Consider the following 57671-nt stretch of genomic DNA (forward strand, 5'->3'; position numbering starts at 1 on the left):
CCGTAGAGGATACGTTCGAGATAATGCACCTCACGGGTGTTTTGGATTTCGACGATGATAATTTCGCCTTTGCTGTTCCTGGCCTTGATGTCGACACGGTTGAATTTATCGTCGGCACTTTCCTGGTTGCTTTCACTTTCAAGGATTTCGAGAATATTAACCTCCTCACGCAACATCACGGTCAGGAAACCGTTGAGCACACCGAAGTTGGCCTTCTGGCGCAACAAGCGCTTGATTGCCCAGTCGAAACGGATATACCGATCCTGCAACTCTTGTCTTTCATTCTCTGCCATGTCTTTCTGATCTAATTCTTTCATAATTAAGTGTTTTATGTTAGTAACTGCACAAATATACATAATTAATAGATGAATAGGCATCGTTTGTTCAATATTTATCAGTTTTGAATGTAGTGTCGTTGGTAGGGGCGGTTCGCGAACCGCCCTTACAGGCGCCGTCACAATGGAACAGGCAGGTTCGACCGTAGGGGCGGGGTTCAATATTTCCTATCTTCGAACGCGAAGCCCATCTGTCATCTGTCAACTGAAAAAAGTATCTGCCATGCCCTTATCCGCTGAATGACTACGTGTTACATCAGCAAATGACAGATGACAGATACTTTTCTAAAAACTTTGTGTAGAGCTTGCGGTAGCAAGCATTATGCCGGAGCGATACGAGGCATGAACAAAGGCTCCTTTTCCAGTTCGGCATGGAGCATTTTTAATAACAGATTTGATTTCAGTTCTTTTGCTTCCGGGACGTCCCACAGGTTTTTTAACTCTTTAGGGTCGTTAATCAGATCGAACAACTCGCCATACGTTTGATTCATATAAATTGTGAGCTTATATTGCTCATCTATATAGCTTTTAGCATAAAATTTGGTCGGTTGGAAATGGTTTTCAACAAGAACGTGTGTCCTGGCCTTTTCTTTTTTACCGCACCATACTTCACTCTGATCTATACCTGTCATCGTTAGCGGTTGAGTGATGCCCGCGAGGCTCAGGAATGTCTGTGCCAGATCGACTGTCGATAACATCGCCGATGAACGCCCGCCTGCCTTTTCCCCTCCCGGGACGGCTACGATACAGGGGACGCGGAGCAGGTCTTCATAATGATGGATCGCTTTCGCTATCAATCCGTGTTGACCGTAGAAATGACCATGGTCGGAGGTGAAAACGATAACTGTATTCTTTGTCAAATCCAATTCATCCAGTTTATCCAGTATCTTGCCTATGTAATGGTCCATCATGGAGATCATGCCATAATAAGTGGCCATATTCCGGGCTCTCGACTCTTTTGTAGAGAGCTGCGAATGAGCTCCGTGAACCCATGACGGTCTGTCTTCGCCCTCTTCTTTCAGATAAGAGAAATCAGGATTGCGTGTTTGCGTCAATTTAAAATGAACTGGTTTATCATCGAATTCTCCGGGTGTAAATTCCGGCACATCCATATCTTCCGGTTTGTACATGGAAGCCCATGGCTCAGGTACCAGATAGCTGGGATGTGGGTCGAAGAAGCTCGCCCAAAGGAAGAACTTTTCATTTTTTTCTTTATACCCTTCCAGCATCTTATTGGTACGTTCTGCGATCCAGGTATCGTAATGGTACTTTTCGGGAATGTTCCAGACATGGTATTGAGGGTCGCTGGTTCCTGTCGGTTTACGGAACCAGTCACGCCAGTTCGTACAGCCGTTGTCTTCCAGCCAGATACCGTAATGTTGTCCTACATGCGGTTCGTCGGTATGATTACGGGTAAGTTCTACGTGCTCGAATCCATAGAAAGGACCGTTGAACTTACGCCAGAAGTCGAATTCCTGTAATATTGGGTATGCTTCGCAGGAAGGATATTCTTCACTTCCTTTCAACGGTTGGAAATGGGCTTTGCCGATCAGGGCTGTACGGTATCCGGCCTTTTGGAAACAATCGCCGACGGTAAGCTCATTTTCAGGAAGCTTGGTTCCCAGTGACCAGGCACCGTGCTGACTGGCATATTTACCTGTAATAATACTGGCACGGGTCGGTGTACTGGTCGGGTTGTTACAATAAGCCCTGTCGAAGATGATACCCATTTTAGCTAACCTGTCCAGATTGGGTGTCTTTATCTGAGGGTTATTATATCCCATACACATATAGTGATGCTGATCACTCGTAATCAATAGAATATTACGATCGGTCAGGCAGTTCTTTTCCAGTACTGTTTTTCCTCCGAACTCTTTTTCATAAATCTTTTCGAGACGAGGATCGATATAATGCAGATCCCTGTTGGAAATAGCATTATTCAAAGCCTCTGCATTCAGAAAGGAAGAAGGGACGGCACAGCCAAAACCTATTGATGCTAAAAAGGTACGTCTTTTCATGGCTTAAACTTTATTATTTATATCTCGTCCGGCCAGGGACAAGGTTTACCTGTTGCTTTGAATGAAGGACGTTGGGCATCCATTTTACGTAATTGCTTGCCCAGGTCTTTGGATAGCTTCTTTACCAGCTTGGGATGGGTAGCGGACAGATCGTTCTTTTCTCCTATATCGTCGGGGATGTTGAACAATTCCTTTTTTCCGGTTTCATAATAATAGATCAGTTTCCAGTCCCCCTGGCGGATCGTGCAGGTCGCTCCGATACCCGGACCGGTGTTTCCCCAAAGGTTCGGGAAGTTCCAGTAGAGGCTGCGGCCTTTCGAAGGATCGCCGGTGTTGGTCAGTAACGGCATGAAGCTGACACCGTCGACAGGCTGGATCGTTTTGTATTTCTTTATGCCTGCCATTTCAAGGATGGTAGGAAAGAAGTCTTCGATGATGAGATATTTGTCTGTCTTGGTTTGCGGCTGTACTTTTCCCGGCCAGCTGACGATCATCGGTTCGCGGACACCGCCTTCATAGGCAGAACCTTTACCGCTGTTCAGCGGAGAGTTCTGAGTATGGGGAACACCGTCACGCCATTCCGGTTCGGCAGCAAGTCCGCCGTTATCAGACATGAAAAGGATGATGGTATTATCTGCCAGGTTATTCTTCTCCAGGTAATCCATGATATCTCCCAGGCTCTTATCCATTCCTTCGATCAGGGCGGCATAAGCGGCCTCTTTCTCTCCCAATCCCTTGTCGATATACTTCTGGTAGAAACGCATATCCTTGTCGATCGGGACGTGGATGGCGTAATGCGACATATATAGGAAGAACGGCTGGTCGTATTGTTGTGCCTTATCCAAGGCTTTCATGGCTTTCCGGGTTAAGGCTTCCGTGATGAAAATATCTTTTCCCCAATACTCATCCAGTCCCGGAACGGCGAACCAGGGATTCGGTTTGCCGTCTGTCCGGTTACCGAAATTGGCTTCTCCCAAATAGCTTGCCAGTCCGCCGCCGGCATGTCCTGCAATATTCACTTCAAAGCCAAAATGATACGGGTTCTCTCCCGGTGTATCGAGAGCTCCCCAATGTGCCTTCCCGCAGTGGATGGTATGATAGCCGTTATCTTTCAGTATTTGAGCCATAGAAGTGACCTGATAGGTATGTTCGATGCCGGGAACTTCGCAGATACCGTTCACATTCCAATCCGGTAATTCCAGTACATCGCTTTTACGGTCGGTGGAGGCATTCTTCGGATAGGTCCAGTTCGTTACCCGGTGACGGCCGGCATTCATACCGGTATAGAGGCTGCAACGGCTCGGCGAACTGATACTGGAAGCATACGCCTGGGTGAACATCATTCCCTGGCGGGCGAGACGTTCCATATTGGGCGTTTCATATACTTCGTTGTAATGGGTTTTTTCCTTCCAGAAGGGGAGGGAAGTATCCTGCCAGCCCATATCATCTACCAAAAAGAGAATAATATTCGGCCGGTCCTGCGGCTTTGCTGCTTCGGCTTGTCCTGTCGTTCCCAGTAAGGGTATTGCAGCCAGGGAAAAGAATAGTCTCTTGTTCATATTCGTATTTTTTGAATGTTATTTGTTGATTGTTATTTTTCCCGGAGCAGATACCGGGATGCTCCGCAGTTCCTGTTTATTTCCTGATTCTACCCATACTTTGACGGTACCCGGACAGAGAACATCCAGGGTGAGTTGTTTGTCATTACGGGTAAGGATACGGACTGTCGACGGCGAAAGGAATTTTTCCTGTACACCGATGACCGCCCAACCGTTGGCAACAGGGCAGAGATGGTACAGTTGGTCGGTGAAACCTTCCAATGTGATTTGTTTATCCGTAGTCAGTTCGGTGGCAGCCTGTTTAGCCCAGTCATAAAGGATGATCCGTTGATCATTGGGGCTTGCTTTCTCCGTCATCGTCTCACGCAGCAGATAATCAGCTTTACTGATCATCGCTTGCACGTTATGATACCGGGGAGAGGTGTTCAGGTTATAGCATATCAGCGATACGGCTTCATCACCGGTAGGGGCAAATACCCGGTAAGCTTTGCCGTCTTGCAGCGGGTTCGTGATAACCGATTCGGGTGTCGGGATGGCAGGAGCCTCGGGACGGAACAGCTTTCCTTCCTCATCAATCAGCGGTAATATGTTTTCTTTGATAAAATCAGCAGGAGAGTCCGACAGATAAACCGGACCGCCGGACAGGGCTTTCGACCGGGCCATCAGACTTCCGCAGACGGTATCGCAGGAATGGAACATATCATGGTCGGGCCATACAGTTTGCCCTTGCAATAACGTATTGGTATAAGACTGGAACAGATGCGATTTCGCCATGTTCTCGTCATATTTCTTGTAATCGATGCTGACACGGGTTACACCACTATATAATGTATGGTCGATGTTCAAAATATTCTGTGCCATACAGTTCATCAGGCCGACCTGTTGGTTGTGTGTCTGCTCTTCCAATGCCAGGTTACACGCTTTGGCCTGTCGTATAACTTCCGTATTTCCCATGTAAAGGGGCAGCAGGAACGACTGGTTATCTATTTTAAGGAAGTCGAAGCCATAGTCTTTCAATGTCCCGACATAATATTGGTAGAATGTATCTATATTCTTTTTACTTGTCCCCGGAAGCATACTGCCGTTGTAAAGATAGAGTGATTGTTTTACCTTTTCCGGAAAGTTATTTTCCGGAGATATGCCTAACCAATAACCGCAGAAATTATACCATAGTCCTATCCATTTGACCTTGTTGTCTTTTTTCCGTGCCATGATATTCTTCCATCCGTTAGGAAATCTCTCCTTATCCGGAATAAAACTGGTAAGTTGACGGTCTTTATTAGCCAAATGACCGTCGTCTATCAATACGTAACGGATGGGAAGACCGGACGCTTCGATGCCATCGAGGTCGTTCAGCATTTTGGTTTCGTCTATATCATAATGGTAGTGTTCCCATGAGCACCATCCCAGATATTTAAAGGCCTCGAAATAGTCTTTGTCTGTTCTTTTCCGGAGTGCAGATACCTTTTTATTATCTATTAATGCGGCGTAAGCTTTCCGGATGGCTTCATAAGTCGTCGGACCTTTTTCGACCAGTAAAACAGGTGCTTTTGATGGTAGACAGTCTGTTCCCAAAGTAGAAAGATAGACGGTGAGTGAACCGTCTTTATTTACCTGAAACCAGCTGATACTGTTTTCGGCGGCTACCGCTTTGGCATACAGGAATTGTCCGTCGGATAATTTCAGTAGTAATGCATCGCCTGATACGGAAGGTGCCCCGTTGGAAGGAATACCAGGATAATCATCTTTTGTCAGGTCTTCCAATCGGTTGAACACCCACGGTAACAACCGGTTGGTGTTATTTGGCCATTGATAATCGCCCGGACGGGAGTCACGGCTGAAGAAGATACCTTGTTTATATGCCGGGATCGTTACTCGGTAGGCAATGGTTTGTTGTTTTGCCGGTATGTTCTTTTCGTAGAATACGGGGGATTGCAGTTCTTCTATATTTACTGCTTTATCCATCTGTACGGCAGTTATATCGTTGAACATCTTTCCTTTTTCGTAAGTAAAAGAAGTTTGTCCTTTCATACTGGTACTGATGATTGCACTTCCAAGTAATATGGAAAGTAGATATGCTTTGTTGTTTTTCATAGATTTCTATTTAACATTATAGACACTGAAGTTGCGTATATCCGGTTGTGCTACCGATTGAGAGACCGTCAGGCGTAGAGCTGATGCTTCGACTGCCGGGAATTGCTCGATACGTTTATGTCCGACCGACTCGCCCTCGCATACGGTTTGCCATTTACCGTTTACTTTGGCTTCTACTTTATACCGGCGGATACGTTCGCCATTAGCGATATTCTCCTGGATAATGCAATGGTTGATAGCCTGAGGTTTGCCCAGTTTCAGTGTCAGGCTTTTCTTTTGTCCCGATGCAGAGGCTATAGGAGAGGAGAAACGGCGGTTGATCTCGTCGCCCCATTCTTTCAACCGTTGCACATCGCCGGCAGGGATCAGTCCGGTCGTATCGGGAGTCAAGCCGACGATCAATGTGGCATTCCTTCCGACCGACTTGTAATACATATTCATCAGGCTGTCTACCGGATAGACGGTATTCTCGTCGTCCGGCTCCCAGAACCATTCATGCCGCCCGTTCATGCCACGCAGCGGAGTGTCTGCCATAGCCGGGACCCAGTATTTACCATCCTGGTCACCATGTTTCAATAGATCGTTATGATTACGGCTTCCTTCCGTGTTGTTACTGTGTGAGTAAGGGTAGGGGAAAGAGGACCAGCAGGGGTAACCGACCGTACCCGACTCGGAACCGCCCCAACGGAAGTCTGCCCGGTCTACATTATGATAGAAAAGGCATTCAGGCTGGTACTTGGTGACGATGGGCAATACATCCGGCCCGTCGCCTTTCGGATCGTCTGCGCCACCGTCAAACCAGATCATAAACAAATCACCGTAGCGGCTGCACAGTTCTTCCACCATGCGCTCGCAGAAATGTTTATACCATTGTTGACGGTGGGTGGCAAACTCTCCTTCTCCCTGTACCTTGAAATTATGAACGCCAAAAAGTGAATTCCATCGGATGCCGACATAGATGCCGGGCATTATATCGTATTTTCTACATGAATTGACGAAGTCGCGGATGATATCCCCTTTGCCATCGCGCCATTTCAACGCTTTCAGACAATACGGATTGACATCGCTCTGGTAAATGGCAAAGCCTGTCTCGTGTGTTGCCGTCAGTACGGCGAACTTGGCTCCCGCCGCTTTGGCGGCCTGTACCCATTGATCGGTATTCAGTTGGGTCGGATTGAAGATATTATAATCCTCTATCGGCTGGACGCGGTTATTACCCTGACCGTATTTAATGCCGTCGAAGACATGGAGGTCATAATGGAAGACGACGCCTATTTCCGATTCGTGCCACTTCAACTGGTGAGGTGCCGGGCGCGGTATCTCCGTTTGTTGTCCCATTGCCGGGAGAAAACTTGCTATCAATAAGATTACCAGATAAAAACGTGTATTCATGTGTATATTATTTACAGACAGTTCATAAAAGGATCGTTTGTCTTTTTCAACCAGTCTTTTAACCGGCTGGCAAACTGTTTAATCAATTCCGGCTGATCGGATGCAATATTGTTTAGTTGGTACGGGTCTTGCTCGCGGTCGAACAGTATCCACTCGTCAGTCTGGCCGTTTGTGGCGTGTACTGCAAATGTATATTTTTTTGTCCGGAAACCTCTGTAACCAGTCGTTAAATTTTCAGAGGAGACTTGATAATAAGGCTGTATTACCTCCTGGACGTTGTCGGGAGAAAGGATGGAAGCAGACAGGTCGAACGTCTCTACTTCGGCAGGTATCTCTTTCTTGAAGCCCATTAACGACAATAGCGAAGGATAGAGATCGGCAAAACCGATCATCAGTGTCGAGTCCCGGCGCGGTGCGATCTTCTCCGGCCAGGTTAGTATCATCGGGACGCGCATGGCTTCCTCGTAATAAATATTCTTTCCGATATGATCGTGCATCCCCATGCTGTCGCCATGATCGGAGGTGAATACCACGATGGTATTCTCGAAAAGTCCCCGCTCTTTCAGTGCGCGGATAATGCGGCCCACCTGGTCGTCAACGCCGGTCATGCAGGCATAATAATCCAATACGCTTTGCCGGTAGAAATCACCGTATTCCGTTCCTTTCGGTGCGATGATGGGAGAATTGCATAGTGATTCGACATCTACATTCTGGTATACCTTTTTGTATTTGTCGGGAACCAGGTCGTAACCAGTGTGAGGCGGGTTCATGGATACGACCAGGGCGAAGGGTTTATCCCCGTCGCGGAGTTTATTATCTTGATTGGCGATATAGTCGATGGCCCGGTCGGTTTCATATTCCGGTCCCCATTGGTCTACGAAATAGAATTCCTCACGGCCGGCATCCGTATCCCAGTACATAGGCTTCAGATGATAATCGTAGGTGCCGTAGGCGATCCAATGGCTGAAGCCGTGACGACGGTCCTTGGGACACCATTCGTTCCAGGCTATTTTTCCTTTGTTGTTATTTGTTTCGATGTAAGGTTGGTAAGGGGCATCCAGATGCCATTTGCCGATGTATCCCAATTCATATCCCTGATCTTTCAGGACGTCTGACCAGCAACGAGCCGAGGTGGGCAATTCGACATGATAAGGTGTATTATCCGAATTACAGTTACCCGTAACCTTGCTGCCGATCGGATACCTGCCTGTCATCAGCATTCCACGGGCGGGCGAAGATACAGGATAGCTGCTGATCGCATCCGTAAAATGTACGCCTTCGGCAGCTAACTTATCCAGATTGGGAGTCTGTACGGGTTCTACACCCAGATAACCGATTGCCTGGCCGCGCCATTGGTCGGCCATGATGAAGACGAGATTGGGTGTATCAGCCTTTTCCTTTGCCTGCAACTGGTTGCAAAACAGGCAGGAAGTAATTAATAATATCTGTTCAGGGAGATGTTTCATATTTTTCAATCTTGAATATATTAGATACGATAACCGTAACAGTGTTATTACGATGGTCGTCACAACGGTGTTACGGTGAGCATAACAGTAGTGTTACGATGATCGTAACAAATATATGGTATTTTGGAGGGTGTGCCGGCTGGTTGTTCGTTTGATTTGACACACCCTCTCAAAATTAATCGTTCGGCAAATGCTTCTCAGCTTCTGCTTACTTCAACGCGCTTGATCCTGCTTGCACATCCCAACCCGGGTTCTGATAAATGTACGCAGTACCGATATCGCCACCCTTATCCGGCGTACTCAGACGGATCACGTCGTAAGCAATAGGGGCCAGGTAATGAGCCTGCATGAAAGTATATCCGTTGAATGCCTTGTTGTTCTTGTGTATTTGGTACGGGCGGATATATTTATTTGCCCGGCTGGATACGTTCGGTTCGTCGGCTTCGCCTTCGGGTTTCAGCTCTCCTGCATCGTACAGTTTGTAGTTTTCATCCCAAAGATTGAAGCCTTCTACCTGGTAATTTTTCATCTTATCGAGTGACCTCCAGCGGTATAAGTCGTCCAGGCGCAGACCTTCTGCAATGAATTCGATGCGTCTTTCACGGCGGATATTATATAAAGTAGCGTCTACCGTATTATCACCGGAATAAACAGCAAGGTCATTCTCTTTTGACAGGTCGGTTGCCGAGATCGTTTTCTGGAAATCGTTATCTACCTGGGCGCGGTCGCGCAAAGCTTTCCAGTAAGCAGTACTTTTAGCATCCAGGTTATGATCGAGTACATAATTAGCTTCGATATAATTCAGGTAAGCTTCTGCGGCACGGAAGATTACGCATCCTGTGTTACCCGGTAACGTCGGCCCCATGCTGGCATCCTGATTCAATCCTTTACGGATGCAATAGCCGGTTGTATTTTTAGTTTCTGTATTGATCGTGAGCCCCGGACGGATAAAGTTGTTACGATTATTGATCGGGTCACCCGGGATACTGATAGATTCGCGGAAACGGTTGTCACGATTTGCTGTAACATCTTCCAGCGTTTTATCGCCTTTGTAGCCGGATCCGGAGGCATAAATAGGTAAACCGTTTTTCATTAATACACTTTCAACCAGTGAACGGGTGTATCCGCTATTGCCGCTACCATTACCGCCTACGTCTACTGTCTGCAGGTAGGATACTACATAATGGAATACTTTCAGGTCGATGTCATAGCGTCTCCAAAGTAATACTTCTTTCTTGTCTGACAGGTCGACACTATTAAACATACTTGAATAGTCTTCCAGAGGGAATGCGTCGGCTACGATTTGTGCGGAGCTTTTTGCTTCCGAGAGGAAGAAGTTTATTTCCGAATTCAGGTCGATGTTGAAGTCTTTCAGGTAGCTGGCATTCGCTCCCGGCCACCCCGGTCCGCCGGGGACACGGTCGGTTCCTGCATGATATTTTAACCAGGTTCCTTCGTAGAGAGCTACTCTCGATTTAAGCAGTAGCGCTACGTATTTTGTCAGACGGTTTGATTCGGGGGCTGTTGCTTTCATCATTTCGGCGGCTGTGTCCAGATCTTTCAGAATGAAACGGGCAACCTCATTTTGCGGCCGACGCTGGTTTGCTTCGGCCAGTTCTGTATAATCATCCGAAAGTACTTTGTCTACTATTGGAAAATCGCCGTATTTCTTCATGAAAGTGAAATATTGGAAAGCACGGAAAAAATACATTTCACCGATGTAATGGCGGATATTGGCATCCGTACCGCTGATCTTACCTTCTTCGTATTTAGGTAACACGGTTTCAAGGAAATAATTACAGTCACGGATCTTTTTGAAATCCCATTCGCCACTGGTCGGGACACGACGTTCACCGGGGACGAAGTTATCTTCTTCTTTAGCCGCACATTGATTGTCGCTGTTGTTGTCTGTTTTGAAAACACCGATGTTGTATTCTCCCGGCTTATGGGCGGGAAGGGCGTCATATTGAGCGGCACCGAAGCTGGCCAACTCGGTTTCCGTATTCAGATAGTGTTCCGATGTGACGGAGGATAGCGGTTCTCTGTCCAGGAAATCGTTACATGCAGTAAAACAGAAAGCTCCTGCAGCAAGAGATAATATAATGATTGATTGTCTTTTCATGATGTCTTTAATTTTAGAATGAAACATTTACTCCGCATGAAAGCGTTCTGGAAAGGGGATAAATCTTACCGTTACCCCAGGAACCGCCAACAGCTTCAGGATCGAATACTCCGAAGATAGAAGAGATGGTAAACAAATTGTCACCGGAGAAATATACACGTACTTTGCTAAGGCCAATCTTATTGACTAAATAAGTCGGTACGGTGTAACCGACCTGCAGGTTCTTCAGGCGCAGATAGGCTGCACTTTGTAAATAGCCTGTTTGCGTCTTCTGGTTCTTATCCGCGTTGCTGTCGAAATAAGGCTTCGGGAAATAAGAATTCAGATTTGCTCCCATTGCATCGCCTTCCGGACGGAAGTAGTCAAAATGCTCTTTATAGCCGATAGATTGCCATAATCCACCGGTTGCACCCCAGAAGAAGTTTCCATTCAGCCAGATATCACGTTTGCAAACACCCTGGAAGAATGCGCGGAAGTCAAATCCGTTCCAATCGGCACCTAATGTGATACCCACCTGGTAACGTGGTGTTTCATTTCCGATAATCTTGCGGTCGCCCGGATCGCCTACTGTATTTGAACCGGTCGAGATTTTACCGTCATTGTTCAGGTCTTTATACATGATGTCGCCTGCTCCCCATTTGCTACCGATCTCAGACTGGTCTGTTGTAGCCAGATGAGCCTGCATTTCTTCGTCAGTCTTAGCAATTCCGATGGTTTCGAATCCCCAGATATCACCCATATACCTTCCGTTATAAGGTACATATTCTATGTTACCGTCCGAATTTTTCCGGTCGATGATCTGTGCCTCGTTTGGATATTTAGTGATTTTGCTTCTTGCATCCGCCAAGGTAAACCCGATTGTATATCCAACTTTGCCGATACGGTCGTTCCAGTTCAGGGCTAACTCCCATCCGTTGGTCGTCATGGCTGCGTTGTTGATACGCGGTAGTTTGTCATTGTCTATACCGATAATGGATGATTTTTCTTCCGGAGGACCAACCATGTCATCCGTGTTACGTTTAAACCATTCGATAGAACCTGACAGACGGTTGCTGAAGGCACCGAAGTCGACACCTACGTTGGTCGTCGTGATCTTTTCCCAGGTCATCAGGTCGCTGACCATCAGGGGGGCTGTTGCCGTGGTCGGCATTTGTCCGGCGATCAACCATTTACCATTCTTCATTCCTAGTGGCTGAGCCGGGTAGAAGGGGTAAAAATCTTTTGTATTCTGGTTGCCTAATTTACCCCATGAGAAACGAGGTTTCAGTGTGCCTACATAATCGGCAATCGATTCCCAGAAGGCTTCACGTGCAATGTTGTATCCTAAAGAGAAAGAAGGGAATACATTCCAGCGTTTATCTTTCAGGAAGCGGGATGAACCGTCGTAACGAACATTGATTTCAGCCAGGTAGCGTCCGTCATAGTCATAGTTCAGACGTCCGAAGAAACCGGCGGTTGCCCATTCTTTTTTGTTGGCTGCTGTATAGTCTTTACCCATACTGGCATCGATACTGGGTACTTCATCGCTGATGACATCGTCGCGTCTGGCATAGACGTAATTTTGTTTATACAACTCGGAGTTGAATCCGACCATTACCTTGAAGTTGTTTTTTTGGACAGACTTGAAGTAATCGGTGTATAAACTGGTGGTCAGTAGATTGTTGTCCTGTGCCGAGGACCAGGCATAGGTAGCGCCTGGTCCGTATGAACCGGCAAATGCCAGGGCAACAGGCTCGTTGTCTGAGTTGTATTCATAAATTTTAGCCAGGTTTTCGTCTTTGTTTATATGTTCTGCTTTCAGGCTTACATCTCCGCGGATGTTCCAGTCTTTGACAGGAGTGATCGTAAAATTAGCCTGTGTATAGATAATGTCTTTTCTGCGTTTGTAGCGTCCGCCATCCTCTATCTGGATGATTTTGGAATTACGCATATAATGACCGTTCGGATCTTTGAAAGGCATAGTAGGCCATGTTCTTGAAATATCATGATAATACAAGCCGACACTAACCCCGTTGGCTGTGTTATCCGGATCGTCATTTGCATATGTCGGACGATCGAGTTCTTCACGGATGAAGCGAGTGTTGATTCCTATTTGCAGCCAGTCGTTTACCTGTGAATTGATTTTAGCAGAGGCATTCATGCGTTTGAAATCATCATCTCCATAACGCATGTTACCGCCTTGGTCCATGAAAGCACCGGACATGAAATAGGTAAGCTTTTCCGTACCTCCGCTCACATTTACATTGTGTTCTTGTGTAAAACCTGTTTTAAAATGGTTACGTGCCCAATTCTGGTTATCGTTTGCTTTTTGGTGGAATTCATACATTCCGTTTCCCGGATTGGGTACGGTCGTTGTCGTGATTTCTCCTCGCTGGTACGCCAGGATTCTTCCAATGGTTTCATCATTGAAAGGTACATTCTGACCACTGTTTAATGCAGCAGTATTAAAAAACATGGCAAACGTGTAAGAATCCATCATATCCGGCAGGTTTGTAGCCGTTGACCAACGGAAGCTGTTGCTATAATTTACTTGAGCTTTACCGCTTTTACCGCTTTTAGTGGTAATCAAAATAACGCCGAACGGTGCACGTGAACCATAAATACTGGACGCAGCGGCATCTTTCAATACAGAGATGCTTTCGATATCGTCCGGATTCAAAGCATTCATATCTCCTTCGATACCGTCTATCAGGATCAGCGGAGAGTCCGTCGAGCCTTCGCCGATGGTTCCTGTACCACGAATGTTTACTTTTAAAGCGTTACCCAGTGCACCTCCCTGATTGTTGAGTGACATGTTCAACCCGGGAACGACACCCTGCAAAGCTTGTCCTACCTGAGCAACAGGGCGGGATAACAACGCTTTGTTGTCGACAGTGGAAACGGCACCTGTCAGGTTTACTTTCTTTTGTGAACCGAAACCTACGACAACGACTTCATCCAGCGCTTGAGTATCTTCTCCCAGTTGGATGGTCAGGACGGTTTGATTTCCGTCCAACTTGATCGTTTGTGTCTGGTAACCGATGTAAGAAATGTTTAATACATTGCCTTTGGAGGCGTTGATTGAAAACTTACCGTCGATGTCTGTGACGGTTCCGTTTGTGGTTCCTTCTACCAATACGGAAGCTCCGATAACGGGGTCACCGAGGCTTTTGTCGATAACAGTACCAGTAATGGTAAGCTGCTGTGCGTATATATAAGATATACTGGTTAACAGCAGCGCAATTAATAACGTGACTCTCTTCTTCATTCTCTTTTAGTTTAAGGTGTAAATACTAAAATTTTTAAATGTTTGTAAGCAAAAGTATGTGGTATACCTGGAAAGGATAACAGGCGTTTTCTTCATTAACAACGGGTGTTTTCTTTATTTTGTAACCTGTGTATCAGTGTAGCGGGTGTTTTATTCAAAAATAGTGGGTGTTTTATTCATACTTTATTTTTGCAGACTTTTTATTTTGTTAGCGTTGGTGTATTCTTCCTCTTTTTTTGTTTCTTTGTAATAATGTTCTTTGTGTTTACATACTGGACTTTGTTAAGGAGGAATATGAGGAGATCTTTATTTATAATATTATTTATTCTTTGCTACCTGTCCGGATATAGTTTTTTTGAAAAAGACATTCGGGTACTTACTATGCAGAATGGGTTGGCCGATAATACCGTTTCCTGTATCCATAAAGATAGAGACGGGTTTATGTGGTTCGGAACAGATAATGGATTAAGCCGCTATGATGGGAAAAATATCAGGAATTTCGGTTTGGATGAACGGTATATGAAAGTGAATCATATTCGTGAATCAGCAGATAACCTGCTTTGGCTGATCGCTAACGGACAGATATATTGTTTTGACCGGCGGATGGAACGATATATCCCTGTCAACCTGACCGAAAAATGTACCGGAGTTCAGGACATACTATTGCAAAAAGACAACTCTTTATGGGCTATATCGAATGAAACTCTTTATCTTATTTCCATTGATTACAGGAAGAATCCGGATGAGAATATGACCGGGGTTAATCTCCGGGTAGAAAAGGAGTTTGCCAATCTGGCCGGAGGTAATATCAATTATACAGCTATATGTCAGTCACCGGAAGGTATGATTTATATCGCAACAGATTGGGGGAATATAGTAACGTTCGATCCGGTCTCTTACCAGGTTATAGACAAAGGGGATTTGCCGAAGGTTAATAAAGTACATGTCCACAGGCTCTTATATGCAGACGGATATGTCTGGCTTTCAACCTGGGCCAATGGGGCGATCCGTTATAATCCGGAGTCGGGGGCTTACGATCAATATACGTATAAACCTGAAGATAAAGATAAGATATTGTCTCATTGGGATGTCTATCAAATGGTTCCTATGGGAAACGGTCGTTTACTGGCTGCCACCTGGAACGGATATACCATCTTTATACCTGAAAAAGAAGACTCTACAAAGTATACAACCGAAATATATAACAATACGGCTTCACAATTACATCGCAATCTGGAAACCCGTATGATCTCTGCGTATTATGATCCGGAAGGGATCATGTGGATCGGGACACAAGGAGGAGGCGTGTATGCTTCCGACCTGCGAAAACAGTTCTATCAACGTTTCCATCAGGAAACACACAACGAAATATGCGGGATGGCAACAGATAAAAAAGATCATATCTGGCTGGCTTCTTTCCATAAAGGAATATTGAAAAGCACGGAAGCATTCGATCCCCAGGGCAGACTTTCTTTTGAATCTGTCTCTGTCGGAACAGGAAATACCGTGTTGTGTGTAGCAACCGATCGGAACGGTGATCTGTGGTTTGGAAATAATCACTCCGAACTGATCTGGTATAATTCGGATAATGACTCCTTTACGGTTTATCCTATCCGTATTCCCGGAAAACCGGACTGGATAGGCAGTGTCTGGTATATCTTATGTGATGGGCAGGATCGGTTATGGTTGGGAACAACAAATGGTTTGCTTCTTTTTAATCCTGTGACCAAACATTTTTTCCATTATCCTGTATCTCCGGGTACAATCCGGGTTATTGCTGAAGTTCCCGGTGAATGTTTATGGTTAGGTACGACTGATGGTTTGAAAAAGTTTATTTTTCAAAATGAAATGCTACGTTCCGGTTTTGAACAAGAGGCTAATATTCCGGCGAAAGATGCCCGTTCTCTTTTTGCCTCAGCGGATGGAAATTTGTATATAGGTTATGCGGATGGCTTCGGTGTCATGGAGATCGGAACTGACTCGATAGGGAGTTTTTATACGACACATAACGGATTAAGCAATAATTTTATCGGTTGTATCAGTGAAGATTCACAAGGTCATTTATGGATTGGTTCCAATTCAAGTATCTGTCGGTACAGTAAACATCAGAAATTGTTTTATAATTATTATATCTCAGGAAATAACCGTTCTGTATTACATTATAAGGATTTCCTGTTTTGGGGAAATAACAAGAATATAACCTATTTCCTGCCGGAAGAGGTTATGAACGATCAACCTGAACAGAATAAAGTTGTTATCACCCAGTTGGATGTCGATAATAAAACTGTTTTGATCGGTCAGAAAATCAATGATCAGGTTATCTTGCAAGAAGGGATCCCTTATACGAACGAATTGACACTGAATGCTTCCAATAATAATTTCTCCCTGATGTTTAGCAACCTGACCTATTCGGAAGAACTTCAGAAATACAGTTACCGACTTACTCCCGGGCAGTCTGAATGGCTGATAGCCGGTGATGGCGAACGAATTTCGTATGCCAACCTACCCGCAGGAGAATATCTTTTCGAAGTAAGAAGCATTTTCCCTGATGGTTCGAATGGTGATACTACTTCGTTAGCAATAACTATTCTGCCTTATTGGTATGAAACAGTCTGGTTTCGTTTACTTGTATTGGCTTTTGCAGTATGTATTGTATATTATCTGATGCGTCGTATCAAGAAGGAGCAGGTCCGGCTCACCCAGGAAGAACGCCTGAAACATGAGCTTTTTGTTTCCAATCTGGAACGTGAGAAAGAGAAACAAATCAGCCGTGAGCGGGAAAATTTCTTTACGAACGTATCGCACGAATTACGTACACCGTTAACGTTGATTCTTTCTCCTTTACAGGAGTTGTTGCAGACTGAACGTTTGTCTCAGACTTTACAGAATAAGCTCTCTCTGGTGTATAATAATGCCACTTCATTATCTACCCTGGTGAACCAATTGTTGTATGTCCAAAAAATAGAGGCCGGCATGGTTCAGCTTCATTTGTCGAAAGTAGAGATTGTAGCGCTTGTGAGGAAGGTGATGGCCTCTTTCCTGCAGATGGCGGAGATAAAAAGTACTAAGTATGTCCTGGACTCTGGTATCTCTTCTTTAGAGCTTTGGATAGATGCCGGGAAGATAGAGTCGGCATTAAAGAATTTACTGTCGAATGCATTTAAATATACTCCAAACAACGGAATAATAAGGGTTTCGCTCGAAGAGAAAGAGGTCGACGGGAAAATGTTCTGCTTGCTTTCCGTCTCGGATAATGGTCCCGGTATAGCGGAAGATTTGCAGGAACGTATCTTCGATTCGTTTATTACGGGTAAAAATGATCCCTCATTTTCTACCCGGATGGGTATCGGTTTACGTATTGTAAAAAATACGATGGATCTTCATCATGGGCAGGTATTGTTAGATAGCTCTCCGGGGAAAGGTTCGAGATTTACGCTTTACCTGCCACTGGGTAAGGAACATTTCAGAGAGGATGAATATGAGTGGATTGAAGATGTCCGGGAAACAAAGGAAGAAAAGACTTTCTATAGAACGCGGAAAGAAGAAGATACGAAGGTTACTTCAGGAAAGAAGTTGTTGATCATAGAAGATAACGATGAGATCAGAAGTTATATTTATTCTTTGTTCTGTAAAGATTACCAGGTGTTGGAAGCCCATGATGGAGAAGAAGGAGTAAAAATTGCCACCGAAGAAATCCCAGACCTGATCATTTCAGATATTATGATGCCTGTAAAAGACGGCTTTGCTTGCATACAGGAGATCAGGCAGCAGTTGGCGACAGCCCATATCCCGGTCATCATGCTTACGGCAAAGGCGGAAGAAGAAGATTTATTGAAGAGTACCCGGATTGGTGTGGACGATTATATCATGAAACCTTTCAACCCCGAAATCCTCAAAGCGAAGGTGGAGAACCTGATCCATCTGCGTGAACAACTGAAGCGTATTTATACAAAGACATTGATGTTGAAACATACGGAAGAGAGGCCGGACGATGAAGAGGCTGCCGATCCTTTCATGCAACAGGTGATCGGTATTGTCGAAGCCAACCTGACTAATCCGGATTTTAGTGCGAAGAGTCTGGCTAGCCTGTTGAACCTTAGCCAACCGACTTTATACCGGAAGATGAAGCAACAAAGTAACTTGTCTATCATCGAAGTGATCCGCAGCATACGTATCAGTAAAGCCGCCTCACTGATTATGCAGAAGAAATACTCCGTCCAGGAAGTTGCCGAAATGGTGGGTTATAATGATATAACGACCTTCCGTAAACACTTCACGAAGCAGTTCGGCGTGTCGCCGTCACGGTATAATGCTTTATAGCCTTTGTGATATGCAATAAGAATGCATACTTAACCTTTGAGAAAAAACATCTCTTTTTCATTTAGGGAATGGCGGTTTTGTCTTGTCTATGAGATATGGACATAACTTTTTTAATTCATAAATTTAAGATTATAAGGTATGGAAAGACTGATCTGTTGTTTGACACTTGTATTGTTACTGGTATCATCGGGATGTAAAAGACAGAAAGCAAGAGAAATTATTGTTTGCGGTGAAGAACAGGCATTGATCATCGATGTCGATAAGTCGGAAGGCAGTAACATCGCCGTCACGTGGAGCTGGAAAGCTTCGGAAGATATGGATGCTCAGGTTCCGGCTGAATATAAAGAGTATATGCAATCGCTGGATGAATGTAAGCCGGTGGATAACGGGTCAAAAATTCTGTTGACCTCTTCCAGCGGAGGCGTATTATTACTGGAGAGGGAAAGTAAAAAGATCCTATTCTATGCCCGTGTAATTATGGCGCATTCTGCTGATTTATTACCCGACGGACGGCTTGTCGTAGCTTTATCTACCAGTACGGAAGGGAATTGTCTGAATTTGTACGATATCCGAAAACCGGACCAGGTACTCTTCACTGATAGCCTGTATTCCGGTCACGGTGCCGTATGGGTAGAAGCCAATAAGACTCTGTATGCATTAGGCTTCGATGAACTGCGTGCTTATTCGTTGAAAGACTGGAACACATCTACACCTTCTCTCCAGTTGGAGAAAGTATGGAAAACGCCGGTAAAGAGAGGACACGACCTGATACAGGTTACGGATAATGAACTGATCTTCACCGGACATAATGGCGTTTACTGGTTCGATATGGTAAAAGAATCTTTTACTCCGTTTGAACCGTTATCGGGGCGGAAGAACATCAAGTCGGTCAATTACGACAAAGAAGCAGGCTACATGGTATATACACAGGGAGAAGTTAATTTTTGGACGCATAACATCTACATAGAGAATCCGGAGAAAACCCTGACGATCGAAGACCTCGATCTGTATAAAGCCAGAACATTCAAATAATTTAGAAAAATCTTCCGTATGCAGGCGACCGTCTATCGGCCATATTTCCATGGTTGGCAGACGGTTTCTTTGGAAAGTGATAACCTCGATGGATATATTTTGTAATTTAACTTTGTGTTTATCGAATAAAAATTACTTTTGTTGAATATTGTAAATCAACCCGGAAGAGAGAGAGATCGTATATAATGAGTGCAATCAGCTTTAGTGAAATATATACAAATTACTACAAGCGTTCATTTTTGTTTGTCAAGTCATATATCAGAGACGATATGATGGCTGAAGACATTGTATCCGAATCCCTGATCAAATTTTGGGAAACATCGAAGCAGGAAACCATACAGCATCCCCAGTCATTGCTTTTGACTATTTTGAGAAATAACACACTGAATTATCTTAAACACCGGGAAGTTCGGCAAAAGGCCATCGATACAATGTCGTCCAGGATGGTAAGAGATTTGGATTACCGCATCACCACCCTGGAAGCTTGTGATCCGCAAGAGATTTTTTCCTCTGAAATAACCCGTATTATCCAGGAAACATTGCAATCCTTACCCGAACAGACCCGCCGTGTTTTTGAGATGAGCCGTTATGAATCCCTTTCCGTGAAAGAGATAGCAGAGGAATTGGCTATCTCTCCCAAAAGTATTGAATATCATATAACGAAATCGTTAAAGGCTTTAAGAATTGCTTTAAAAGATTACTTGCCTGTATTTTATTTCCTGTTCGGGGTATAAAAATCGTAGAAAAAGGATTTCTCGTTTTAGGGATTCTTATCGCTGTGTTGTCTATATTAACAAGAAGCCGATAAAAACATGCAGATGGATAAAAGAGTATTACAACGGTATATTGAAGGTAATGTTACGACGGAAGAGATAGAATCTGTTGTCGACTGGCTGGATCAGGATGAGAAGCATGTGAAGGAATTTATGTCTTTGCATAAACTATACGATATTTCCGTCATGAACCAATCGAAACAGTCGCAAAGCCAAAAGAAGATGAGTGTCCCTGTATTCATGAAACGGGTAACGATTGAATTGCTGAAGGTTGCTGCCATTGCTCTTTTACTGATCGGAGGAAGATCGTTGCTGGAGCGGGAGGGAACGGAAGAGGCTCCTCCTCTCTACCAGACTTTGTACGTCCCTTCCGGACAACGTGCCGAATTGACGCTTCCGGACAGTACGAAAGTTTGGCTGAATGCGCAATCCAGATTAGTTTATCCTGTCACTTTTCAGAAAAACAGCCGCCGGGTAGAGCTCGATGGCGAAGCTTACTTTGAAGTCAGGCATGACGAACAGTCTCCTTTCATCGTGAAAACAGAGAAGATGAATATAAAAGTATTGGGTACGGAGTTCAACGTTTCCGCCTATTCCGGTACGCCGGAGTTCGAGGTATCCCTGCTGAAAGGGGTAGTGGAGCTGGGATCGGAGAACTCTTCCGGGACCTACCGGATGAAACCGGGAGAACAGATCCGGTTGGTCTCCGGAAAATATGTATCCGCCAGAATAAAGGACATGGATTATTTCAAATGGAAAGAAGGGCTGCTTTGTTTCACCAACTCGCCGATAGAAGATATCTTCAGTAAGCTATGCCTTTATTACGATGTAAAAATAGAAGTAGCAGAACTACCTTTTCTGAAAGAATCCTATTCGGGTAAGTTCCGTATAAGAGACGGGGTGGAGCATGTGCTGAAGGTATTGCAGTTGGAGCACAGGTTCTCCTATAAAGTAGACAGTGAATTAAATCTGATAACCATTAAATAGAAAGCCTATGGATAAAAGATGAAGAAGGGCATAAAAAACCGGATTATGTTGAGGCCATAATCCGGCCAAATGTTAGCCACAAATTAATTAGCGAATTAAAATCAAGTACCAACATTTTAGATCATTACAAATTTATGAAAAAAAAATGTACAAGGACATGTTATGTCCTGTTATTAAGTGAATTTAAACACATTTATAGAGTTATGAAGTTAACCTTTGTTTTTGTACTACTTTGTATATCAACGGTTCTTGCCACCAATGCCAACTCGCAGAATACGCGTGTCCACATTGATGCAAGGGACATACAGGTACGGGATGTTATTAAACAAATAGAGGAGCAGACCGATTATCTTTTTGTTTATAACTATCAGAAGGTGGATTTGAGCCGGCAAATCTCTTTAAAAGTATCTGACACGCCTGTGTCTGAAGTCTTACGCAGGATATTTGAAAATTCAGATATCGTTTATGCGATGGAAGGACATAATATCATGCTGATGAAGCGGGAATCACTTCCTCAACAATCGAAAAAACGGATTCGGGGAACTGTGGAGGATCAGAACGGAGAACCGGTGATCGGTGCCAACATAATAGAAAAAGGAACCGGCAATGGTACGGTGACCGACGTGAACGGTGCCTTTTCGCTGGAAGTGGCGATCGATGCAACCCTACAAATCTCTTATATCGGATATAACGAACAGGAGGTGAAAGTGGCCGGAAAAGATCAGATATCTGTTCTGCTCAGGGAAGACATGCAGGCATTGGACGAAGTAGTTGTGGTGGGTTACGGAACCCAGCGGAAAGGAAATATGACCGGAGCGATCTCGAACATTAAATCTGCAGAACTGACTGTCTCTCCGATAGCCAGCACCTCTAATGCACTGGCTGGGCGACTTCCCGGATTGGTTGCCGTACAGTCCAGCGGGCAACCCGGAGCCGATGCGGCTGCCCTGAAAATACGCGGGTTTGGAGATGCATTGGTCATTGTAGACGGTATAGAGTCCGACTTCAATAATATAGATGCCAACCAGATCGAATCGATTTCCATCCTGAAAGACGGTTCCGCTTCCATCTACGGAGCAAGAGCTGGTAACGGCGTTATTTTGGTAACAACCAAGCGGGGTATCGATTCGAAGCCGATGTTCACATTGAATGCTTCGGGAACCTTCCAGGGAGTCACCAAGATCCTGAAACCGTTGTCCAGTGGTCAATATGTGGAAATAAAACGTGAATCGCATTTCAATGGCGGCGGTACGGAAGAGAATGCTCCTTACACCAAAGAGGCGATGGAGGAGTATTATAAAGGGACGAACCCGCTTTATCCGAACACTGACTGGTACGATGTGCTGATGCGAAACTGGTCGCCGCAGCAACAATACAATCTTTCCGTCAGAGGAGGTTCCGATAAAATCAAATATTATGGATTTCTCGGTTTCATGGACCAGCAAACGATGATAAAGAAAAACGGCGGTAATTATCGTCGTTATAATCTCCAGTCGAATATCGATGCGAAGATCAATAACAGTCTGTCATTCCAGTTGGATGTAGTCGGTATTTTTGAAGACCAAAATACACCAGCCCGTGATATGGGAGTCGGTGGATATATGTGGGAAGATTACTGGTCTACCCTGCCTATCTATCACTCCAGTTTCCCTGACCCGACAAAAATACCGTTTGCCCATGGAGGCGGAATGGGAGGGTTGCACATTACTTCCAACAGCGAACTGTCCGGTTATTATCAAGGCCGTAACCAAAAGTTCCAGGCAACAGGTTCATTGAATTATAAAGTATTGCAGGTTGAGGGCTTGTCGGCTAAATTCATGATGAACTATGTGATGGACTACAAGTTCGGCAAGAACTTTACCAAGCCGGTCGACCTCTATACCTGGGATCCGCAGAGCGATACCTATACATTGGCTGGAGCTTTCGGCGATGTTTCCCGGTTGACCCATACCGTTTCGAAAAGCCATACGCTGACACTTCAGGGAATGGTCAATTACGATCGCATATTTAATGAGAAACATCACCTGACGGCAGCGGGTATTTTCGAATGTATCGATTACCGGACCGACAATCTGTCGGCAGGAAGGACCAATTTCCTTTCGACGGAGATCGATTACCTGTTCGGGGGAAGCACAATCGGTATGTATAATGACGGCGATGCTTATGAAATGGGACGTATGAGTTTTGTAGGAAGGTTCAACTATGCCTATGACCGGAGATATCTGATCGAAACGATCATCCGTGCGGATGCTTCGGCTAAGTTCGCTTCGGCACATAGATGGGGCTATTTTCCGAGTGTCTCTTTAGGTTGGGTCATGTCCCAGGAACGTTTCATGAAAAATATAAAAGCGTTGGACAACCTGAAGCTGAGAGCCAGCTACGGCCGTTCAGGTAATGACGCTGTCGGCAGCTTCCAATATCTGACCGGTTATAATTTCAATAAATTATATATGTATGGGAATAATATAATCAAGGGACTTACCTCTACCGGACTTGCCAATCCTTTCCTGACCTGGGAAACGATGGATATATATAATGTAGGGATCGACTTCTCTTTTTTCAACCGGGCGTTGTACGGTGTTGCCGAAGTTTTCTACCGGAACAGGAAAGATATCCCGGCTAAACGGCAATCGTCGTTACCTTCCTCTTTCGGGGCTGTCCTTCCGGAAGAAAACCTCAACAGTATCAATAACAGAGGGTTTGAATGGATGCTGGGTACATCGGGGAATGTAAAGGACCTTATCTATGACATCAGTGCCAACATCTCCTGGTCGAGGGCTAAATACGGGCATTATGAAGAACCCGAGTACACAGATCCGGACCAGATCCGTATTGAAAAAAGATCCGGCCAGTGGGTAGACCGGGTGTTCGGTTATCGGTCGAACGGATTGTTCACCAGCCAGGCGGAGATCGATGCACTCGATTTCGATCAGGACGGCAGCGGTAACAAGAATCTCCGACCCGGTGATGTCCGCCTGGTAGATACCAACGGCGATAAGGTACTCGACTGGCGCGACCAGGTGGAGATCGGAAAAGGAAGTATACCTAACTGGATGTTCGGTGCGAACTTCAACTTGAAGTATAAAGGTTTCGACTTGTCCCTTTTGTTCCAGGGCGCATTCGATTATTATTCGAATTTGTCTCTCGATGTCACCCGCGAAACATTCGACAAAAGATGGACGGAAGAGAACAACGATCCCTATGCCATTATCCCGCGTGTCGGCAGTATCGCTCCGACAGCCAATTACGGCTCCGATTATTTCTATAAAAGAGCCCGTTATATCCGTCTGAAAACGGCTTCACTGGGATACAATTTGCCTAAAAGCTTGATAACGGCCATGAATATCGAAATGGTTAGGGTGTACTTGTCCGGAACGAATGTCTTTACGTTAAGTAATCTGGGCAAATACGGTATAGACCCTGAAGCTCCGAATATCGGTCACTATTATCCGCAACAAAGAACGATCAGTCTGGGATTAAATGTAACATTTTAGTACTAATCACGTAAACGAATACGAAAATGAAAAAGACAATTCTATTTGCAATTATATCAGCCTTTATTCTCACATCCTGTGATATTCTAGATAAAAAGCCGTTGGGATATATTTCAGATTCGGATGTGTGGGCTGACCCGAACCTAATGGACAGCTATCTGGCCGAATTATATGCTCAGACACCGGTATTCACCAATGATGCGACGAGCACCGAGTGGGATAAATACAGTGCCATCCAGGTCGGAATGTTTTATGTAAACGAGCTTTCCGATGAATGTACCTATAACTGGGGACTTCAAAACCGGGGCGATATCATCCGGTATAAAGGAGGTAACTGGACGATAAGGGGCGGATTGCTGGAGTATTGGGAGTTACCTTACAAGACGATCAGGAATATTAATATTTTCCTTGATAAGATGCAAACGGCAAATGCTACTGAAGAGTATATCAGAATCCGTTCTGCCGAGGCCCGTTTCCTGAGAGCTTTCAATTACTTTGCCATGGTGAAACGATACGGAGGTGTCCCGTTGATCTCTAAAGTACAGGAGTTGAACGATCCGAAAGAAGAGTTGTATCCTAAACGAAATTCGGAACAGGAGATTTATGATTTTATCCTGTCAGAAATGGATGAGATTGTCAAGGATTTGCCGGAAACGGTCGATGCTGCCAATTTGGGACGTGTCAGCAGATATGCCGCCTATGCGCTCAAATCGAGGGCTGCTTTATATGCCGGCAGTATTGCCCGTTACGGCAATGTTCAACTGGACGGCTTGCTGGGGATACCGGGCAATATGGCTGATTCGTATTTCCAAAAGTCGTATGATGCCTCTAAAGCAATCATAAATTCCGGTCGTTATGCTTTATATGATAAAGATACGGATAAGACGGAGAACTTTAAGAATATCTTTTTAGTAAAAGATAATCCGGAAGTAATCCTAGCCCGGAAATACAACGGTGTTTCTGACGGCGGTATTGCCTGGAAATATGATTTTGCCCAATCTCCCAAGCCTCAGGCCTGGAATGCGGGGAATAAAAATGCCCCTTACCTGGAAATGATCGAATCATTTGAAAAGATAGATGGAACTCCGGGTATCATTGACAGACAGGAGTTAACCTTTGGTCTTTATTCGATAGATGAACTTTGGGGAAAACGTGATCCCCGGTTTCATGCTACTTTCTATACCGAAGGGACACCCTGGAAGGGGGGCACGATCACTTTTTATAACGGGTTGATAAAAGAAAACGGGGAAATTCAGTCCGAAGGTTCTTACAATGGTATACTGGTACAGGGTGAGCAAAGTGTAGACGGACGTTTCGGAACAGGTTTCGGAGTGATGAAATACCTGGATCCAGATGCTAATAATATGGAAGGTATAGAAAACTCGAAAACTGATTATTTGGTGTTTCGTTATGGAGAGATCTTCCTGAATCTGGCTGAATCTGCTTTTGAATTAGGGAAACCGGGTGAAGCACTTGAAGCGGTCAATACCATCCGTAACAGGTCCGGAATGCCGTCTAAAGCAAGTATAGATATGGAGGCAATCCGGGCTGAAAGAAAAGTTGAGCTGGCTTTCGAAGGGCATCGGTATTGGGATTTGCGCAGATGGAGAATAGCGGAAGAGGTGCTGACAGGAGGAAGAACCGGTATCCGTTATTATTTGGATTATGCAACGAGAAAGTATAAAATAGGGTTAATAGAAAATGTGGAGATATCTTTCGGGGATGGAGGTACATTGCCGCTGTTCAGATCGCATTATTACTATTTCCCGATCACGACAACCCGGACCGGAGCGAATCCGAACCTGGTTGAAAATCCGGGATATAATTGATAGAAAACAGTCTGATAGAGTCTGTATAGAAGACTGCAGATGAAACAGAATACACAGAGAAATGCAGATAAAATTAAATGGTCTGCAAACTCTGTGTATTTTGTGATTATAGCATGTATAAGTGAAAATTCTGTTGGTTTTATTTCTTTACCGGCGGATAATCCAGCGTATAATGTAATCCCCGGCTTTCCTTTCGTTCGATAGCCTGTCGCATGATCAGGTAACCCACATTGATCATATTACGCAGTTCACAAATATCTTTGGAGGCTACCGACCGTTTGAAGAGGCTTTCTGTTTCTTCGTAAATGATATCCAGGCGGTCCCAGGCACGTTTCAGGCGCAGGTCGGAACGGACGATACCGACATACGTACTCATAATCTGCCCTACTTCTTTGACACTCTGGGTGATCAATACCATTTCTTCCAGGGAAGTGGTACCTTCGTCATTCCATTCCGGGATATTCTCCTGGTATTTCAACGAATCGATAATGCTCAGGCTATGCTTGGCGGCAGCATCGGCATAAACAACCGCTTCGATCAGCGAGTTGGATGCCAGGCGGTTTCCACCATGCAGGCCGGTACATGAACACTCGCCGACGGCATATAGGCGGTCGATAGACGAACGTGCATCCAGGTCGACCTGGATACCTCCGCAAAGATAATGGGCGGCAGGTGCTACCGGGATATAATCTTTAGTAATATCGATTCCCAGGCTCAGACATTTCTCGTAAATGTTCGGGAAATGTTTCTTTGTTTCTTCCGGATCTTTGTGAGTGACATCCAGGTAAACATGATCATCGCCCCGGGTATCCATTTCGTTCTTAATGGCACGTGCCACGATATCACGCGGAGCCAGTGAGAGACGTTTGTCGTATTTCTGCATGAATTCTTTGCCGTCTTTTGTACGGAGCACGCCGCCATAACCGCGCATGGCCTCTGTGATCAGGAAAGAGGGACGGTCGCCCGGATGGAACAAGGCGGTCGGGTGGAATTGTACAAATTCCATATCTTTTACAGTCCCTTTGGCACGGTAAACCATAGCAATACCGTCGCCGGTAGCCACCAACGGGTTGGTAGTTGTCTGATAGACGGCGCCGACACCTCCTGTTGCGATAAGGGTTACTTTCGACAGGAAAGTATCGATCCTTCCGTCCGGATCCATGATATAGGCACCATAACATTCTATATCCGGTGTCTGACGGGTGACGGTAACACCCAGGTGGTGTTGTGTCAGTATTTCAATGGCGAAATGATTTTCAAATACAGTGATATTGGGATGTTTCTGGATGGCTTGAATCAAGCTGTCCTGTATTTCTGCACCTGTGTTGTCTTTATGGTGTAGGATACGGAACTCGGAGTGGCCGCCTTCACGATGCAGATCGAAGTTCCCTTTTTCATCTTTATCAAAATCAACCCCCCAACTGATCAGTTCTTTGATTTGCTGAGGAGCGTTACGCACGACCTTTTCAACTGCGCCGCGGTCGCTGAGCCAGTCGCCGGCAATCATTGTATCTTCAATATGCTTGTCGAAATTGTCAACAATCAGGTTGGTAACCGAGGCGATACCGCCCTGTGCGAAATAGGTGTTGGCTTCTTCCAGATTAGTTTTGCATACAAGGGCTACTTTCCCTTTATTGGCTACTTTAAGAGCGAAACTCATTCCTGCAATACCGGAACCTATCACTAAGAAATCGAATCTTTGTACCATAAGACATTACTGTTTAGAGTGCCAAAGTTAGGAATTAACTTTTATGGTTGTACCATTCCCGGCAGCCTTTCGGTTAAAAACTCCCGAAATACTTATTCTTTTATTATTTTTAAAAGAAAAGCCATAAACATTCGAAGGCTTCCCCTGTTTTAACTACGCATTGGATATCCGGCTTATTATTAATACTTAAACGTTATAAAAATGAAATCTAAAGTTTTACTGTTAGCTTTAGCCTCCATGTTGGCAGGCGGGGCGATGGCACAAGATTGTACCTTCTTTTTTCCTACGACAAAAGGTACTAAACTGGTAAAAAAGAGTTATGATGGCAAAGGCAACCTGTCAGGAGTGATGACTTATGTTGTGGATGAGGTAGAAAACAAACAAGGCGGGCTGGAAGTCGAAGCCGATTACGTATTCACAAACAATAGCGGTACGGTTGTCGACAAAGGTGAGTTGGAGGCTTTTTGCCAGGATGGTGAATTTTTTATGGATATGAAGGAGGTCCTTACAAATCCGTCTTTTGTCTCTACAACGAATACCGCAGTGGCAGCTACCGATGCCGTGATCAATTATCCGAGTGTATCGAAAGGAGCTTCTTCGGATGATGTATATTTCGATGATGCAGTGATCAACATTTATTCAAAGAAGAATCGGAAAGACAGAAAGAACGTTTCTATTTACGATCGTGAATATGTGAAGACAGAAGAGATTACTACTCCGGCAGGTACATTCGATTGTACGAAAGTAAAATTTAAAATCAAATCACGTTCTCTGAAAGAAACGATCGAAGGTTACGGCTATGAATGGTATGCGCCTAATATCGGGGTCGTTCGTACAGAACAATACAATAATAACAATGTATTGCAGTCATATTCTGTCCTTGAAGAAGTGAAATAAGATATATTCCTTTTTGGAATTGTTTGACCGGTTTAAGTGGATGCGCTGTCGCTGAAAGGAGTGACAGCGCATTTTCTATGTGGGTATTTGTTGTTTTTACCATAGATCTTGTTGGACTATGTTATTTTTTCTATTCTCTTCTTTAAACTGGCTGGGAGTTACCCCTTTTATCTGTTTGAAAATAGTACTGAAATACCGTTGATAGGTAAAACCTACTTCAAACGATATCTCGGAAATACTCAGATCGGAGTGAATTAGCAAAGACGATGCCTTTTCTATTCGTAGCTGGTTGATGTAATCATTTACTCCCATATCCGTAAGAACTTTTACTTTGTTATATAATGAAGCGCGACTCATAGCCATATTCGCTATCAAGAATTTTACATCCAGATCGGGATTTGAAAGATTGTTATTGATTAAGTTATTTAATTTGACCATGAAAGTTTCATCTGCATTGCTGATGGTCGAATCTTGGGGTAGGATGGTAGTTGTTTTTTCTTTGTATTTCTGTTTGATAGCTTCTCTGCCTTTGAGTAAATTAACAATGAGGGTAAGCAGGAAGTCCAGTTCGAATGGCTTTGACAGATAAAAATCAGCTCCTAGTTTATAACCGGTAGAGGTACTGTCCTGATCACATTTGGCTGTAAGCAGGATAATAGGGATATGGCTGATTTCGACATTACTTTTGATGTTTTTACAGAGTTGATAACCATCCATACGCGGCATCATTACGTCACTTACGATGATATCCGGCTGTTTGAATTTTGTGATCTCCAATGCTATTACACCATCTTCGGCTGTATAAATATGCTTGAACAGGTTTTTGAAAGAATCTTTGAGGAAAGAACGAAGCTCTTGCTTATCTTCGACGATCAGTATGGAATAATTTGAACAAGATATATCGACGGACGATATATCTACCGGTATAGATATATTCTCACTGTTATTTTTATTCATTATATCCTCAGGTAAAGATGTATCTGTTAAAACCGGCAGCTCATAATAGAATGTAGCCCCTTTGTCAGTATTATTGTAAGCACTGATATTTCCTCCGTGCATTTCTATTAGTATCTTCGCGTAGGAAAGGCCGATACCACTACCGCTTTTATTATGTTCTCCCTGGTAGAAGCGGCTGAATAGTTTATTGGAATCGACATTCTGCAAACCGATGCCCTGATCTTTGACGGATATTCTGACAACGTTGTTTATCAATCGGGTAGATATTATTATCTCTGTTTGGGTATCACTGAATTTTAAGGCATTCATAAGCAGGTTGGAAAGGATGATCTGGCATTTCCATTCGTCGAACCAAATATATTCGATCGCATTGTCCAGTTGATATTGCAGGTCGATCTTCTTTTCTTCACATTCGTTCCTGAAATCTTCGCAGACCGAACGTACCCATTCATTCAGAAGATGAGGCAGCTTTTGCAGGGGTTCTTCTCCTGTTTTGATCCGGTTCAAGTCGAGTACCATATTGATGATATTCTTCATTTGGCGGGTCTGTTTGTATATGTTGTTTAACTGTTCCCTGATCAACTCCGGTTTTAATTTGTCATTACTCTTGTCGATAAGCCGCTTCAAAGGAGCATAGATCAAGGTTAACGGAGTCCTTAGTTCATGGCTGATATTAACCAGGAAACGTATTTTTTCCTCATTGACTGTTTGCTCATGCTCCTTCATTTCCCATTTCAGTTTGTTTTCTTTTTTCCTGATGATCAAATGGACAGTGGCGGACAGCAAAGAGAAAAACAAAAGGATCATACTGAAAATAAACCAGTTGCTTTTATACCAGGGAGGAGTTATATGTAGTGTTGCCACTTTTACCGGCTGGCTCCAGATACCGCTTTTCGTATTGCATGATACCAGAACGGAGTAACTGCCTGGGTTCAGTGCTGGTAATTCCAGTTTATGGTTGTACGATTCGATATACTGGTTATTAAGCCCGGCTATGCTGTACCGGAACAGTGCTTTACGGAATACGTCTTTCTCGTTCAGATTGATGGTGATGGATAAGGAAGTATAGTCCCAGGGAATATATATCTTCTTTTCTTTTTCATCGAACTGGTTCATATATGAACGGCCGTTAAAGATGATATCTGTCAGTTCTATCTGAGGCTGGAACTTATCACTGTAGGAAATATTCTTGTCTATTTTCACTAGTCCGTTCGTCCCGGCCAAATAGATATTATTTGTTTTTGAAGGTTTTTGGTACATGAACAATATTTCGTTGGGAGAGAAACCGTCCGATTCACTCCAGACAACGAATCTGTTCTCATTTATCACATAAGAGAAAAGCATATTTTGAGCACATATCCAAAGTCTCCCCTGATTGTCGAGGAACAGCTGCGTTATATTGTTGAACAGTTTGGTTTCCACTCTATGCAAAACCTTTTCTTTTTTATTGTAATAACTGAGTCCTTGGTCGCTCCCTATCCAGAAAGTCCCTTTTTGGTCATACGAAAGTGAATGGATTGTTTCGGAAGGGTCTACGCTGAATATGATCCGTATGCTGTCATTTTCCTGCAGGGCTTCCAGTACATAATGTTCTTTGATCAAATAAGCCAGAGAGTCGTCCGCGTAAACCAGGTTAAGAGCTCCTTGGTTTATCCTTTTCTCATCCATCTTTAACTGAGAGAACTGTTTTGTTTCCGGGTTGTATATACGTGCATTTTGTGATAGTATATAGATCTTATTTGGCGAGATCTGATGGGTGAGTGCCATATATCCGGAATAACATTCTTCCAGATTGGTCTCTCTGTCGATGATCGTAAAAGGCTTGTATTCTCCAGTTTTCTTGTCGAATCGGAAGACTTCTTTGCTGTACAAGGAAACCAACAATTCAGAGGAAGACAAAGAGGTTATCGAGGCCACTTTGTCTCCATAGGTGGAAGGATAATGTTTAAACTGTCCGGTGAAAGGATTGTACTGGTTTATGCCTCCGCCGTCGGTGCCGATCCATAAAATGCTGTCCTCATCTTCATGCAGACTGATAATAGCTTTTTCACTCAATCCGTTTGTATTGTTTAGCGCTACATCTTTATATGTTTTTATATATGTCTCTTTTATTCCGAAGATACCACCTCTGACACTGCCTGCCCACAGGTTGTTTTCGCTGTCTTTGTAAAGGACCGTGATCGAATTGACCGGTAATGAACCGGCATCTCCCGGTATGTGTTTGATACAACTGATCTCCTGGGTCTCCGGATTAAGGATATTGATACCTCCGCCGTCGGTGCCCAACCAGATATTCCCTTCTTTTTCCAGAATACAAAGGATAATGTTATTACTTAACCGGGAGTTCTGAGTGGTATAATGGGCGATCTGTTTTCCGTTGAGGCTGAAGCAGAACAACCCCTGATTGTAAGTAGACAAATAAATGTATCCGTCTGATCCCATATAAACGTCCAGCATGGCTGTATAGTCGGCATAAGGGAGTTTCTCAATCTTGTCGGTCTGCAGGTCATAAGTAAACAGGCCGTAGTTTTTAGTCGCAACAAGAACCGTATGGTCACTCAGGGATAGTAATTTGATGATTTCGTAATAGGATTGATGGTCCGGCTGGAAATCGACCTTTCCGATCTGTTTGCTATTCTGGTCATATTTGTAGATCGCGTTTGTTGTCCCTATGAGAAGCTGGTCCGGGACATTCAGATAACAAAACGCTTTTTCTTTTATAAGCAGATCGAAAGAATTGTTCTCTGGATTATAAAGTGCGACGCCGTTATTCGTCGATACCCATATATGACCATCCTGGTCTTCTGCGATGAAATTGATAAAATTACCCGGTAAAGAGCGTGGATTCTCTTTGTCGTTAAAATAATTTTTTAGTTCATATTGGTCGAAACAATTCAGCCCGGCTTTGGTTCCGATCCACAACATGCCTTTCCGATCGCATAGGATACTGTTGATACTGGACTGTGATAGCCCGTTCTCTATAGCGATCTGTTTAAAATAGTAATTCGTGTTGTTGCACCAACCCCTATTGATATATCCGCATATAGAGAATAAACAAAATATAAGTGTAATAAAATGTTTACTCATCGTCTCCTATTTAATGCAAAGATATATTTTAATATTAATTTTCAAATAAGTTTCTCCTATATAAATATCCGGAAATATTTTGTGTAAACCCTTATTATTAGGCTTCGTCTGTGGAAATAGACAATAGAGGATTAGATTTAGACAGGATTTGATGTCTTTTTGTACAAGACCCGATACTTTTGCCGGTGTGTAGATTATATACATAAAATAATTAAATTTTACAATCTTAGATCTGTGTAGGAAATGTTCCTTGGTATAAATCTTAAATTGAAATTCTTATGAGGAAAATTGTTATTCTGTATTTACTATGTTTAGTTTGGTGTGCCGGTTTTGCACAGCAAAAGATAAACGGAGTCGTCTTCGAGGCTGAAACAATGGAGCCATTGATCGGGGCGGCAGTAATGGTAAAAGGTACAACGACCGGACAAACGACCGATTTGGACGGTAAGTTTTCTATTATGGCTTCTGTGGGTGAAACTCTCTCCATTTCTTATTTGGGAATGGTGACGCAGGACATACCGGTAAAAAGCGGTATGTCGGATCTGACCGTTAAATTGGTGAAAGATGCCATGAATATCGATGAAGTGGTAGTCGTAGGATATGGTGTCACCCGTAAACGTGACTTGGCAGGTGCTATTACTTCATTAAAGACAGATGAGATAAAAGCGGGTGTTGTGACCAGTACAGCCCAATTATTAAAAGGACGTGCGGCCGGTGTCCAGGTAAAACAAAACTCGACCGAGCCGGGCGGAGGTATTTCTATCCGTGTCAGGGGAGCCTCGTCCATTAGTTCGAATAACGAACCGCTGTATGTTATCGACGGTTTCCAGACAGAGATCGGAAACCAGATTAACCCCGAAGATATCCAGTCTATCGAGATCCTGAAAGATGCCGCTGCTACAGCCATCTATGGTGCACGCGGTGCCAACGGTGTTGTACTTATTACGACCAAGAAAGGAACGAAGGGAGCATTCAATGTGACTTACTCGTATAATGCCTCTGTAAAGAACCTGCAGAATCCCTGGAAGCTGATGGATGCGCAGGATGTGATGGGATATAACATGAAAGTGTGGGAAGACAACGGCAGTACCGGCAACCCTCCTTATACACAGGAAGAACTGCAATATAAGGGAGCAGGAACTGACTGGATCGACGCAACTACAAGAACGGCTATGACACAGACCCATCAGTTCTCTATTACCGGAGGTAGCGACAAGATGACCATGTCTATTTCGGGTAATTATCTGGATGACCTGGGAGTATTGCAAAATACGAATTTCAATCGTTTCAGCGGCCGTATGAATATGGATTATAAATTGAATGACAGAGTCCGTTTCGGTTCGAATCTTTATATGGCCCGCTCCAATAAGAATTTCCTGAATATGGGAACCAATACAACGACCGATAACGTTATTTATAACATCTTTATGATGTCTCCCCTGACAACTGTTACCGGTGACGACGTATTTGGGAAAAAAGGGAAAAAACCAGGTATTTTCAGTGAGTTGAACGATGTGGACTTTGAAGATATCACCAACAATATGTACATAACTCTTTATGGTGAGGCTGATATTCTGAAATCATTGACGGCACGTGTTCAATATACATATAGCAATGACAATGAAAAATATCAGAAGTATTATCCGAAAAGTACTAACGTTGGTAAAGCCAATGACGGTTTGGCTACTATCTGGAATTATAAGAATGACAAGCAGCAGATGGACGCTGTTTTGACCTGGCACCAGTTATTCACGGAAAAACATGATGTGAAAGTAGTTGCCGGTACGACATATACCAAACATATTTACGAACAGAATGGAATGCAGGGATTCGGTTTCTCTACGGACGAATTCTCTTTCAATAATATGGGAGCAGCCCAGACAGTACAATGGATCAACTCTTCCAGATCGGATAATACAACAACATCTTTCTTCGCAAGGGCAGAATATGTATTGAATCAGAAATATATTGTCAATGCTTCTGTTCGTGCAGACGGTGCTTCAAACTTCGGACCGGGTAATAAATGGGGATATTTCCCTTCTGCTTCTGTTGCATGGCAGTTGGGTGACGAACCTTTTATGAACTTCATCAAACCGTTGTTCTATGATTTTAAACTGAGAGCCAGCTATGGTGTTACCGGTAATGACGGGATCGGTAATTACCTTTCACAGCGTAAATTTGCCATGACAGACGTGTATTTGGGAGGCGGATCAATTGTGAAAGGTATGTATCCTTCCAACCCGGAGAATAAAGATCTGAAATGGGAATCGACATCGCAACTTGACTTGGGTATTGACTTCTCTTTATTGGATAAACGTATTGAGGTGAATTTCGACTATTACGATAAGCGTACAAAAGACCTGTTGAATCCGATTTCCGTATCCAGTTCTACGGGTGGTTTCCAGACTATGACTGGTAATAATGGTAAGATACAGAACAGAGGATTTGAATTGTTTATCAAGTCTAACAATATCGTAAATAATAACTTTAGCTGGAATACGACATTCAATATTTCACGGAATAAGAATAAAGTATTGGAACTGAATCAGGGAGAAGCTCGTTTCGAGTCGGTAAGTCCGCAGGGATGGTATAACTGGGAAGAATATGCCATGTTGAAGGAAGGTTATCCGTTAAGTTCACTTTACGGTTATGTATTTGACGGTATTATCCAGACAGGCGAGACATATGCCGCACAACCCGGATCTGTTCCCGGCGACCCGAAGTTTAAAGACCTGGACGGTGACGGACAGATTACGATCGACGACCGTGAAGTGATTGGTGACGGTAATCCCGATGTTATTTTAGGTTTGGGTAATAACTTTAAAATCCGTGATTTTGACTTCTCGTTCTTCTTTGATGCTTCTGTCGGGAACGACCTGTTGAACTTGTCACGAGTTGTCCTGGAAGATAATGATCGGTTGATCGATTCGAAAGACAGATGGACACAGAATAATCCTTCAAATGAGATACCACGTAACGGATACAAGAAAAACTCTGGTGTTAAATACGGTTCTTATATTAATTCTCGTTTTGTAGAAAACGCCAGTTACCTGCGTTTGCAGAATGTCGAGGTCGGTTATTCTCTGCCTTTGAAGAAATGGGGCGATATGTATAAATACGTGAAGAATCTGCGTGTATTTGTCGGAGCACAAAACCTGTTCACAATAACCGGTTATACAGGCTTTAACCCGGAAGTAAGTACGAATGGCGGTAAGGCTGTTTCACAGGGGCTCGATTTTAGTTCTTATCCTGCTTACAGGACGTTTAACTTTGGTGCAAAAATAATTTTTTAAATGAATACGGTTATGAATAACATATTGAAAAAAGGATTGGTATATACTGCAGCATTTCTTTCGGCAGGCATCATGACTTCCTGTGAAAGCACGTTGGAAGAGGTCGTTTATTCGGAACTGACGTCGGAGAATGCTTTTAAAACGAAAGACGATGCAACGGCTGCTGTTAACTCGATGTATGAACCTCTCCACGGAGTATCCAACAGGGCGATTTTCTATCTGAATGACATGACGACAGATGCCTGTTTTATGAAAGAAATGGACTGTGAATTGTTGAATGAACTGAAAATGAGTACGAATCAGGATGTTGCATCTTCCTGGAACGGTTATTATAAGATTGTTAGCCGTGCTAATATCGCACTCGATAAGATCCCTGAGATTCCTGATGCTGAATTTGGGGATGATGAGGCCGCCGCTGCACAATTGAAGAACAGATTATTGGCAGAAGCTTATTTCATGCGCGGCTTTGCCTATTATCAACTGACAGATTTGTATTATACTGTTCCGCTGATTATTAGCAGTGACGTGGCCGTAGATGCTATTCTGCCTCCGGCTTCGATAGAAGAGATAGAAACACAGATCGATAAAGACCTGAATGCTGCAAAGGCTGCATTACCCCAGAGTTACAGTGATAAGCTGGATGCCGGAAGAGCCACTTACGGAGCTGCGGCAGGTTTCTTATGCCGTCTGCATATGCGGGCAGCCGGTCGTGCCCGTTTATCCGGCGGTGACGATGCTTCCGAATGGAGAAAAGCACTTGAATATGCGAATGAAGTACTGGCTTTGAACGGAAGTGTTTATTCACTTCAGGCCAAAGTATGGGATGTGTTCAACCCGGAAACAGATGCTACTTTGTATAATAATGAACTGATTTTTACCGTACGTTCCAGTCAGGATATACCTTCCGGTAGTTCCGACATCGGTATGAACTTTACTCCGTGGGATTACGATATGGGATGGAACCTGTTCAGCGTTCCTTTGGAACTGACCTGGAAGTTCGATAAGGCAGATGAACGTTATTCTGAATTACTGGTGACTCAGTTCAGGAATGTATATGATAACGATGCAACTCCGAAGCCCAGATATTATCAGATCCCAGAATCGATAGAAAAGGTAGGTACAGTATATGCAGACTCAGAAACGCAGACAATTAACGAGCTGGGTGCTTCCTATACTAAAAAGTATAAATATCTTCGCCCGGGTACCTATAATTATAATACCAAGAATAATATGCCGATGCTTCGTCTTGCCGATATTATTCTGTGTAAAGCGGAGATCCTGAACGAACTGAACGGTCCGACACAAGAAGCTGTCGACCTGATTAACCAGATCAGAAGCCGTGCATTCCAGGATGACGCCCATAATTTGTCGCTGGCTTCTTATTCTTCGAAAGAGGCATTACGCGATGCGATTTGTGATGAACGTCTGTTGGAACTGAACAATGAAGGCGTACGCCGTCCCGACCTGATCCGTATGGGATTATGGAAAGACCGCCTGAATAAATATATAGCAGCCATAAAGTTGAAATCCGAATGGCGGCAGAAGAATTCGAAAGATCCGAACGCTGATTATACCTCTGAATGGAAAGTATACCCGCAGGATTTGACGGATAACGATATCAGGCGCTATTTCCCGGTTCCTAAAAGGGAGTTGGACCTGAATCCGGACCTAGCTAATTGCAGAAGTTTTTCTAAATGATAATTGATATACGGATAGGCGCCTGTTTTTGCGGGTAGCCTATCTGTCAGTTTAATACCATAACGATAAAACAGACCGAATATGAAGAAGGATATATGCCTACTTATTTGTTTGATGTTCATTGTATGTACAATGAACGTATATGCACAATCTCCTAAGAAAAAAGTCTGGAACTTTAAAGATTTGGAGGGATGGGTTTATGCACACCAGGACGATAACCCAGACGAGCAGTGCCTATTGGAGAAGGGGAAACTGCGTATCTTCACGAGAGCCGGTTCGTGGGATAGGAAAAAGGTACGTACGGCAGATAAAATATATACAACCGGACGTTATACCTGGAAAACGTATATTCCGCAAATGGGTAAAGGAGACCAGGCTAGTGTCGGCTCCTGGATCTATTGTGATGATCACCATGAAATAGATTTTGAAGTAGGATACGGAAAACAGGAAGTCCGGGATGAATTGGGGGCTGGTCCGGATGAAATGATCGCTTACATGACCACGCAGGACCATCCGTTCAAATCTGTTCCCGTGAAGATAAAAACAGGGTGGCATATTTTTGAAATCGATCTTACCTTGGTAGACGGCAACTATAAGGTGGACTGGCTGATAGATAAAAAGATTGTCAGTACGGTACAACAAACCTTCGGTAAAGAGTATGCTTTTTATATTTTTTGTAGTGTAGAGAATTTGAAATTCATAGGAGACCATCAGCCGACACAGGACAACTACGGTCTTTTTGATTATGTGAAATACCGCTATCATGAATGATTGCGTATCCATCCGTCTAATATAAATATAATCCCGTGAGAAATATAGTAACTATCTTGATTGTCATTCTTTATACTATGGGGCTGGGTGCCTGTAGTCATGATCTGGAGTTGATAAGTGCCGGAAAGAGTGATTATGTGATTGTGATTCCCCAGTCTCCGACAATGACAGAGCAGAGGGCGGCAAAGGAACTGAACGAATACCTGGATAAAATGGCAGGTGTCATGCTGCCGGTCGTGGAAGACAATGCGGCTCCTGCAGAGTGTGAGATTTCGATCGGAAATACCAACAGGATCATTCCGTTAGCTATTTCGTCGGATAAATTGGAGCAGGATGGTTTTTATATTAAAACGAATGGGCGTAAACTCTATATAATGGGTGGGAACAGCTACGGTACCCTTTACGGTGTTTATGAATTGTTGGAGAAATATCTGGGATGCAGAAAATATACGCCGACAGTGGAAGTCGTTCCACAACGTACTACTGTTACGCTACCAGTAGATATAGACGATTGGCAGGTTCCGGCCATTACCTCCAGGAATATGTTGTATGTCTGTGCCAACGACAATGCTTTTTTTGATTGGCTGCGTTTGACACAAACCCCTACCAGTTGGGTCGATAGGGGCAAATGGGGGCTTTGGGTACATACATTCGGTACGTTGGTTCCACCGGAAAAGTATTTTAACCGTCATCCTGAATATTTTGCGATGAATGAAAAGGGAGAGCGGGTCCCTTCACAGCTTTGCCTGAGCAATCCGGAGTTACTCGATGTTCTTTGTAAAGAACTGGATTTCTGCATGTCTGAAAAACCGGAAGCCTTGTATTGGTCAGTGAGCCAGAATGACAATTACAATTACTGTAAATGCGATGCTTGCCAAAAGGCCTATGAAGAGGAGGAAAGTCCTTCCGGTTTACTGATTCGGTTCATCAATAAAGTGGCGGGACGTTATCCGGATAAGATAATCTCGACTTTGGCATATCAGTTTACCCGCAAGGCGCCTAAACTGGCAAAACCGGCAGCTAATGTGAATATTATGTTTTGTAATATCGAATGTAACCGCAGCAAGCCTATACCGCAGGACACATTGAGTGCCGGTTTCAGGAAAGACATGGACGACTGGGCGAAGATTTCCCGGAATATCCTGCTATGGGATTATATTGTTCAATTCAGTAATTTATACACTCCTTTTCCTAATTTCAGAACGTTGCAGCCTAATATGCAATATTTCGCGGGCAACCATGTGACCTCCGTTTTCTCGCAGGGAAATCCGGAACCGGCGGGAGAGATGTGTTACCTGCGGGCGTATGTCGCTGCTAAACTGTTGTGGAACCCGGACTGTGATCTGGATGCCGTGATAGACGACTTCCTCACCGGGTATTACGGCAAAGCCGGTCAATATATCAAAGAGTATATGACCCTGTTGCACGATAATCTGGAGAAAAGCGGAGAAGAATTGAGTATTTTCGGAAATGCCCTGACACCCATCAACGGTTATTTGTCTCCGGAAAATCTGGATGCTTATAACAAGTGTTTTGACAGGGCGGAAGCTGCAGTTTCAGGGGATAAAGAATTGACTGCCCGTGTGCAGTTTGCCCGTCTGCCTGTTATTTTTACCGAGTTGGAACAAGCAAACCTGATGCCTGTCGGCAAACATGGATTCCTTGTAGAGGGAGAAGACGGAAGCTTGTCTGTAAACGGAGAGTTCCTTCATAAATTGGATCATTTTATCGTTTGCTGTAAAGAGAACCACACGCGCCGTCTGTGTGAATGGATGACGCCTGTCGATGAATATAAAGAGGAAATGACGGATATTCCCCAACAATATCTGAAATTTTTGGCGAAAGGAAACAAGGCGCTGGGTAAACCGGTAACAGTAAACCTGCCGCTTACCCAATACCGTGCGAAGGGAGCCCTTTCACTGACGGACGGCATGCTGGGGGGGCGGAATTACGATGAGAACTGGCTGGGTTTTAAACATGATGATTTTGAAATAACGGTCGATCTGGAAAAGAACGAAACCGTTTCGGAAGTAGACGCCCGTTTCATTCAATCTATTCTTGACCGCCTGTTTCTTCCGGAAGGCATGGAGGTATCTGTTTCTTCCGACAACCGGACGTATAAGCCGGTCGGACGGACGGAGAATGATATGGACCGGAAGAAGAATTATAAAACAAAAGTGTTCGGGGTAAGGTTTGCACCTTGTGAGGCCCGTTATATAAAAGTTAAGGTTAAAGTAGTGCCGGTCTGTCCTATGTGGCATCGGGATGCCAAAAGCGATGTATGGACCATGCTGGATGAAATAGCCATTCGTTAATCAATAAATTTAATAGTATGAATTTTACGAAGTATTTGTGTATGATGTTATTGCTCGCTTTCGTAGCGTGTAGTGATGAACCGGAAGGAGAAGTGGCTCCGACAGAATTGATCCGGTCGATACAGGTTTCTCCTCAATCGGATAATGTATTGAGGATGGATGTCAATATAGAATTTAAACAGGGAGTAAACTATCAGATCGAATATTGGAAGAACGACGACGAAACATCGAAAAAGACGACCGTTTTGGCAGAGTCTGACGGTTCTGCAACTTCGACATTGGTCTTGCTGGAGCCGGAAACTCAATATACATTTAAGGTACAGGCCTCTACAGGCAGTGCGTCGACTGTTTCCGACGAGTATAAATTTACGACAGCCTCGTTGCCTGCAGGTGTCCCCGTCTATTCGATGCCGATTAATAAATTGGAAGAAAGCCTTCCCGGATATATTCTGTTGATGAAGACAGACCGGCCCGGGTATATTACGATGGTCGATACTGAAGGGAATGTGGTATGGTATCAGAATATGGAGAAAGCTGTACGTGTGGCGAATTTCGATGAAAAGACAAATACGATCTGTTGCATCATCGGGGCTTATGCCGAAAAGGATTATACTGGGAATGAGATGGTCGTCATGGATCTGACGGGCAAGAAATTACTGGATAAGGTATTCGATAAGTTCTATGCCCACCATGATATTCGCCGCATGCCGGACGGAAACCTGATATTGGTCAATTATACACCTAAGACATTCGACCTTACCGAGCGTGGAGGAAGTAAGGAGGAAACTGTATGGGGAGACGGTTATACCATCTTTGATATGGAAGGTAACAAGCTGGAGGAATGGGATTGTTTCGGCGAGTTGCACCCGGCAGACGATCCTAATATTATGGAGATGGTGCCGGTCACCAGCGTATTGGAAAATCCGATCTGGTATAAAGACGACTGGTTGCATGCCAATTCCGTTAACTTTGACTCGGAAGGGAATATTTATATGTCTTTCAACTGGAGAAGCGAGTTGTGGAAGATAGAAAGATCGACAGGAAAGGTCTTGTACCGGGTGGGTAAAGACGGGAATGTGGATATGCCTGAAATGGGATATGCCAATGGCATGCACTGTGTGGAACCTTTGAAACCGGACGAGGTGCTGGTTTTTGATAATGGCATCAGCGCACATCTTTCCCGTGCATTGATCTATGCTGTCGATGAAAAATCCCGGAAAGCAGATGTTACTATGGAAGTGACCTTGCCGGAATACAGTTCCCCGTATATGAGCAATGTCCAGATATTGAACGAAAACTTACTGATGTTCGGCTCGACACAAACGAGCACTGTGGTCTTTACGGATAAAAAAGGAACGGTGTTACGTACGATTTTAGGCTTACATCAGTCTTACAGATCTGTTTATATTCCAAAGATAGAATATTAAAGTTATTATCATTGATTAATATGAACTATAATACTATTATAGAGCAATTTGTCTTTACAGCTGTACTTTAAAAAGCGGTAGTCTTTTCTTGACAGCGCATTTTCTCGTTTTAAACGGACCTAAAATTCGTTTAAAACGAGTCTCCAGTTCGTTTAAAACGAGAAAAATCTTGTTTAAAACGAAATTTGCCTCGTTTAAAACGAGTTTTACGGGTTCTTCGGGATTGTAGAGAATATATATCCCAATAAGCTTTTAAATGTGGGTAGAATTTTGTAATATTGCTTATTACTAACTTTAATAGGTAAGGTTATGGAAAAGCAGACGTTTAGAAAGAGAATAGTGACTCCAAAACATGTCGCGATAGCGGTTAGTATGCTTATCCTTTTTGGATTACTGTATTTGAATGAGATATGGCAGCCGGCTGCTTATATTCTGATCCTTGTTCTTATTGTGCCTGCATTATATCCTTATAAGATAGATAAAGGCTATCTGACACAAGGTAATTTTGTGGCGATCCCGATAAAAGATATGGAAAAGCTTTTTGTCAAGCAGTCGGGTAGTGTAGTGATCTATTATGCGAAGCCTTATAAAGACAAGGAGTATACCAACACGGTCCACCCGGTCGATACCGAAGGTTTTGTGGCCGCTTTACAACAAGTAAATGAAGAAATGACTATCTTGCGCGAAAATTCGTGAAATGGATAGAGTCTTTAAATCTAAGATCGGGTGGTGGTACCACCTGATGATCATTGTGTTGGCAGTTTTGTGCGTCGTATCCCTGCTGCATCAGAATGTGGCGGCAATTGTTACTACATTGGTTGCCAGTGCATTGACCTTGCATGTGTTTTTCAATACGTACTATGTGGTTACGGCAGACGGTATGTTGTTGCTCCGTTGTGGTTTCTTTCCTAAAAAGGAAATCGCCATTGCCGATATAGAGGCGCTACAACCGTCTATTCTCCCTGTTTTTAGCTATTCTTTATCCCTGGATCGGATTGTGATCTGGAAAGAAGGCAAAATGTGGATGCTGATATCCCCGCAGAATGAAAAAGAATTTGTAAAGCTGCTGAAGAAATTCAATCCGGATATTGAGATCAGGCGCAATGAAGGAATCCAAATATAAAACTTAATTAAATCTGATAACATGAAATACGATGTTGCTATAATTGGCGGGGGACCTGCCGGTTATACGGCTGCTGAAAAAGCGGCAGCGAGTGGACTGTCCACTGTGTTGTTTGAAAAGAACGCGTTAGGCGGTGTTTGCCTTAATGAAGGCTGTGTTCCTACGAAAACACTTCTTTATTCTGCTAAAGTGTATGATACCATAAAACATGCACAGAAATATGCTGTTAAGGCAGAGAATCCGACTTTCGACTTCCCTAAGATTATTGCCCGTAAAAATAAGGTTGTAAAGAAACTGACCGCCGGTATCCGTATGAAGATGACGGAACATGGTGTCGTAGTTGTTGTTGGGGAAGCGGAGATAAAAGGACGTGCAGCTGACGGTACAATCTCTATCGCCTGTGGTGAAGAAACGTATGAAGCAGCAAACCTGCTGTTGTGTACGGGATCGGAAACGGTTATTCCTCCTATCCCCGGTCTGGCGGAAACCGATTACTGGACCAGCCGTGAAGCCCTGCAAACAAAAGAGCTTCCTGCTTCTCTAGTTATCATCGGAGGCGGTGTGATCGGTATGGAGTTTGCCTCTTTCTTTAATAGCATGGGAACCGAAGTTCATGTAGTCGAAATGCTGGATAAGATACTAGGTCCGATGGATAAGGAGCTTTCTGAAATGCTTCAGGCTGAATATGCCAAGAGAGGCATTCAATTTTATCTGAGCCATAAAGTGACGGCTGTCCACGAAGGTGAAGTGACTGTTGAGAAAGATGGAGAAAGTTTTGTGATCAAGGGTGAAAAGGTCTTGCTGAGTGTAGGCCGCCGGCCGGTGACGAAAGGGTTCGGACTGGAGACTTTATCGCTTGAACCTTTCCGCAATGGCATAAAAGTCAATGAATATATGCAGACATCTCTTCCGAATGTCTATGCCTGTGGCGATATCACGGCATTCTCCCTGCTGGCTCATACGGCAGTCAGTGAGGCGGAAGTGGCGATTAAACATATCCTGGGCAAGGCGGGAGCCGGTATGAGCTATAAAGCAATTCCGGGTGTAGTCTATACCAATCCTGAAATAGCCGGCGTAGGTAAGACGGAAGAGGAATTGCAGGCGGACGGAATCCCTTATACCGTAAAGAAACTGCCGATGGCTTTCTCCGGTCGTTTTGTGGCGGAAAATGAGCAGGGTAACGGTGTATGTAAACTGATCCTGTCGGAAGACGAGACAGTGATAGGAGCGCACCTGCTGGGTAATCCGGCTTCCGAGCTGATCGTTATTGCAGGTATTGCCATTGAAAAAGGTATGACGGCTGAGGAACTGAAGTCGATCGTATTCCCGCATCCGACAGTCGGGGAGATTATAAAGGAAAGCCTTTTTAGTTGATAGTTGACAAGTGACAGTTGACAGTTAGGAAAATCCGCTAAAAAATCTGTCAACTGTCATCTGTCACCTGTCAACTGAAAAAAATCCCTACCTTTGCGCGAAATAAAAAGTAGATGGATCTGTTTGAAGGATATGTAGGCATTCGTTTGTGGGACGGACAGCTGGTGGATGATGTCATATTCACGCTGCTGCTATCCTTGTTGATTGCCTTTGCCATAATATTCCGGTCTAATTTTCAGCATTTTGTAAAGATGATGAAAGATGTGGTATATCTGAAAGAACGGCAGAACCTGTTTGATGAAACGGCCGGGAAGCGTGGTTCTTTCTTTCGTAATTTCATGACATTCCAGGCGTTGTTACTTTGTAGTATCGCCCTGTTTTCAATAGCCCGGACAAGGGAAATGGTCAGTTACGTGGACGGGAAAGAGGTTTTGCTGGCAATTACGGCCATTTTGGGTGTGCTGTTCCTGTTCTATCAGTTCAAACAACTGAGTTATTATCTGTTGGGATTCGTTTTTGCAGTGCCAGAGAAGTACAAGTTCTGGAAGAAAAATTATAATGCCATTATGGGAGCGTGGGGCATTTTGTTATATATTCCGGTCGTTTGGTTGATGTTCGTAGGAAGTAAAACATTGGCTCCCGTGATAATGTTTTGTATTTTCTATTTTTTGTGCCGTTTTGTAATAATTTATAAGACAATACGTATATTTCACAAGAATAATATCGGACTTTTGTATATTAGTTTGTACCTTTGCACCCAAGAAATCTTACCCCTCATATTTTTGTACGAAGGTATGATTTTTTTGTATAACTTTATTGAGACGAGTACTCTATGGCATTGAACATCAAAAAGTTGCTGGTATCACAACCGAAGCCTGCATCCGAGAAGTCACCGTATTTCGACATTGCAGAGAAATATGGGGTCGAGATCGACTTCCGTCCTTTTATCAAAGTTGAAGCTCTTTCTTCCAAAGAGTTCAGACAGCAGAGAATTTCTATTCTGGACTATTCGGCGGTAATTTTTACTGCGCGTACAGCTATTGACCACTTTTTCCATTTATGTGAAGAACTACGTGTCACTATTCCGGAAACAATGAAATATTTCTGTATGACGGAAGCTATTGCAGTTTACCTTCAGAAGTATATTGTATACAGGAAGCGTAAAATATTTTTCGGTCAGACTGGAAAGCCTGAAGATTTGGTGACTGTTATTGCAAAACATGCAAAGGAAAAATATCTGGTGCCGGTTTCTGACGTGCATAAGGATGATTTGTTGAGTTTGCTTGAAGCTAAAAAAATCAGCTATGTAAAGGCGGTTATGTATAGAACTGTTAGTAACGAATTTGCTAAAGATGAGAAATTCGATTACGATATGTTGGTATTTTTTAGTCCTTCAGGTATTTCTTCTTTGTTGAAAAATTTCCCGGATTTTAAGCAGGAGGATATCAAAATCGGGTGCTTCGGACCTACGACGGCAAAAGCTGTTAAGGATGCCGGTCTTCGATTGGATGTGGAAGCGCCTACACCTGAAGCTCCTTCAATGACAGCTGCTTTGGATTTATATCTGAAGAAAGAGTTGGGTGGAAACAAAAAGAATGGAAAATAGAAGGTATACCCTTTCAAAAGAAGAACGCCTGTCGTGGAAACGTTACATTGACCTGTTATTTGAAAAAGGACAATCATTTGTGGCGTTTCCACTACGGGTCGTTTATTTACCGCTGGAGGAAGAGATGTCTGCTCCTGTCTCTATCCTGATCAGCGTCCCCAAGAAAAAATTCAAACGTGCCGTAAAACGAAACCTGATCAAACGTCAGGTACGTGAAGCCTACCGGGTACGTAAATACGATCTGATCGATCCGTTGACAGAAAAAAACAAGCGCATGCTGATTGCTTTCCTTTATGTGGATAAAGAGATTCATCCTTTTACGGATATGGAGAAAGCGATGACGAAAGCGATCCGGATATTGCGCGAAAAAGAATAATGAAGAAATTCTTTACTGCACTGCTCCTGTTGCCGGTCTATTTCTATAAATATTGCATCTCACCTATGACACCGGCTTCGTGCAGGTATACTCCTACCTGTTCCGAATATGCTGTGCAGGCCCTCAAAAAGCATGGTCCAATAAAAGGCCTTTACTTGGCTGTAAAACGTATACTCCGATGCCATCCCTGGGGGGGAAGCGGATATGATCCCGTACCGTAGATTATGAATTATTACGATATACATGCGCATCATCCGGCTATCGATCCCGAGGATGTTACAATCATCAACAGGATTATAGGAAATGAAAAGGAAGAAAACTCTTTTTCCGGGCAATGGTGTTCGGTAGGTATCCATCCGTGGTATATATATAATAATGTACAAGGACAATTCCTCCGTTTGGAGTCAGCAGTCTTGTGTCCCTCTGTAGTAGCTGTCGGTGAGGCCGGATTGGATAAATTGTCAGAAACACCATTGGATATTCAGTCGGATGTATTTGCAAAGCAGGCTGCTTTGGCGGAAAGGAGCGGTAAACCGCTTATTATTCATTGTGTAAAAGCATGGGATGAATTGATTATGCAGAGGAAATCGATGAAACCCCGTGTCCCCTGGATTATTCATGGTTTCCGTGGAAATGGCATATTGGCTCAACAACTGCTTAAACAAGGCTTTTTCCTGTCTTTCAGAGAGTATTTCAATCAACAGGCATTACAGGCAGCATGGCCGGATCGTTTGTTTGCAGAAACAGATGATGCGGCAATCGATATTCGTTCGGTTTATCGGAAAATAGCATCCTCTTTGTGTATATCCCTTGAAGAGCTTACAGCTACATTGGAAAAGAATGTACAGAATGTATTTCTTTTATCCGTTAATTCCCGGAACAAGGTATACTAACCCTTGCTGTATCAAATAATTGTCAATTGTCAATTATCAATTCTCAATTTTAAGTCGTACCTTTGCCCGCATTCAATATAAACCTATAATTAAAACGATGAATTTTGTTGAAGAATTAAGATGGAGGGGCATGATTCATGATATGATGCCCGGAACAGAAGAGCAGTTACAGAAAGAAATGACTTCTGCGTACGTAGGCATTGACCCGACGGCCGATTCATTACATATCGGACACCTTGTTAGTGTCATGATGCTGAAGCATTTGCAGCGTGCCGGACACCGTCCTATCGCTCTGGTCGGTGGTGCCACCGGTATGATCGGAGACCCTTCAATGAAGTCGGCAGAGCGTAATCTGCTGGATGAAGTAACACTTCGTCACAATCAGGAAAGTATTAAAAAGCAGTTAGCTAAATTCCTGGATTTCGATTCGGATGCTCCTAATGCAGCCAAGTTGGTAAACAACTATGACTGGATGAAGGATTATTCATTCCTGAACTTTATCCGTGATATCGGTAAACACCTGACTGTTAATTATATGATGGCTAAGGATTCTGTAAAGAAGCGTCTTAGCTCCGAATCAAGCGTAGGTATGTCCTTCACTGAGTTCTCTTATCAATTATTGCAGGGATACGATTATCTGTTCCTGTATCAGAATGAAGGTTGCCGTTTGCAGATGGGTGGTTCCGATCAGTGGGGTAACATTACTACCGGTACGGAATTAATCCGTCGTAAAACAGGTGGTGAAGCATTTGCCCTTACTTGTCCGTTGATCACGAAAGCAGACGGTGGTAAGTTCGGTAAGACAGAATCGGGTAACGTGTGGTTGGACCGTCGTTATACCTCTCCTTATAAATTCTACCAGTTCTGGTTGAATGTAAGTGATGCGGATGCGGCAAGATATATCAAGATATTTACGGATCTGAGTAAAGAAGAGATCGCTGCCCTGGAAGAAGAACAGGCAGCTGCTGCTCATCTTCGTCCTTTGCAGAAACGTTTGGCGAAAGAGATCACGGTGATGGTTCACTCTCTGGAAGATTACGAAGCTGCTGTTGAAGCTTCCAATATCTTGTTCGGTAACTCTACTTCTGAAGCTTTGAAGAAGCTCGATGAAGATACTTTGTTGGCCGTATTTGATGGTGTTCCGCAGTTTGAGATCAGTCGTGATGAGTTGAGTGCCGGCGTAAAGGCAATCGACCTGTTCACTGAGAAAGCAGCCGTTTTTGCATCTAAAGGTGAAATGCGTAAGCTGGTACAGAGTGGTGGTATCAGTATCAACAAAGAGAAATTGGCTGATGCTGAAACTGTTATCGACTGTTCTTCTCTATTGGATGAAAAGTATCTGTTGGTTCAGAGAGGTAAAAAGAATTATTATTTGTTGATCGCAAAATAATACTGAACAAACAATCGTTCCAGCAATATTAAACGAAAGGAACACAATTATCAAATGAAAGAAGCATATATGTGCTTTATTCGTTTGATATATATCAAACGCAAAAGTGTTCGAATACAAATTAGTGTAAGATGCTGGAGATTGGAATGGCGATAGCTATATTCCTATAAGGAAGAAAAAATAGAAAAAATGCTTGCAGGGTAAGAATTTATTCTTACCTTTGCATCGCTTTAAATAAAGCGCCGGATTGTCTCATGGTGTAATGGTAGCACTACAGTTTTTGGTTCTGTCTGTCGAGGTTCGAATCCTCGTGAGACAACAGATTAAGCTCCGAATCTTTTGATTCGGAGCTTTTTTTATTTCAATCTGTCTAATTTGTATATGTGTTCTTATTATCTTTGCGTATATGTATCCAGTAGATATACAAAAAGTAAGAGAGGGGGATCACGTCGTTTTCAGATCTTTTTTTGAATGTTTCTATCCGAAATTAATGGCTTTGGCTTGCCGTTTTGTGGATGAACACGTTGCGAAAGATTTGGTGCAGGACGTATTTGCCCTTTATTGGGAACAAAAGCAGATGATTGATGCGGAGAATATACAATCGTTTCTCTATAAATGGGTACAAAATAAATGTTTGAATCATATCAAGCACCAGATGGTTGTGGAAGAATATGAAGCACGTGTGCAGCTTGCAGAAGCACGGATAGCTTTTCTTAATAACAGAGTCGACTCTAATGATGTATTGAAACAAGTAATTAATCAGGACCTTCGTGAATTGATCGAAATTTCCGTGAATAAACTCCCTCCTAAAACTGCAGAAGCATTTCGTTTATGTTATTATCATGATCTGCCTCATAAAGATATAGCAAAAGTGATGGATATATCTGTGCGTACGGTGGAGACTCATATACGTAATGCAGTTCTTTTTCTTCGGAAGGATTTGAAAGATCTATTACTACTTTCTATTTTATTTTTTAATTAATCTGATTTTTTTTGAAATAGACTACGTAGTTTTACTCTCTTCAGTTGTCTTCTTTATATAAAGCGCAAGATATATGAATGAAGATTTATTAATACGTTATTTAACTCATCGTTGTACCCCTGTTGAAATAAAGGATGTTAATAAATGGGTTGCAACTGATCAGGCGAATGCCGATTGGTTGTTTGAAATGGAGCGTATTTGGAGTTTGAAGAACGAATTGCGTTTTTCCCATAAGAGAGAGATAGAGGATGCATATAAACTGTTTTTATTTTCCCTGCAAAAGAGCTCTTCCTACAAAAAGGATTATCCCCCAAAACGATCGTTGTCATTCTCTTGGTTGAAATATGCTGTGGCTATTTTCCTTATTGGGCTGTTGAGTATGAATTTGTATCTGATGTTTGATGAAGAAGAGGTACGCATGAACGAGATAGAAGTGCCAAACGGGCAACGAGTATCCTTAGTCTTATCCGACGGAACACGAGTTTGGCTCAATTCCCGCAGTAAATTTACTTATCCGTCTGTTTTTGCTGCAAAAAGCCGTAATGTAAAACTGGAAGGAGAAGGTTTCTTTGAAGTTGCTCATAATAAAAAAAAACCTTTCATCGTACAGTCTGATTTGGTTTTTGTGCGTGTGTTGGGTACGAAATTTAATATGAAAGCATACCTGGATGAACCGTCTTCTGTTACTTTGTCCGAGGGTAAGGTTGAGGTGGTGACTAATGATAATACCCATCAAATGATATTGAAGCCGAATGAGCAGGCAACTTATACGAAAGAAGCCGGATTTGTGAAAGCTCAGGTTCTGAATGCAGAAGTAGCTCGGTCATGGACGTTGGGAGAGGCCGCTTATATAAATAAGAGACTGGATGAGATTACCAGTGATCTTGAGCGGAAGTTCAATGTGCGTATTCATATAAAGGACAAATCGTTAGCCTCGGAAATATTTACCTGTCGTTTTAAAGAGGGGGCAACTATAGAGCAGGTACTGACTCTGTTGAAGGAAACACGCGATTTAGATTATATCATTAAAGGTGATCAGATACAAATTTATAAACCTATAAAATAAGAAGCCTATGGGATAAACACAAATGTAAGAATGAAGAACCGAAGATGCGGCAAACATCCCCGGTTCGGATTAAGCAAGTAACGTATTAGAGACTACCTAAATTTATTACTAACTAATCATTTACAAATGTATGAATTTTATTAAGAAAAGCACGCCATGCGATGGGTGGAAATCCTCATGGCTCCGAAAAAGTCTATTTATTATGAGATGTATCTTATTCTTTTTATTATTAGGTACATTGCAAATCACAGCAAGTGTTACTTATTCACAGTCAGTAAAACTTTCTTTGAATATTGAAAACTCTTCCGTGCAGGAAGTTCTTTCAATTATTGAGCAGAAAAGTGCCTTTTATTTTACTTATAATTTGAAACAGATCCAGGCGGATCGGAAAGTGTCCGTTACAGCGAAGGATGAATCGGTTACTGATATTCTTGACAAACTGTTTGCCAGTGAAGGTATAAAATATGTCATTAATGGAAAACATATTGTTTTGTATAAGGCGGAAACCAATACTCAACCTATACAGAATCAAAATACGAAAACGATAACAGGAGTTGTAACCGACATGAATGGAGAGCCTGTTATTGGAGTAAATATAGTGGAGAAAGGGACAACGAATGGAACGGTAACAGATATTGATGGACGTTTTACATTACAAGTATCCCCGTCTTCTGTTCTGCAGATATCTTTTATCGGTTATGTAGAACAGAGCATAACCGTAGGATCTGAAACCTCTTTCTCTATTAAATTACAAGAAGATACACAGAAGCTGGATGAAGTAGTTGTTGTGGGATATGGTAGTCAGAAAAAAGTAAATCTGACAGGATCGGTTGCAACAGTCAACTCCGAGTCTTTGTCCAACCGTGCCATTTCGAATGTCTCTCAGGGCCTACAAGGTTTGGTTCCGGGTATGACTGTTACGAATAGTGGTGGTCAACCGGGTATGGATGCTGGTAAGATTCTTATTCGTGGTGTCGGTTCCTTTAATGTTTCTACTCCGATGGTATTGATTGATGGAATCGAAGGTGACATGAATATCGTGGATGCGCAGGATATAGAAAGTATATCCGTTTTGAAAGATGCCGCTTCAGCAGCTATATATGGCTCAAAAGCAGCTAATGGGGTTATACTTATTACTACAAAACGAGGGAAGCAGGGAGCTCCGAAGATTAATTATAACGGTCTTTTCGGATGGTCGTCTCCTTCCGAATTGATGCCTCGTACCAGTTCTGCAGAATTGGCACAGCTGACTAACGAAGCAGAGTATTGGACTGCTATTTCTGAAGGTGCCACCTCCGAACAGGCTACAAAGCGTATGCCGTATTCACAGAACGACATTGAACTGTATGCTAACGGGAGTGATCCGTACGGACATCCTAATACAGACTGGAATAAGCTGTTCTTTGTCGGTTCCGGATTTACCAACCGTCATAATGTAAGTGTCGGAGGGGGAACGGAATGGGTAAACTACCGGACTTCGCTGGGATATACTAAACAAGAGGGCATAGTGAAAAATGCGTCCAACAGGCAGTTTAATTTGCGTGTGAATTTGGATATGAAGATCACGGAAAGATTAAAATCCAGAATCAATTTGGATTATGTCAATTCGTTGATCCAGGAACCGACAAACCCGATTTCCTGGGATTCAGGAACAAGTGAACAGACTTATCGGCAGGTAAATAGAATATCGCCTATGGTCCCTTATAAAAATGAAGATGGTACCTATGGGACGATCAGCGACGGTAATCCGATTGCTTTCCAGGATCTAGGGGCAAAAGGTGAAAAACAAAACGATTATGTAACAGCTTTTGCTGAGTTCTCTTATGATATTCTGGATGGACTCGTTGCGAGGGTTAATGGCTCATATTATACACAAAATCAAGATTATAACTTATATAGAAAAGAACTTCAGTATAATGAAGCCAAGTATGATGGTCCAACACAATATACACAGTCTTACTACACGAATAATCGTACACAGATGGATGCTATGTTGACTTACGACAAGACGTTTATAGAAAAACATACGGTTAATTTGTTGGCAGGTTTCCATTCTGAATTGTATAAATACAAAGAAACAAAAGCCTACAGAAAAGATTTTCCTTCTACGGATGTAACTGATCTGAACGGTGGTTCGGTTGTCGGAATGACTAATAGCGGATATACCCGTGAACTTGCTATGAATTCGTTCTTTGCAAGAGCCAAATATAATTTTGATAATAAATATTTGTTCGAAGGGAATATCAGAGGTGACGGTTCTTCCCGTTTTGCCGAAGGATATAGATGGGGCTGGTTTCCATCTTTCTCCGGAGCATGGCGTTTGTCTAATGAGGACTTTATGGTTGGTGTACGAAACTTTGTTGATGATATGAAGATCAGAGCCTCCTGGGGAGTACTTGGGAATCAGGAAATCCCAAACGATTATTATCCGTACATCAATACCTATTCTACTTCTCCCAAATATCCTTTTGGCAATGTGATCAATACAGGAGCAGCACAGACAGCTAATAAGATCAACGACCTGTCATGGGAAACAACTTATACTTGGGGGATAGGTTTGGATATGACCCTCTTGAATTCACTGTCGGTGACCCTTGATTGGTATAACCGTAAGACAACCGGTATTTTGATGCAGGTTAATGTTCCTACTACGTTTGGTTACGGAGGGTATTATGACAATATTGGAGAGATGAGTAATAAAGGTCTTGAAGCTTCTTTGAATTATAATAAGCAGATTGATCAGGTTGCTTTTAATGCCGGGGTTAACTTTGCCTGGAATAAAAATGAAGTATTGTCGTTGGGAGATCTCGATGACCAGAAAGGTAGCCGCACCATCACCATGGTAGGTCATCCGTACCAGGCTTTTTACGGTTATCAGTCTGATGGAATCTTCCAGACAAAGGAAGAAATAGAAAAAGCTCCTAAATATACGATGATCGACAATGCCCGTTTGATCCCTGGGGATATCAAACTTGTCGATCGGAATAATGACAATATCATCGATGAAAAGGATAAGATCATCCTGAACTCCGAAAATCCTAAATTTACATTTGGAATCAATTTGGGAGCTAAATGGAAATGGTTCGATGCATCTTTATTTTTCCAGGGAGCAGCCAGTGTTGCCCGTTATTTTACGGATGAAATGTACGGTGAATTTAATGGTGATTCAGGGCATCCATCTAAGTTATGGCTGGATAGGTGGACACCTGAAAATCCAACGAACAAGATGCCGCGTGCTTCCAAATTCAGAACATATAATATGCCGGAAGTAACCACTTCCGATTTCTGGTTGGTGAATACGAATTATTTGCGCCTGAAAGATGTGCAGGTTGGTTTCACATTTCCTAAAACATGGTGTAACAACATGAAGATCACCTCGGTCCGTGTTTATTACAGTGGACAAAATATGTTGACTATCAAGAAATGTCCAAAAGGTATCGATCCGGAAGCTCCGAGCGGCTGGGGTGCGTATTACCCACATATAACAACTAATTCTGTTGGAATTTCTATTACATTATAAAGATTAATCGTATGAAAAAGATATTATATATATTCATTATAGGTCTTCTGGCAACATCCTGTTCTCTGGATCGTGCGCCCAAAGATTCTTTGTCAACTGCAACTTTCCCAAAAACAGAGAAAGATATTGAAATGTTAGTGATCGGTTGTTACGATGGTTATGTGGATCAGACGTTTACAGTTTATAATGATGTATTTAGCGATAACGGTTATTGTGCAATCAATACAAACTGGTCTGCCTATGCCAATGGGAAAGCGACTCATTCGAATCCGGGAATCGGATGGTTTGATTATTCATTGATTACCCGTTGTAATAATTTCCTGGCATTGACTGAAAATACGGAGATACCATTTAAAGATCCGAACAGACTGAAACAACTCAGGAATGAAGTTCGTTTTATACGTGCCTGGAGATATTATATGATGGCGACAGCGTATGGTGATATTCCACTGGTAACAGAGGTTGTTTCTACCCTTGACGAGTCTAAGATTCCGGCTTCACCGGAAACAGAAGTCGTTAAATTTATTCAGGATGAGCTGAATGAACTTTCGGCTGAAGGAGGACTGGATGTTACTCCAAAAGAATCCGGTCGTGTGACCAGAGGAGCTGCATTAGCACTTAAAATGCGTATTTGCCTTTATTATAAGCAATATGAAGAAGCAATTACCGCTGCTAATGAAATAGAAAAACTGGGTGTTTACAGTTTGTATTTAGCAGGAACGAATCCTTATGCAGATGTTTTTAAAGAAGCAAATGAAGATAACTGTGAGATTATTCTGGCAGGTAAGAAGGTAGAGAACGATTACAGGAATCAAACAATTATCGAGTTCTGTAATGCGAATGATGGCGGATGGTCAGCTTTTGTCCCTGTGCAAAGTCTGGTAGATGCTTATGAGACTTCTTCCGGCCTGACAATTGAGGAAGCCGAAAAAACTGGTGAATATAATCCGGTTCATCCGTATAAAAACAGAGATCCTCGTTTTTATGCGACGATCCTGTATTCCGGAGCTGACTGGGTAAATAGTAATGGGGTATACAGGATATACAATACGCTTGACCGGACTATTGATGGAAAACCCAATAAAGACAATGCGAACGATTCGCGTAATGCTTCCCAATCGGGATATACCTGCTGTAAATATATGTCACCTCTCACGCAGTACTCCGATATAACGAACACCGGTCTTGATTTCATCGTCTTTCGTTATGCGGAAGTACTTTTGTCGAAGGCAGAGGCACTGATTGAGCTTAACAGGGATTTGGATGAAGCAACCAATCTGATTGATCAGATACGTTTGCGTGCGGGTATGCCGTTGGTTGACAGAATAAAGTATTCGACTCAAGCGTCTTTACGTGAATTATTACGTCGTGAAAGACGGGTTGAGTTCGCTTTTGAAGGTTTGCGTCGTAGTGATATTGTCCGTTGGGGAATAGCGAAAGAAGTGCTTAACGGACCGGTCTATGCAACCAACTATGGTACCGTGATTATGGATACGAATATTCCTCAGGAAGAAAGAGCTGTTATTCAGACAGGAGAATCGAATAAAGTTGTACTGGAAATACGTTCTTTTAAGAATACTTATCTTCCTATTCCACAGTCAGAACTGGACAGGAATCCGAATCTGATTCAAACAAATTTTGAATAAACAATGATCGTATGAAATATCAGTTATTGAGAAACTTCCTGATTTCATCATTACTGCTTACTTTTCCCTTACTTCGGGCTGAAACAGCATTGAAGAACGGGGAAACGACCTCCTTCCGTGTCAGGAAGGAGGTGAAGCATCAGGTGATTGACAATTTTGGTGCGTCGGATGCATGGAGGATTGCATTTATCGGTAAATATTGGCCGGTAGAAAAGCGTGAAAAGATTGCTGACCTGTTGTTCAGTACAAAAATGGATGCGAACGGGAATCCGGTTGGTATTGGATTGAGTAATTGGAGGGTTAATATTGGTGCCGGTAGCTTTGAGAACCGTGAAAATAATGAGGTAACGAGTGTATGGAATCGTACGGAATGTTTTTTATCACCGGACGGTTCGTACGATTTTACCAAACAAGCAGGGCAACAGTGGTTTATGAAAGCTGCAAAGAAAAGGGGAGTCGATGACTTTTTGTTTTTTACTAATTCTGCCCCCTATTTTATGACAAGGAGTGGTTCGACCCTTGCACCCGACAAAGAGAAGATCAACTTGCAGGAGGATAAGTTTGCAGACTTTGCTGATTTTCTGGCGTTGACAGCTAAGCACTTTACGGACGAAGGTTATAATGTCAGGTATATAAGTCCTATTAATGAGCCTCAGATAGACTGGGGCGCCAATAAATGGCAGGAAGGTAGCTTTGCTACCAATGAAGATGCTTACAAACTTCTTGGTGAGTTGGATAAAGCAGTGACCCGTCATAAGGTTTCAACGAAAATTGTGTTTGGCGAGGCGGCAGATATGAAATATCTGTTCGATTGCGATACCAGCCTGACGATGCCGGATAACATTATCGAAGAGTTTTTTACCCGTAAAGGACG

36 protein-coding genes (1 of these 36 running past the window's edge) are annotated in these 57671 nt (G+C 43.2%); 26 read left to right on the forward strand and 10 right to left on the reverse strand.

The features are described 5' to 3' along the window. The 8 genes from DXD68_RS13415 to DXD68_RS13450 all read right to left on the reverse strand — a co-directional run. Window positions 1-317, reverse strand: a 317-nt coding sequence (locus DXD68_RS13415) for a PD-(D/E)XK nuclease family transposase (RefSeq protein WP_199715674.1), incomplete at its 3' end; no start/stop codon positions are given. A gap of 338 nt (window positions 318-655) precedes the next feature. Then, the gene (locus tag DXD68_RS13420) at window positions 656-2353 is read right to left on the reverse strand and encodes a sulfatase (RefSeq protein WP_199715676.1); all 1698 of its coding nucleotides are present in this window, start codon (window positions 2351-2353) and stop codon (window positions 656-658) included. Window positions 2354-2370: 17 nt separating this feature from the next. Next, window positions 2371-3912 (reverse strand): sulfatase, encoded by a 1542-nt coding sequence (locus tag DXD68_RS13425; RefSeq protein ID WP_122362084.1) that lies wholly within the window; start codon window positions 3910-3912, stop codon window positions 2371-2373. An 18-nt stretch (window positions 3913-3930) separates the two neighbouring features. Then, a complete protein-coding gene (locus DXD68_RS13430) occupies window positions 3931-6006 on the reverse strand; it encodes a Sip1-related alpha-galactosidase (RefSeq protein WP_122362085.1) in 2076 nt (691 codons plus the stop codon). 6 nt (window positions 6007-6012) lie between these two features. Further along, on the reverse strand, window positions 6013-7344 hold the full coding sequence (locus DXD68_RS13435) for an alpha-L-fucosidase (protein WP_410510726.1): 1332 nt from the start codon (window positions 7342-7344) through the stop codon (window positions 6013-6015). A gap of 65 nt (window positions 7345-7409) precedes the next feature. After that, a complete protein-coding gene (locus DXD68_RS13440) occupies window positions 7410-8864 on the reverse strand; it encodes a sulfatase (protein WP_122362087.1) in 1455 nt (484 codons plus the stop codon). 208 nt (window positions 8865-9072) lie between these two features. After that, the gene (locus DXD68_RS13445) at window positions 9073-10986 is read right to left on the reverse strand and encodes a RagB/SusD family nutrient uptake outer membrane protein (protein ID WP_122362088.1); all 1914 of its coding nucleotides are present in this window, start codon (window positions 10984-10986) and stop codon (window positions 9073-9075) included. Window positions 10987-10999: 13 nt separating this feature from the next. Continuing rightward, window positions 11000-14233: a SusC/RagA family TonB-linked outer membrane protein gene (locus DXD68_RS13450; RefSeq protein ID WP_122362089.1), complete on the reverse strand. Its 3234-nt coding sequence runs from the start codon at window positions 14231-14233 to the stop codon at window positions 11000-11002. 294 nt (window positions 14234-14527) lie between these two features. Here DXD68_RS13450 and DXD68_RS13455 point away from each other — a divergent pair, with 294 nt between their 5' ends. From DXD68_RS13455 to DXD68_RS13480, 6 genes are all read left to right on the forward strand, one after another. Beyond that, on the forward strand, window positions 14528-18553 hold the full coding sequence (locus DXD68_RS13455) for a two-component regulator propeller domain-containing protein (protein ID WP_122362090.1): 4026 nt from the start codon (window positions 14528-14530) through the stop codon (window positions 18551-18553). A gap of 138 nt (window positions 18554-18691) precedes the next feature. Continuing rightward, window positions 18692-19585, forward strand: coding sequence for a DUF6528 family protein (locus tag DXD68_RS13460; protein WP_122362091.1), 894 nt, complete (start codon window positions 18692-18694; stop codon window positions 19583-19585). Between the two features lie 185 nt (window positions 19586-19770). Beyond that, window positions 19771-20319 carry an RNA polymerase sigma-70 factor gene (locus DXD68_RS13465; RefSeq protein ID WP_122362092.1) on the forward strand — a complete coding sequence of 183 codons (549 nt, stop codon included), beginning with the start codon at window positions 19771-19773 and terminating at the stop codon, window positions 20317-20319. Between the two features lie 84 nt (window positions 20320-20403). Continuing rightward, window positions 20404-21345 carry a FecR family protein gene (locus tag DXD68_RS13470; protein ID WP_122362245.1) on the forward strand — a complete coding sequence of 314 codons (942 nt, stop codon included), beginning with the start codon at window positions 20404-20406 and terminating at the stop codon, window positions 21343-21345. A gap of 203 nt (window positions 21346-21548) precedes the next feature. Beyond that, the gene (locus DXD68_RS13475; RefSeq protein ID WP_158585883.1) at window positions 21549-24839 is read left to right on the forward strand and encodes a TonB-dependent receptor; all 3291 of its coding nucleotides are present in this window, start codon (window positions 21549-21551) and stop codon (window positions 24837-24839) included. Between the two features lie 26 nt (window positions 24840-24865). Then, window positions 24866-26668 (forward strand): RagB/SusD family nutrient uptake outer membrane protein, encoded by a 1803-nt coding sequence (locus DXD68_RS13480; protein WP_122362094.1) that lies wholly within the window; start codon window positions 24866-24868, stop codon window positions 26666-26668. Window positions 26669-26807: 139 nt separating this feature from the next. Here the strand turns inward: DXD68_RS13480 and nadB are convergent, their stop codons facing one another. Beyond that, window positions 26808-28376 carry an L-aspartate oxidase gene (gene nadB, locus DXD68_RS13485; RefSeq protein ID WP_075559606.1) on the reverse strand — a complete coding sequence of 523 codons (1569 nt, stop codon included), beginning with the start codon at window positions 28374-28376 and terminating at the stop codon, window positions 26808-26810. 201 nt (window positions 28377-28577) lie between these two features. On the opposite strand from nadB, the gene DXD68_RS13490 reads away from it, so the two are divergent. Further along, complete coding sequence (locus DXD68_RS13490) at window positions 28578-29273, forward strand: hypothetical protein (RefSeq protein ID WP_122362095.1); 696 nt, start codon at window positions 28578-28580, stop codon at window positions 29271-29273. Window positions 29274-29369: 96 nt separating this feature from the next. Here the strand turns inward: DXD68_RS13490 and DXD68_RS13495 are convergent, their stop codons facing one another. After that, on the reverse strand, window positions 29370-33317 hold the full coding sequence (locus tag DXD68_RS13495; RefSeq protein ID WP_122362096.1) for a two-component regulator propeller domain-containing protein: 3948 nt from the start codon (window positions 33315-33317) through the stop codon (window positions 29370-29372). Between the two features lie 278 nt (window positions 33318-33595). On the opposite strand from DXD68_RS13495, the gene DXD68_RS13500 reads away from it, so the two are divergent. From DXD68_RS13500 to DXD68_RS13595, 19 genes are all read left to right on the forward strand, one after another. After that, the gene (locus DXD68_RS13500) at window positions 33596-36610 is read left to right on the forward strand and encodes a SusC/RagA family TonB-linked outer membrane protein (protein ID WP_122362097.1); all 3015 of its coding nucleotides are present in this window, start codon (window positions 33596-33598) and stop codon (window positions 36608-36610) included. A gap of 12 nt (window positions 36611-36622) precedes the next feature. Continuing rightward, a complete protein-coding gene (locus tag DXD68_RS13505) occupies window positions 36623-38308 on the forward strand; it encodes a RagB/SusD family nutrient uptake outer membrane protein (RefSeq protein ID WP_233577146.1) in 1686 nt (561 codons plus the stop codon). Window positions 38309-38389: 81 nt separating this feature from the next. After that, on the forward strand, window positions 38390-39079 hold the full coding sequence (locus DXD68_RS13510) for a hypothetical protein (protein WP_122362098.1): 690 nt from the start codon (window positions 38390-38392) through the stop codon (window positions 39077-39079). A 35-nt stretch (window positions 39080-39114) separates the two neighbouring features. After that, the gene (locus tag DXD68_RS13515; RefSeq protein ID WP_147382996.1) at window positions 39115-41394 is read left to right on the forward strand and encodes a DUF4838 domain-containing protein; all 2280 of its coding nucleotides are present in this window, start codon (window positions 39115-39117) and stop codon (window positions 41392-41394) included. Between the two features lie 17 nt (window positions 41395-41411). Continuing rightward, a complete protein-coding gene (locus tag DXD68_RS13520; protein ID WP_122362100.1) occupies window positions 41412-42821 on the forward strand; it encodes an aryl-sulfate sulfotransferase in 1410 nt (469 codons plus the stop codon). Between the two features lie 309 nt (window positions 42822-43130). Further along, window positions 43131-43517 carry a hypothetical protein gene (locus DXD68_RS13525; RefSeq protein ID WP_122362101.1) on the forward strand — a complete coding sequence of 129 codons (387 nt, stop codon included), beginning with the start codon at window positions 43131-43133 and terminating at the stop codon, window positions 43515-43517. A 1-nt stretch (window position 43518) separates the two neighbouring features. After that, window positions 43519-43944 carry a PH domain-containing protein gene (locus tag DXD68_RS13530; RefSeq protein WP_122362102.1) on the forward strand — a complete coding sequence of 142 codons (426 nt, stop codon included), beginning with the start codon at window positions 43519-43521 and terminating at the stop codon, window positions 43942-43944. Window positions 43945-43965: 21 nt separating this feature from the next. Then, window positions 43966-45318 (forward strand): dihydrolipoyl dehydrogenase, encoded by a 1353-nt coding sequence (gene lpdA / locus DXD68_RS13535; RefSeq protein WP_122362103.1) that lies wholly within the window; start codon window positions 43966-43968, stop codon window positions 45316-45318. Between the two features lie 113 nt (window positions 45319-45431). Further along, window positions 45432-46160, forward strand: coding sequence for a DUF4271 domain-containing protein (locus DXD68_RS13540; RefSeq protein ID WP_122362104.1), 729 nt, complete (start codon window positions 45432-45434; stop codon window positions 46158-46160). Beyond that, the gene (locus DXD68_RS13545; RefSeq protein WP_199715687.1) at window positions 46157-46924 is read left to right on the forward strand and encodes a uroporphyrinogen-III synthase; all 768 of its coding nucleotides are present in this window, start codon (window positions 46157-46159) and stop codon (window positions 46922-46924) included. Before DXD68_RS13540 ends, DXD68_RS13545 begins: the two co-directional genes overlap by 4 nt. Then, window positions 46914-47300, forward strand: coding sequence for a ribonuclease P protein component (rnpA, locus tag DXD68_RS13550; RefSeq protein ID WP_122362106.1), 387 nt, complete (start codon window positions 46914-46916; stop codon window positions 47298-47300). The genes DXD68_RS13545 and rnpA overlap by 11 nt, the downstream gene beginning before the upstream one ends. Next, complete coding sequence (yidD, locus tag DXD68_RS13555) at window positions 47300-47521, forward strand: membrane protein insertion efficiency factor YidD (RefSeq protein WP_122362107.1); 222 nt, start codon at window positions 47300-47302, stop codon at window positions 47519-47521. Before rnpA ends, yidD begins: the two co-directional genes overlap by 1 nt. 3 nt (window positions 47522-47524) lie before the next feature. Further along, window positions 47525-48193, forward strand: coding sequence for a TatD family hydrolase (locus tag DXD68_RS13560; protein WP_122362108.1), 669 nt, complete (start codon window positions 47525-47527; stop codon window positions 48191-48193). Window positions 48194-48290: 97 nt separating this feature from the next. Next, on the forward strand, window positions 48291-49583 hold the full coding sequence (tyrS, locus tag DXD68_RS13565) for a tyrosine--tRNA ligase (RefSeq protein WP_122362109.1): 1293 nt from the start codon (window positions 48291-48293) through the stop codon (window positions 49581-49583). Between the two features lie 406 nt (window positions 49584-49989). After that, window positions 49990-50565: an RNA polymerase sigma-70 factor gene (locus tag DXD68_RS13575; protein ID WP_122362110.1), complete on the forward strand. Its 576-nt coding sequence runs from the start codon at window positions 49990-49992 to the stop codon at window positions 50563-50565. A gap of 73 nt (window positions 50566-50638) precedes the next feature. Further along, window positions 50639-51631 carry a FecR family protein gene (locus DXD68_RS13580; RefSeq protein ID WP_122362111.1) on the forward strand — a complete coding sequence of 331 codons (993 nt, stop codon included), beginning with the start codon at window positions 50639-50641 and terminating at the stop codon, window positions 51629-51631. A gap of 202 nt (window positions 51632-51833) precedes the next feature. Then, window positions 51834-55151: a TonB-dependent receptor gene (locus tag DXD68_RS13585; RefSeq protein WP_122362112.1), complete on the forward strand. Its 3318-nt coding sequence runs from the start codon at window positions 51834-51836 to the stop codon at window positions 55149-55151. An 11-nt stretch (window positions 55152-55162) separates the two neighbouring features. Next, on the forward strand, window positions 55163-56797 hold the full coding sequence (locus DXD68_RS13590; protein WP_122362113.1) for a RagB/SusD family nutrient uptake outer membrane protein: 1635 nt from the start codon (window positions 55163-55165) through the stop codon (window positions 56795-56797). An 11-nt stretch (window positions 56798-56808) separates the two neighbouring features. Beyond that, on the forward strand, window positions 56809-57671 hold the 5' portion of the coding sequence (locus tag DXD68_RS13595) for a glycoside hydrolase (RefSeq protein WP_122362114.1). The gene runs 709 nt beyond the window's last position; the window shows 863 of its 1572 coding nt (coding positions 1-863); it begins with the start codon at window positions 56809-56811; the stop codon falls past the right edge of the window.

Origin of the sequence: Parabacteroides sp. TM07-1AC, assembly GCF_003480915.1 — a bacterium.
Lineage (GTDB): Bacteria > Bacteroidota > Bacteroidia > Bacteroidales > Tannerellaceae > Parabacteroides > Parabacteroides chongii.

What these genes read in the sequence shown, in the direction of transcription:
- DXD68_RS13420 (WP_199715676.1), bottom strand. Translation starts at nt 2,353, where the DNA reads ATGAAAAGACGTACCTTTTTAGCATCAATAGGTTTTGGCTGTGCCGTC.
- DXD68_RS13425 (WP_122362084.1), bottom strand. Translation starts at nt 3,912, where the DNA reads ATGAACAAGAGACTATTCTTTTCCCTGGCTGCAATACCCTTACTGGGA.
- DXD68_RS13430 (WP_122362085.1), bottom strand. Translation starts at nt 6,006, where the DNA reads ATGAAAAACAACAAAGCATATCTACTTTCCATATTACTTGGAAGTGCA.
- DXD68_RS13435 (WP_410510726.1), bottom strand. Translation starts at nt 7,344, where the DNA reads ATGGGACAACAAACGGAGATACCGCGCCCGGCACCTCACCAGTTGAAG.
- DXD68_RS13440 (WP_122362087.1), bottom strand. Translation starts at nt 8,864, where the DNA reads ATGAAACATCTCCCTGAACAGATATTATTAATTACTTCCTGCCTGTTT.
- DXD68_RS13445 (WP_122362088.1), bottom strand. Translation starts at nt 10,986, where the DNA reads ATGAAAAGACAATCAATCATTATATTATCTCTTGCTGCAGGAGCTTTC.
- DXD68_RS13450 (WP_122362089.1), bottom strand. Translation starts at nt 14,233, where the DNA reads ATGAAGAAGAGAGTCACGTTATTAATTGCGCTGCTGTTAACCAGTATA.
- DXD68_RS13455 (WP_122362090.1), top strand. Translation starts at nt 14,528, where the DNA reads ATGAGGAGATCTTTATTTATAATATTATTTATTCTTTGCTACCTGTCC.
- DXD68_RS13460 (WP_122362091.1), top strand. Translation starts at nt 18,692, where the DNA reads ATGGAAAGACTGATCTGTTGTTTGACACTTGTATTGTTACTGGTATCA.
- DXD68_RS13465 (WP_122362092.1), top strand. Translation starts at nt 19,771, where the DNA reads ATGAGTGCAATCAGCTTTAGTGAAATATATACAAATTACTACAAGCGT.
- DXD68_RS13470 (WP_122362245.1), top strand. Translation starts at nt 20,404, where the DNA reads ATGGATAAAAGAGTATTACAACGGTATATTGAAGGTAATGTTACGACG.
- DXD68_RS13475 (WP_158585883.1), top strand. Translation starts at nt 21,549, where the DNA reads ATGAAGTTAACCTTTGTTTTTGTACTACTTTGTATATCAACGGTTCTT.
- DXD68_RS13480 (WP_122362094.1), top strand. Translation starts at nt 24,866, where the DNA reads ATGAAAAAGACAATTCTATTTGCAATTATATCAGCCTTTATTCTCACA.
- nadB (WP_075559606.1), bottom strand. Translation starts at nt 28,376, where the DNA reads ATGGTACAAAGATTCGATTTCTTAGTGATAGGTTCCGGTATTGCAGGA.
- DXD68_RS13490 (WP_122362095.1), top strand. Translation starts at nt 28,578, where the DNA reads ATGAAATCTAAAGTTTTACTGTTAGCTTTAGCCTCCATGTTGGCAGGC.
- DXD68_RS13495 (WP_122362096.1), bottom strand. Translation starts at nt 33,317, where the DNA reads ATGAGTAAACATTTTATTACACTTATATTTTGTTTATTCTCTATATGC.
- DXD68_RS13500 (WP_122362097.1), top strand. Translation starts at nt 33,596, where the DNA reads ATGAGGAAAATTGTTATTCTGTATTTACTATGTTTAGTTTGGTGTGCC.
- DXD68_RS13505 (WP_233577146.1), top strand. Translation starts at nt 36,623, where the DNA reads ATGAATAACATATTGAAAAAAGGATTGGTATATACTGCAGCATTTCTT.
- DXD68_RS13510 (WP_122362098.1), top strand. Translation starts at nt 38,390, where the DNA reads ATGAAGAAGGATATATGCCTACTTATTTGTTTGATGTTCATTGTATGT.
- DXD68_RS13520 (WP_122362100.1), top strand. Translation starts at nt 41,412, where the DNA reads ATGAATTTTACGAAGTATTTGTGTATGATGTTATTGCTCGCTTTCGTA.
- DXD68_RS13525 (WP_122362101.1), top strand. Translation starts at nt 43,131, where the DNA reads ATGGAAAAGCAGACGTTTAGAAAGAGAATAGTGACTCCAAAACATGTC.
- DXD68_RS13530 (WP_122362102.1), top strand. Translation starts at nt 43,519, where the DNA reads ATGGATAGAGTCTTTAAATCTAAGATCGGGTGGTGGTACCACCTGATG.
- lpdA (WP_122362103.1), top strand. Translation starts at nt 43,966, where the DNA reads ATGAAATACGATGTTGCTATAATTGGCGGGGGACCTGCCGGTTATACG.
- DXD68_RS13540 (WP_122362104.1), top strand. Translation starts at nt 45,432, where the DNA reads ATGGATCTGTTTGAAGGATATGTAGGCATTCGTTTGTGGGACGGACAG.
- rnpA (WP_122362106.1), top strand. Translation starts at nt 46,914, where the DNA reads ATGGAAAATAGAAGGTATACCCTTTCAAAAGAAGAACGCCTGTCGTGG.
- yidD (WP_122362107.1), top strand. Translation starts at nt 47,300, where the DNA reads ATGAAGAAATTCTTTACTGCACTGCTCCTGTTGCCGGTCTATTTCTAT.
- DXD68_RS13560 (WP_122362108.1), top strand. Translation starts at nt 47,525, where the DNA reads ATGAATTATTACGATATACATGCGCATCATCCGGCTATCGATCCCGAG.
- tyrS (WP_122362109.1), top strand. Translation starts at nt 48,291, where the DNA reads ATGAATTTTGTTGAAGAATTAAGATGGAGGGGCATGATTCATGATATG.
- DXD68_RS13575 (WP_122362110.1), top strand. Translation starts at nt 49,990, where the DNA reads ATGTATCCAGTAGATATACAAAAAGTAAGAGAGGGGGATCACGTCGTT.
- DXD68_RS13580 (WP_122362111.1), top strand. Translation starts at nt 50,639, where the DNA reads ATGAATGAAGATTTATTAATACGTTATTTAACTCATCGTTGTACCCCT.
- DXD68_RS13585 (WP_122362112.1), top strand. Translation starts at nt 51,834, where the DNA reads ATGAGATGTATCTTATTCTTTTTATTATTAGGTACATTGCAAATCACA.
- DXD68_RS13590 (WP_122362113.1), top strand. Translation starts at nt 55,163, where the DNA reads ATGAAAAAGATATTATATATATTCATTATAGGTCTTCTGGCAACATCC.